This is a genomic window from Streptomyces sp. CB00316 (genome assembly GCF_001905595.1).
Taxonomy (GTDB): domain Bacteria; phylum Actinomycetota; class Actinomycetes; order Streptomycetales; family Streptomycetaceae; genus Streptomyces.
In genome coordinates this window covers 57,672-113,539 of sequence record NZ_LIXI01000001.1, presented here as the reverse complement: position 1 = coordinate 113,539, position 55,868 = coordinate 57,672, and the positions used below count along the sequence as shown (strand labels likewise).

The 55,868-nt window shown below is 71.0% G+C and carries 53 protein-coding genes, 1 tRNA gene, 1 other RNA gene and 3 pseudogenes (2 of these 58 cut by a window edge); 16 read left to right on the top strand and 42 right to left on the bottom strand.

Translation table 11 applies throughout. The annotated features are described in order from the left end of the window. Window positions 1–599, bottom strand: the 5' portion of a protein-coding gene (gene hppD / locus AMK21_RS00465; protein WP_073872919.1) for a 4-hydroxyphenylpyruvate dioxygenase. It extends 547 nt beyond the left edge of the window; 599 of the gene's 1,146 nt are visible here — the first part of the coding sequence; the start codon lies at window positions 597–599; its stop codon lies beyond the left edge, outside the window. 122 nt (window positions 600–721) lie between these two features. Between hppD and AMK21_RS00460 the strand changes: the two genes are divergently transcribed. From AMK21_RS00460 to AMK21_RS00425, 8 genes are all read left to right on the top strand, one after another. Continuing rightward, window positions 722–1,195: an Lrp/AsnC family transcriptional regulator gene (locus AMK21_RS00460; protein ID WP_073872916.1), complete on the top strand. Its 474-nt coding sequence runs from the start codon at window positions 722–724 to the stop codon at window positions 1,193–1,195. 65 nt (window positions 1,196–1,260) lie between these two features. Then, complete coding sequence (locus AMK21_RS00455; RefSeq protein ID WP_073872910.1) at window positions 1,261–1,908, top strand: ABC transporter permease; 648 nt, start codon at window positions 1,261–1,263, stop codon at window positions 1,906–1,908. Continuing rightward, on the top strand, window positions 1,901–3,172 hold the full coding sequence (locus AMK21_RS00450; protein WP_073872907.1) for a betaine/proline/choline family ABC transporter ATP-binding protein: 1,272 nt from the start codon (window positions 1,901–1,903) through the stop codon (window positions 3,170–3,172). The genes AMK21_RS00455 and AMK21_RS00450 overlap by 8 nt, the downstream gene beginning before the upstream one ends. After that, window positions 3,169–4,038: an ABC transporter permease gene (locus tag AMK21_RS00445; protein WP_073872903.1), complete on the top strand. Its 870-nt coding sequence runs from the start codon at window positions 3,169–3,171 to the stop codon at window positions 4,036–4,038. Before AMK21_RS00450 ends, AMK21_RS00445 begins: the two co-directional genes overlap by 4 nt. Window positions 4,039–4,040: 2 nt before the next feature. Further along, the gene (locus AMK21_RS00440; RefSeq protein WP_073872900.1) at window positions 4,041–5,027 is read left to right on the top strand and encodes a glycine betaine ABC transporter substrate-binding protein; all 987 of its coding nucleotides are present in this window, start codon (window positions 4,041–4,043) and stop codon (window positions 5,025–5,027) included. Between the two features lie 78 nt (window positions 5,028–5,105). Beyond that, window positions 5,106–5,735, top strand: a complete 630-nt coding sequence (locus AMK21_RS00435) for an ArsR/SmtB family transcription factor (protein ID WP_234421785.1) — start codon at window positions 5,106–5,108, stop codon at window positions 5,733–5,735. Between the two features lie 41 nt (window positions 5,736–5,776). Beyond that, on the top strand, window positions 5,777–5,977 hold the full coding sequence (locus tag AMK21_RS00430; RefSeq protein WP_073872896.1) for a hypothetical protein: 201 nt from the start codon (window positions 5,777–5,779) through the stop codon (window positions 5,975–5,977). Window positions 5,978–6,004: 27 nt separating this feature from the next. Continuing rightward, window positions 6,005–7,363, top strand: a complete 1,359-nt coding sequence (locus AMK21_RS00425; protein WP_073872892.1) for an MFS transporter — start codon at window positions 6,005–6,007, stop codon at window positions 7,361–7,363. On the opposite strand, the gene AMK21_RS00420 is transcribed toward AMK21_RS00425, so the two are convergent. The 6 genes from AMK21_RS00420 to AMK21_RS00395 all read right to left on the bottom strand — a co-directional run bounded on the left by AMK21_RS00420 (window position 7,323) and on the right by AMK21_RS00395 (window position 13,486). Continuing rightward, complete coding sequence (locus tag AMK21_RS00420; RefSeq protein ID WP_073872888.1) at window positions 7,323–8,111, bottom strand: S16 family serine protease; 789 nt, start codon at window positions 8,109–8,111, stop codon at window positions 7,323–7,325. The genes AMK21_RS00425 and AMK21_RS00420 overlap by 41 nt on opposite strands. 91 nt (window positions 8,112–8,202) lie before the next feature. After that, window positions 8,203–8,847, bottom strand: a complete 645-nt coding sequence (locus AMK21_RS00415; RefSeq protein ID WP_073872886.1) for an IclR family transcriptional regulator — start codon at window positions 8,845–8,847, stop codon at window positions 8,203–8,205. 463 nt (window positions 8,848–9,310) lie between these two features. Continuing rightward, window positions 9,311–11,095, bottom strand: a complete 1,785-nt coding sequence (locus AMK21_RS00410) for a DEAD/DEAH box helicase (RefSeq protein ID WP_073872884.1) — start codon at window positions 11,093–11,095, stop codon at window positions 9,311–9,313. Between the two features lie 156 nt (window positions 11,096–11,251). Continuing rightward, entirely contained in the window at window positions 11,252–11,641 is a 390-nt protein-coding gene (locus AMK21_RS00405) for a type II toxin-antitoxin system death-on-curing family toxin (RefSeq protein ID WP_073872882.1), read from the bottom strand. Continuing rightward, window positions 11,638–11,838 (bottom strand): ribbon-helix-helix protein, CopG family, encoded by a 201-nt coding sequence (locus AMK21_RS00400; protein ID WP_073872880.1) that lies wholly within the window; start codon window positions 11,836–11,838, stop codon window positions 11,638–11,640. Before AMK21_RS00400 ends, AMK21_RS00405 begins: the two co-directional genes overlap by 4 nt. Window positions 11,839–11,878: 40 nt before the next feature. After that, window positions 11,879–13,486: an MFS transporter gene (locus AMK21_RS00395; protein ID WP_199863075.1), complete on the bottom strand. Its 1,608-nt coding sequence runs from the start codon at window positions 13,484–13,486 to the stop codon at window positions 11,879–11,881. A 184-nt stretch (window positions 13,487–13,670) separates the two neighbouring features. On the opposite strand from AMK21_RS00395, the gene AMK21_RS00390 reads away from it, so the two are divergent. Together AMK21_RS00390 and AMK21_RS00385 are read left to right on the top strand one after the other, a co-directional pair. Further along, window positions 13,671–13,742: transfer RNA gene (locus AMK21_RS00390), tRNA-Cys, on the top strand. Window positions 13,743–13,887: 145 nt separating this feature from the next. After that, entirely contained in the window at window positions 13,888–14,277 is a 390-nt protein-coding gene (locus AMK21_RS00385) for a hypothetical protein (RefSeq protein ID WP_234421784.1), read from the top strand. A gap of 248 nt (window positions 14,278–14,525) precedes the next feature. On the opposite strand, the gene AMK21_RS34760 is transcribed toward AMK21_RS00385, so the two are convergent. The 13 genes from AMK21_RS34760 to AMK21_RS00320 all read right to left on the bottom strand — a co-directional run bounded on the left by AMK21_RS34760 (window position 14,526) and on the right by AMK21_RS00320 (window position 30,260). Further along, window positions 14,526–15,161: a hypothetical protein gene (locus tag AMK21_RS34760; RefSeq protein WP_073874165.1), complete on the bottom strand. Its 636-nt coding sequence runs from the start codon at window positions 15,159–15,161 to the stop codon at window positions 14,526–14,528. A 39-nt stretch (window positions 15,162–15,200) separates the two neighbouring features. Further along, window positions 15,201–17,540: a hypothetical protein gene (locus AMK21_RS00375; RefSeq protein WP_073872878.1), complete on the bottom strand. Its 2,340-nt coding sequence runs from the start codon at window positions 17,538–17,540 to the stop codon at window positions 15,201–15,203. Window positions 17,541–17,559: 19 nt separating this feature from the next. Continuing rightward, a complete protein-coding gene (locus tag AMK21_RS00370) occupies window positions 17,560–17,985 on the bottom strand; it encodes a hypothetical protein (RefSeq protein ID WP_073872875.1) in 426 nt (141 codons plus the stop codon). Between the two features lie 37 nt (window positions 17,986–18,022). Then, a complete protein-coding gene (locus tag AMK21_RS00365) occupies window positions 18,023–18,775 on the bottom strand; it encodes a hypothetical protein (RefSeq protein ID WP_073872872.1) in 753 nt (250 codons plus the stop codon). Between the two features lie 64 nt (window positions 18,776–18,839). Next, a complete protein-coding gene (locus AMK21_RS00360) occupies window positions 18,840–21,188 on the bottom strand; it encodes a xanthine dehydrogenase family protein molybdopterin-binding subunit (RefSeq protein WP_073872868.1) in 2,349 nt (782 codons plus the stop codon). A 97-nt stretch (window positions 21,189–21,285) separates the two neighbouring features. Next, a complete protein-coding gene (locus AMK21_RS00355) occupies window positions 21,286–22,992 on the bottom strand; it encodes a 2Fe-2S iron-sulfur cluster-binding protein (protein ID WP_073872864.1) in 1,707 nt (568 codons plus the stop codon). Beyond that, a complete protein-coding gene (locus AMK21_RS00350) occupies window positions 22,989–23,885 on the bottom strand; it encodes an FAD binding domain-containing protein (RefSeq protein WP_073872860.1) in 897 nt (298 codons plus the stop codon). Before AMK21_RS00350 ends, AMK21_RS00355 begins: the two co-directional genes overlap by 4 nt. A 283-nt stretch (window positions 23,886–24,168) precedes the next feature. Beyond that, window positions 24,169–25,818 carry a beta-N-acetylhexosaminidase gene (locus AMK21_RS00345; RefSeq protein ID WP_073872856.1) on the bottom strand — a complete coding sequence of 550 codons (1,650 nt, stop codon included), beginning with the start codon at window positions 25,816–25,818 and terminating at the stop codon, window positions 24,169–24,171. A gap of 4 nt (window positions 25,819–25,822) precedes the next feature. Further along, window positions 25,823–26,671 carry a carbohydrate ABC transporter permease gene (locus AMK21_RS00340; protein WP_073872852.1) on the bottom strand — a complete coding sequence of 283 codons (849 nt, stop codon included), beginning with the start codon at window positions 26,669–26,671 and terminating at the stop codon, window positions 25,823–25,825. Further along, on the bottom strand, window positions 26,668–27,654 hold the full coding sequence (locus AMK21_RS00335; protein WP_073872849.1) for a carbohydrate ABC transporter permease: 987 nt from the start codon (window positions 27,652–27,654) through the stop codon (window positions 26,668–26,670). The genes AMK21_RS00340 and AMK21_RS00335 overlap by 4 nt, the downstream gene beginning before the upstream one ends. A 2-nt stretch (window positions 27,655–27,656) precedes the next feature. After that, a complete protein-coding gene (locus AMK21_RS00330) occupies window positions 27,657–28,961 on the bottom strand; it encodes an extracellular solute-binding protein (protein ID WP_073872845.1) in 1,305 nt (434 codons plus the stop codon). Window positions 28,962–29,212: 251 nt separating this feature from the next. After that, on the bottom strand, window positions 29,213–29,512 hold the full coding sequence (locus AMK21_RS00325; RefSeq protein WP_029395429.1) for a DUF3039 domain-containing protein: 300 nt from the start codon (window positions 29,510–29,512) through the stop codon (window positions 29,213–29,215). A gap of 187 nt (window positions 29,513–29,699) precedes the next feature. After that, the gene (locus AMK21_RS00320) at window positions 29,700–30,260 is read right to left on the bottom strand and encodes a YqgE/AlgH family protein (RefSeq protein WP_015608863.1); all 561 of its coding nucleotides are present in this window, start codon (window positions 30,258–30,260) and stop codon (window positions 29,700–29,702) included. 287 nt (window positions 30,261–30,547) lie between these two features. Here AMK21_RS00320 and murA point away from each other — a divergent pair, with 287 nt between their 5' ends. Further along, entirely contained in the window at window positions 30,548–31,888 is a 1,341-nt protein-coding gene (gene murA / locus AMK21_RS00315) for a UDP-N-acetylglucosamine 1-carboxyvinyltransferase (protein WP_015608864.1), read from the top strand. A 52-nt stretch (window positions 31,889–31,940) separates the two neighbouring features. On the opposite strand, the gene AMK21_RS00310 is transcribed toward murA, so the two are convergent. Further along, a complete protein-coding gene (locus AMK21_RS00310) occupies window positions 31,941–32,144 on the bottom strand; it encodes a hypothetical protein (protein WP_073872842.1) in 204 nt (67 codons plus the stop codon). A gap of 16 nt (window positions 32,145–32,160) precedes the next feature. Between AMK21_RS00310 and AMK21_RS34030 the strand changes: the two are divergent. Beyond that, a pseudogene (locus tag AMK21_RS34030) lies at window positions 32,161–32,262 on the top strand (DUF2000 domain-containing protein); the annotation flags it as partial. A gap of 114 nt (window positions 32,263–32,376) precedes the next feature. Here the strand turns inward: AMK21_RS34030 and AMK21_RS00305 are convergent. The 6 genes from AMK21_RS00305 to AMK21_RS00280 form a co-directional block, all read right to left on the bottom strand. Next, complete coding sequence (locus AMK21_RS00305; RefSeq protein WP_003968811.1) at window positions 32,377–32,658, bottom strand: HU family DNA-binding protein; 282 nt, start codon at window positions 32,656–32,658, stop codon at window positions 32,377–32,379. Between the two features lie 397 nt (window positions 32,659–33,055). Next, a complete protein-coding gene (locus tag AMK21_RS00300; protein ID WP_073872838.1) occupies window positions 33,056–34,492 on the bottom strand; it encodes an NAD-dependent malic enzyme in 1,437 nt (478 codons plus the stop codon). Window positions 34,493–34,896: 404 nt separating this feature from the next. Then, complete coding sequence (locus tag AMK21_RS00295; RefSeq protein ID WP_073872834.1) at window positions 34,897–37,269, bottom strand: HelD family protein; 2,373 nt, start codon at window positions 37,267–37,269, stop codon at window positions 34,897–34,899. A gap of 134 nt (window positions 37,270–37,403) precedes the next feature. Further along, complete coding sequence (locus AMK21_RS00290; RefSeq protein WP_073872830.1) at window positions 37,404–38,384, bottom strand: anti-sigma factor family protein; 981 nt, start codon at window positions 38,382–38,384, stop codon at window positions 37,404–37,406. Then, window positions 38,381–38,968, bottom strand: a complete 588-nt coding sequence (locus AMK21_RS00285) for a sigma-70 family RNA polymerase sigma factor (protein WP_073872827.1) — start codon at window positions 38,966–38,968, stop codon at window positions 38,381–38,383. Before AMK21_RS00285 ends, AMK21_RS00290 begins: the two co-directional genes overlap by 4 nt. A gap of 80 nt (window positions 38,969–39,048) precedes the next feature. Continuing rightward, entirely contained in the window at window positions 39,049–39,693 is a 645-nt protein-coding gene (locus AMK21_RS00280; protein WP_073872823.1) for a CGNR zinc finger domain-containing protein, read from the bottom strand. Window positions 39,694–39,785: 92 nt separating this feature from the next. Between AMK21_RS00280 and AMK21_RS00275 the strand changes: the two genes are divergently transcribed. Then, the gene (locus AMK21_RS00275) at window positions 39,786–40,439 is read left to right on the top strand and encodes a GNAT family N-acetyltransferase (protein WP_073872819.1); all 654 of its coding nucleotides are present in this window, start codon (window positions 39,786–39,788) and stop codon (window positions 40,437–40,439) included. On the opposite strand, the gene AMK21_RS00270 is transcribed toward AMK21_RS00275, so the two are convergent. From AMK21_RS00270 to AMK21_RS00250, 5 genes are all read right to left on the bottom strand, one after another. Further along, window positions 40,391–41,533 (bottom strand): uroporphyrinogen-III synthase, encoded by a 1,143-nt coding sequence (locus tag AMK21_RS00270; protein WP_073872815.1) that lies wholly within the window; start codon window positions 41,531–41,533, stop codon window positions 40,391–40,393. The two genes, AMK21_RS00275 and AMK21_RS00270, sit on opposite strands and share 49 nt — an antisense overlap. A gap of 144 nt (window positions 41,534–41,677) precedes the next feature. Then, the gene (locus AMK21_RS00265; protein WP_073872812.1) at window positions 41,678–43,009 is read right to left on the bottom strand and encodes a nitrate/nitrite transporter; all 1,332 of its coding nucleotides are present in this window, start codon (window positions 43,007–43,009) and stop codon (window positions 41,678–41,680) included. 185 nt (window positions 43,010–43,194) lie between these two features. Then, window positions 43,195–43,398, bottom strand: a complete 204-nt coding sequence (locus tag AMK21_RS00260) for a hypothetical protein (RefSeq protein ID WP_374198605.1) — start codon at window positions 43,396–43,398, stop codon at window positions 43,195–43,197. A gap of 186 nt (window positions 43,399–43,584) precedes the next feature. Continuing rightward, window positions 43,585–43,815: a hypothetical protein gene (locus AMK21_RS36990; protein WP_420712458.1), complete on the bottom strand. Its 231-nt coding sequence runs from the start codon at window positions 43,813–43,815 to the stop codon at window positions 43,585–43,587. Between the two features lie 348 nt (window positions 43,816–44,163). Further along, entirely contained in the window at window positions 44,164–45,135 is a 972-nt protein-coding gene (locus tag AMK21_RS00250) for a LysR family transcriptional regulator (RefSeq protein ID WP_073872808.1), read from the bottom strand. A 102-nt stretch (window positions 45,136–45,237) separates the two neighbouring features. Here AMK21_RS00250 and AMK21_RS00245 point away from each other — a divergent pair, with 102 nt between their 5' ends. Beyond that, complete coding sequence (locus AMK21_RS00245) at window positions 45,238–46,614, top strand: MFS transporter (RefSeq protein ID WP_234421783.1); 1,377 nt, start codon at window positions 45,238–45,240, stop codon at window positions 46,612–46,614. Here the strand turns inward: AMK21_RS00245 and AMK21_RS36985 are convergent. Continuing rightward, window positions 46,592–46,864, bottom strand: a pseudogene (locus AMK21_RS36985) (VOC family protein); the annotation flags it as partial. The gene AMK21_RS00245 and the pseudogene AMK21_RS36985 sit on opposite strands and share 23 nt — an antisense overlap. A 51-nt stretch (window positions 46,865–46,915) precedes the next feature. Between AMK21_RS36985 and AMK21_RS36980 the strand changes: the two are divergent. Continuing rightward, window positions 46,916–47,074: pseudogene (locus AMK21_RS36980) on the top strand (GNAT family N-acetyltransferase); the annotation flags it as partial. A 62-nt stretch (window positions 47,075–47,136) separates the two neighbouring features. On the opposite strand, the gene ssrA reads toward AMK21_RS36980, so the two are convergent. The 5 genes from ssrA to ftsE all read right to left on the bottom strand — a co-directional run bounded on the left by ssrA (window position 47,137) and on the right by ftsE (window position 51,053). Then, window positions 47,137–47,524, bottom strand: a transfer-messenger RNA (tmRNA) gene (gene ssrA / locus AMK21_RS00230). A 98-nt stretch (window positions 47,525–47,622) separates the two neighbouring features. Next, window positions 47,623–48,111 (bottom strand): SsrA-binding protein SmpB, encoded by a 489-nt coding sequence (gene smpB, locus AMK21_RS00225; RefSeq protein ID WP_030589153.1) that lies wholly within the window; start codon window positions 48,109–48,111, stop codon window positions 47,623–47,625. A gap of 18 nt (window positions 48,112–48,129) precedes the next feature. Next, on the bottom strand, window positions 48,130–49,317 hold the full coding sequence (locus AMK21_RS00220; protein ID WP_073872804.1) for a S41 family peptidase: 1,188 nt from the start codon (window positions 49,315–49,317) through the stop codon (window positions 48,130–48,132). Between the two features lie 68 nt (window positions 49,318–49,385). Continuing rightward, window positions 49,386–50,306, bottom strand: a complete 921-nt coding sequence (ftsX, locus tag AMK21_RS00215; protein ID WP_018512317.1) for a permease-like cell division protein FtsX — start codon at window positions 50,304–50,306, stop codon at window positions 49,386–49,388. 57 nt (window positions 50,307–50,363) lie between these two features. After that, complete coding sequence (gene ftsE, locus AMK21_RS00210) at window positions 50,364–51,053, bottom strand: cell division ATP-binding protein FtsE (protein ID WP_018512316.1); 690 nt, start codon at window positions 51,051–51,053, stop codon at window positions 50,364–50,366. 282 nt (window positions 51,054–51,335) lie between these two features. On the opposite strand from ftsE, the gene AMK21_RS00205 reads away from it, so the two are divergent. Further along, window positions 51,336–51,536 carry a hypothetical protein gene (locus AMK21_RS00205; protein ID WP_018512315.1) on the top strand — a complete coding sequence of 67 codons (201 nt, stop codon included), beginning with the start codon at window positions 51,336–51,338 and terminating at the stop codon, window positions 51,534–51,536. A gap of 225 nt (window positions 51,537–51,761) precedes the next feature. On the opposite strand, the gene AMK21_RS00200 is transcribed toward AMK21_RS00205, so the two are convergent. From AMK21_RS00200 to AMK21_RS00185, 4 genes are all read right to left on the bottom strand, one after another. Continuing rightward, window positions 51,762–52,640: an LPXTG cell wall anchor domain-containing protein gene (locus AMK21_RS00200; protein WP_073872800.1), complete on the bottom strand. Its 879-nt coding sequence runs from the start codon at window positions 52,638–52,640 to the stop codon at window positions 51,762–51,764. A 351-nt stretch (window positions 52,641–52,991) separates the two neighbouring features. After that, window positions 52,992–54,098: a peptide chain release factor 2 gene (prfB, locus tag AMK21_RS00195; protein WP_030567842.1), complete on the bottom strand. Its 1,107-nt coding sequence runs from the start codon at window positions 54,096–54,098 to the stop codon at window positions 52,992–52,994. A gap of 93 nt (window positions 54,099–54,191) precedes the next feature. Next, window positions 54,192–55,442, bottom strand: a complete 1,251-nt coding sequence (locus AMK21_RS00190; RefSeq protein WP_073872796.1) for a serine/threonine-protein kinase — start codon at window positions 55,440–55,442, stop codon at window positions 54,192–54,194. Between the two features lie 248 nt (window positions 55,443–55,690). Next, window positions 55,691–55,868 carry the 3' portion of a serine/threonine-protein kinase gene (locus AMK21_RS00185; RefSeq protein ID WP_073872793.1) on the bottom strand. Its footprint extends 1,493 nt past the window's final position, so the window shows 178 of its 1,671 coding nt (coding positions 1,494–1,671); the start codon falls outside the window, past its right edge — the gene reads right to left on this strand; its stop codon occupies window positions 55,691–55,693.

Sequence of the window (55,868 nt, the reverse complement as noted above, 5' to 3'; positions counted from 1 at the left end):
CACTCGTTCATCCGGCCGAGCTCGACGTTGCCGACGCAGTGGTCGATGGCCTGGAAGGTCCGCTTGGCCGGCGGCTCGACGATCGGCTTGGCGGGGGCGAAGCCGGGGAGGTAGGGGCCGTCGTAGCCGGAGCGCTCCACCAGGGTGTGGCGGGTCTTGCCGTAGGTGGCGATGGCGGCGAGGACGACGATGCCGTGCTCGTCCTTGACCTCGTGCGGCTCGGTGAGGCCGCGGGCGCCGTGCTCGACGGCGTACGCGTAGGCGGCGCGGGCGTCCGGGACCTCGATGGCGAGGTCGACGACGCCGTCACCGTGCTCGGCGACGTGGTCGGAGAGGAAGGTGCCCCACTCGGTGGACGCCTTGATCACGGAGGTGAAGACGAAGCGGGCGGCGCCGTTGGTGAGGACGTAGCTCGCGGTCTCGCGGCTGCCGTTCTCCGGTCCGGAGTAGGCCACGAGCTTCATGCCGAAAGCGGTCGAGTAGTAGTGCGCGGCCTGCTTGGCGTTGCCCACGGCGAAGACGACCGCGTCCATTCCCTTGACCGGGAAGCGGTCGGCCTGCGCGGCGGTGTCAGGGCTGGTGTGCAGAGTCTCAGTCATGTTCGAAGGCTCTCCCCGCATCGCAAGGTGCGCAATAGTTCGCGAATTCGCTGGTCAATGTGTGCAGTCACTCGCCATGATGGCCGGGCTATCTGTACAGGCTGACCACCGGAGGCGGGCTCATGGCGATCGATCATCTGGACGGCCGGCTCATCGTGCTGCTCGCGCGGGAGCCGCGTATCGGCGTCCTCGAAGCATCCCGGCGGCTCGGCGTGGCGCGCGGGACCGTGCAGGCGCGGCTGGACCGCCTTCAGTCGAATGGCGTCATCCGGGGGTTCGGGCCGGACGTGGACCCGGCGGCACTCGGCTATCCGGTCACCGCGTTCGCGACGCTGGAGATCAAGCAGGGGCAAGGGGCCGACGTGCGGGCGCACTTGGGCGGCGTACCGGAGGTGCTGGAGCTGCACACCACCACCGGCACCGGCGACATGCTGTGCCGGCTGGTGGCCCGTTCCAACGCCGATCTTCAGCGGGTGATCGACCGGGTTGTCGGATTTGATGGCATTGTCCGGGCCTCCACGGCGATCGTCATGGAGAACCCGGTTCCGCTGCGGATCATCCCGCTGGTGGAACAGGCCGCCCAGGACACCGACTGAGCCGAGGGGCCGGTCCTGGCCGACCCGAGGGGCCGGAACGCCCGCTGAGCTTGAGGGAGTGCCGTGTGAGCTTCTGGGAGTATCTGAACACCCGTCACCAGCAGCTCCTCACGGACGCGTTCCAGCACGTCAGCGCGGTCTTCCAGTGCATGGTCATCGCCACCGTCCTGGGTGTGATCATCGGGGTGGTGAGCTACCGCAGCGGCTGGGGCGGTTCGCTGGCCATCACCTCCACGGCGACGATCCTCACCATCCCCTCCCTCGCCGCGATCGGTCTGCTGATCCCGCTGGTCGGGCTCGGCGTCGCGCCGACCGTGATCACGCTGACGCTGTACGGGCTGCTGCCCATCGTCCGGAACTCCATCGTGGGGCTGCGGGGCGTCGATCCGGCGCTGGTCGACGCGGCGACGGGCATCGGGATGTCGCGGGCGGCGCGGCTGTGCCGGGTGGAGCTGCCGCTGGCCTGGCCGCCGATCCTGACCGGGATCCGGGTCTCGACCCAGATGCTGATGGGCATCGCCGCCATCGCCGCGTACGCCTCCGGGCCCGGCCTCGGCAACGAGATCTTCCGGGGCATCGCCTCGCTGGGCAGCGCCAACGCGATCAACCAGGTCCTCGCGGGCACGCTCGGCATCGTCGTGCTCGCCCTGCTCTTCGACGCCGCGTACGTCCTGCTGGGACGGCTGACCATCCCGAGGGGGATCCGTGCCTGAGACCGAGACCGATCCCGCTGTCGCGACCGAGGACGAAACGGCCGCCGCCTCCGGGGCCACCATCCAGCTGGAGAACCTGACCAAGAGGTACCCGGGCAACCCGAACCCGGCCGTCGAGAACGTCTCGATGGAGATCAAGGCCGGTGAGACGGTGATCTTCGTCGGCCCGTCCGGCTGCGGGAAGTCCACCACCCTGAAGATGATCAACCGGCTGATCGAGCCCACCTCGGGCCGGATCAGGATCGGCGACGAGGACGTCACCGACATCGACCCGGTGAAGCTGCGCCGCAAGATCGGGTACGCGATCCAGTCCTCCGGCCTCTTCCCCCACATGACGGTCGCCGACAACATCGCCCTGGTGCCGAAGATGGTCGGCTGGTCCAAGTCCCGGGTGAAGGACCGGGTCGAGGAGATGCTCGACCTGGTGGGCCTGGACCCGCGCGAGTTCCACGGCCGCTATCCGCGCCAGCTCTCCGGCGGGCAACAGCAGCGGGTGGGCGTGGCGCGGGCGCTGGCCGCCGACCCTCCCGTACTCCTGATGGACGAACCGTTCGGGGCGGTCGACCCGATCACCCGCGACCATCTCCAGGACGAGCTGATCCGGCTCCAGCACGAGCTGCACAAGACGATCGTGTTCGTCACCCACGACTTCGACGAGGCGATCAAGCTCGGCGACCGGATCGCCGTACTGCGGGAGCGTTCGCACATCGCCCAGTTCGACACCCCCGAAGCGATCCTCACCAACCCGACGGACGACTTCGTCTCCGGCTTCGTCGGGGCGGGCGCGGCCCTGAAGCGGCTCAACCTCACCCGCGTACGGGATGTGGGCATCGCGGACTTCCCGACGGTGACGGTCGAGGACCCGCTCCAAACGATCTTCAACAAGCTGCGCAACGGCCCGCACAACGAACTCCTGATGCTGGACCGCCGCAACCGCCCGTACAAGTGGCTGCGGCGCGGCGACCTGATGCGGGCACGCGGTTCGCTGGCGCGGGCCGGGCAGCTGGTGCACGACACGGTGACCCGGGACGCCACGCTGCACGACGCGCTGGAGGCGGTTCTGACCGACAGCGGGGGGCGGGTCGCGGTGACCGGGCGGCGCGGTGAGTTCATCGGGGTCGTCGACATGAAGACGCTGATGGACAACGTGCAGGAGCTGCTGGAGGCCGACCGGCTGACCGCCATGGAGCACCAGCACCAGCTGGAGGAGCAGCGCGTCCACCAGACCGAGCAGGAGCTGGAGGGGGGTGGCGGCGGAGTATGAGCCCCAGCCACCGGTCCGGCTCCGGCAAGGGCCCGGCCACCCCCACCCGGCCACCGGGCGAGCACGACGTCAAGGGCCACGCGTTCCACGACGAGGAGAGCGACCCCTCCCCCGCACCGGCCGCCCCGGCGCGCCGGATCACCTGGCGCAAACTGATCGTCCTGCCCGTGGTGCTGACGGTCATCCTGGCGATCACCTACGTGTGGATCACCAACATCCACCTGGACTCGATCGCGGAGAACTCGCTCTCCGGCGGCAATGTGCAGCTGCGCTGGTGGCAGCACGTGCGACTGACGGCGATCTCCACCTTCTGGGTGCTGATCATCGCGATCCCGCTGGGCATCGCGCTGACCCGGCGGCGGCTGCGGAAGGCCGCCCCCGCGTTCACGGCGCTGGCCAACATCGGGCAGGCGACCCCGGCGATCGGCCTGCTGGCGCTGCTGGTGATCTGGCTGGGCATCGGGCCGCGGACGGCGATCATCGGCATCGTCATCTACGCGGTGCTGCCGGTGCTCTCCAACACGGTGGCGGGTCTGCGGGCGATCGAGCCGAACATGATCGAGGCGGCGCGCGGAATGGGGATGTCCGGGCGGGGCGTCCTGATGAAGGTGGAGCTGCCGCTCGCGGTGCCGCTGATCCTGGCCGGGGTGCGTACGGCACTGGTCCTGAACGTCGGTACGGCGACGCTGGCCACCTTCGGCGGGGGCGGCGGCCTCGGCGACCTGATCACCTCGGGGATCCAGACGCAGCGGATGCCGGTACTGGTCATCGGCTCGGTGCTGACGGTGGTGCTGGCGCTGCTGGTGGACTGGCTGGCCTCGCTGGCCGAACTGGTGCTGACGCCGCGCGGGCTGGAGGAGCGGTGAGGATGACGACGTACGGTTTCCGGCGCCGGTCCCTCGCGGCCGCGGCCCTCGCCCTCGCCCTGCTCCTGAGCGGCTGCGGGCTCAAGAGCGGTTCGCCGATGGTGGACGACGTGTCGCCGGGGTCGGTCGGGCAGGGCGAGCCGCTCGAGGGCGCCACGCTGACGGTGACCTCGAAGAACTTCAGCGAGAACATCATCCTCGGCCAGATGACCGGCCTGGTCTTCAAGGCGGCCGGGGCGGAGGTTTTGGACCGCACGAACCTGCCGGGCTCGATCAGCGCCCGCGAGGCCATCATCAACGGCGACGCCGACGCGCAGTGGGACTACACCGGCACCGGCTGGATCACCTTCCTCGGCCACGCGGACCCCGTCGTCGACCCGCAGGAGCAGTACGAGGCGGTCCGCGACGAGGACAAGGGCAACGGGGTGGTCTGGCTGCCGCCGGCCCCGCTCGACAACACGTACGCGCTGGCCATCAGCAAGAAGAACAACGCCCGGTACAAGCTGAAGACCCTCTCGGACGTGGCCGCCCTCGCGAGGAAGGACCCGGGCGCCGTGACGATCTGCGTGGAGAACGAGTTCGCCTCCCGCGACGACGGGCTGCCCGGCATGGAGAAGCGGTACGGGATGAGGATCCCGGCCGCCAACATCCAGAAGATGGACGCCGGAATCATCTACACCCAGGTCTCCGAGTCCGACTCCTGCCTGCTGGGCGAAGTGTTCACCACCGACGGCCGGATCAAGGCGATGGACCTGGACGTGCTGGAGGACGACAGGAACTTCTTCCCCAACTACAACGCGTCCCCGGTCATCCACCTGGCGACCTTCGAGAAGTACCCGGTGATCGCGGAGCTGCTGGCCCCGCTCGCGAAGAAGCTGACGACCGAGGTCGCCCAGACGCTGAACGCGAAGGTGGACGTGGACGGGGAGGACCCGCACGAGGTGGCGAAGGAGTGGCTGGTGGCGGAGGGGTTCATCGAGGAGGGGTGAGGAGGGCGGGACGACCTACAAAGGAGTCGTTGCAAAGAATCCCTTGCAAAGTCTTCTTTGCAAGTCTACGGTCGAGACATGACGGACAACGAGACCGACCGGCGCGCTCCCGCATCCGCCCCTGTCCCCGCCGCCGGCGGCCGGAACATCCACAACATCAACGCCCGCACGCTGCGGACCCTCGCGCACCCCCTGCGGATCCGGCTGCTCAACGCCCTGCGGGAGTTCGGCCCCGCCACCGCCTCCGGGCTCGGCGAGCGGCTGGGCGAGTCCAGTGGCGCGACCAGCTACCACCTGCGCCAGTTGGCGGAGAGCGGGCTGGTCGAGGACGCCCCGGAGCTGGGCAAGGGCCGGGAGCGGTGGTGGCGGGCGGTGCACGAGGGAACGATGTTCGAGACCGCCGACTTCCGGACGCACGCCGACCCGGAGGTGCGCGGGGCCATCGACGTCGTCCTGCACGAGACGGCCACGACCCACGCCCAGGAGATGAACACCTGGCTCGGCACGATGGACGAGTGGCCGCAGGAGTGGCAACGGAGCTGGGACATCAGCGACTTCAAGATCCGCCTCACTCCCGAGCTGGCGCAGGAGCTGTCCGAGAAGCTCCACGCCGTCGTGGAGAGCTACCGGGACCGCGTCCCGGAGGGCACCGAGGGCTCGGCGATCGTGCGGACCCATCTGCACGCCTTCCCCCGTCCGTCCGAATGATCAGCACAGACCAACAGCCGATGACGCGAAGGGAATTACTCATGCACGCCGACAGCCACGCCGACATCCACCTCGTCCTGCACACCGACCGTGCCGCCGAACTACGGCGCACTGCACGGGAGTTCCGCCTCCCCCGGACCCGCCTGCGCACCCGGATCGGCTGGACGATGGTCGAGGTCGGCCTCCGGCTGGCCCGGAGCGGGCCGACGACGACCTGCGCCCAGACGTTCCGTACCGCCTAGCCGACCGCCTCCGGGGGAAGCACGGCCATGCCCCGCCTTCACCGCAGACCACTCGCCGCCACGCTCGCGGCCAACTCCATATCTACGGCGGGCACTTCGCTCACCCTGATCGGTGTCCCCTGGTTCGTCCTGGAGACCACCGGCAGCGCGGGCCGGGCAGGCGTCGTCGCCTTCTGCGCCACCCTGCCGATCGTTCTCGCCGCGCTGATCGGCGGCCCGTTCATCGACCGGATCGGCCGCCGCCGGGTCGCCGTCGCCTCGGACACGGTGTGCGGCCTCGCCATCGCCGCGATCCCGGTGCTGCACCACCTGGGCGCCCTCGAATTCTGGATGCTCTGCGCGCTGATGGCTCTGAACGGGTTCGCGCACACCCCGGGCAACACCGCCCGGTACGTGCTCATCCCCGACCTCGCGGAGCACGCGGGCACCACGCTCCCCCGAGCCGCCAGCCTCTTCGACGCCGTCTCGCGCGGGGCCAGGATGGTCGGCGCGGCACTGGCCGGGGTGCTCATCGCCTTCGCCGGCTCGCAGACCGTACTCCTCCTGGACGCCGCGACGTTCGGGCTCTCCGCCCTGCTGATCGCCGTCGGGGTGCGGGGATTGGGCTCGGCCGAGCCGCGCAAGGACGGGGCGCCCGTCTCGCTGCACACGTACGGCACCGAACTCCGGGAGGGCTACGGGCACTTGCTGGGCAACCGGCTGCTGCTGTCGGTCGTGGTGATGGTGATGTTCATGAACGGCACCGACCAGGGCTGGAACGCCGTCCTGCTCCCGGTGCACGCCGAGGCCGAGCTGGGCGGGGCGAGGGCGATCGGGCTGCTCACCGCGCTGTTCGGGGCGGGCGGACTGACGGGCGCGCTGCTGTACGGGGCGGTGGGGCACCGCTTCTCGCGGCGGGCGGTGTTCACGGTGTGCGTGATCCTGTGCGGCGCACCGCGCTTCCTGGTCGCCGCGGTGACCGGGACGACGCTGCCGCTGGCGGTGACCATGCTGCTCGGCGGGATCGCGGGCGGGGTGCTGAACCCGATCCTGACGACGGTGCTCTACGAGCGGGTGCCGGACCGGCTGCGCAGCCGGGTCTCGGGGGCGCTGACCGCCGGGTGCGAGTTCGCGATGCCGCTGGGCGGGCTGGCGGCCGGGCTGCTGGTGGAGGGGATGGGCTCGTCCGGGGCGCTGCTGGCGATGGGCGGGGTGTACTTCGTGGCGACGCTGAGCCCGCTGGTGTTCCCGTCGTGGCGGACGATGGAAAGACCGGCGGAGGAGGGGGAGCCGATCCGGGCGGAAGCCGTCGCGGGTCCGGGGGCCACGGAGGCGGGCCGGTCAGACGCCGTACCGTCGCCCGAGGTCAGCAGCTCGGCACCTTCCCGCCCTGCTCCAGCGCCTTGAGCGCGTCCACCGCGCCACCCAGGGTGGTGACGGGGACCAGCCGCAGCCCGTCGGGCCGCTCGGCCTCCGCCTCGCGGCACTCGGCCTTCGGGACGAGGAAGACGGTGGCCCCGTCGCGGTGGGCGGCCTGGGTCTTCATGGAGACCCCGCCGACCGCGCCGACCTTGCCGTCCGCGCTGATCGTCCCCGTACCGGCGATGGTGCGGCCCCCGGTGAGATCGCCGCCCCTGCCGTCGCCGTCGAGCTTGTCGATGATGCCGAGGGAGAGGAAGAGCCCGGCGCTGGGCCCGCCGATGTCGCCGAGGTCCACGGTGACCCGCATGGAGCCGGGCTCGCGGTCCAGGTGGTTCAGGGCCGCGTCGACGGCGACGTTCTGGGACTCCTTCATGTCGTTCAGATTGTGCTTCTCGATCTCCTGCTCGGAGCCGCCCGTCGGGTAGACGGAGTCCCGGGGCATGACCGCCCGGTCCGTACGGAACCAGCCGTCCAGCACGTTGCCGATCCGGATGTCCGCCGTGGGCCCGGTCGCGACGATGGTGGTCATCCGCAGCTGCCCGGCGGTGGGCCGGGTCTCCGCGCCGGTGATGGTGATCACCGGGTTGCCCCGGTCCTTGCCGAGCACATCGGCGGTCACCCCGGGCTGCGCCACGGTGAACGGCAGCGGCGCGAGGGCCGCCGTACCGAAGAGGGCGAGGACGGGCAGCGCGCAGAGGGCGAGCGCGCGGGGGCGCGAGAGACGAGTGAGCACCCGTCCAATCTAACCGCCGCGCGGGAGCGGGAACGCGCCAGGCGTACGCCCCCGCCGCCCCACTGACGCGGGGGCGCCGCCGCGCGAGGCGCTACCGCAGGGCGTCCGCCACTTCCCGGGCGGCGTCGAGCACCCGGGGCCCGACCCGTTCCGGTACGGCGTCGGCGAGCATGACCACGCCGACGCTCCCCTCCACCCCCGACACCCCGACCAGCGGCGCGGCCGCCCCGCTGGCACCGGCTTCGAGCTCACCGTGGGTGAGGGTGTAGCCGGGGTGTCCGGTCGTGGTGTGCTGGCGGGCGGAGAGGATGGCCCGCCCGGCGGCACCGCGGTCCAGCGGGTGCCGGAAACCCGCCCGGTAGGCCACGTGGTAGTCGGTCCAGGTCGGCTCCACGACGGCGACCGCGAGGGCGTCGCTGCCGTCGACGAGCGTGAGGTGGGCGGTGGCCCCTATGTCCTCGGCCAGGGAGCGCAGCGCGGGCAGCGCGGCCTCCCGGACGAGGGGGTGCACCTGACGGCCCAGGCGCAGCACACCCAGTCCGACCCGGGCGCGGCCGCCCAGATCACGACGGACCAGGGCGTGCTGCTCCAGGGTGGCGAGCAGCCGGTAGACGACGGTCCGGTTGACGCCGAGTTTGTTGGACAACTCGGTGACGGTCAGGCCGTGGTCGGTATCGGCGAGCAGTTTGAGGACCCGCAGTCCTCGGTCGAGCGTCTGGGAAGTCTCCGCTGTCACGACGCCCTCTCCTCTTCGGGTGAGCGACGACGGCCCTGCTCCGGCGGTTGCGACGCCGGTCCCAGCGGCGACGCACGGAGAGGCCGCCGGTCTGGCCAAGGCACCGGCTGCGCTCCGCGGCGGCTCTGCCACGGGGCGTTCATATGGCGGGGACAGTAGCGAGCCAGTCCGCTCAGCGGAAGCCCTCGTCCAGAATCCGGGCGCTTCGCCGGGCGGAGCCCCGACCGTACGACATAACCGCCGGTCAACGCGGTGGCGTCCGAAACGCGAACATCTACGCGCGTCCAGGAGGACAGACGTGATCGTGACCCTTCGTGCACCTCATGTGAACTGGCGTTAACCCACCGTGAAATTGAAGCCTGCACAATTTTCCGGCCAGGTGGTTCCGGGTGGCCGGAAACGGGCGTGCGGCCCGCCCCGGACGGACCGGAACGAGCCGCACGCAGGTGCAGTACGGCGCCCGTCACGTCATGCGGGTGGCCCACTCCTGGACCTTGGCGATCCGCTGCTGGATCTGGTGGGCGGTCGCCTCGGCGGTCGGGGGGCCGCCGCAGACGCGGCGCAGTTCGTTGTGGAGCACGCCGTGGGGCTTGCCGCTCTGGTGGGTGTAGGCGGAGACCATCGTGTTGAGCTGCTTGCGCAGGCTCAGCAGCTGCTTGTGGGTGACGACGGGCCGCGCCTCGGCGGGCTTCTCCAGGAGATCGGCCTCCTCGGCCGGCTTCTGGCGGCTGTGTGCGATCTGGCGGCTCTGGCGCTTCTGGAGGAGGAGCTGCACCTGGTCCGGCTCCAGGAGACCGGGGATGCCGAGGTAGTCCTGCTCCTCCTCGGAGCCGGGGTGGGCCTGCATGCCGAACTCGGCGCCGTCGTACAGCACCCGGTCGAAGACCGCGTCGGACTCCAGCGCCTCGAAGGGCAGTTGCTCCTCGGTCTCCTCGTCCTCCAGCCGCTCGGCGTCGGCGAGGAGCTGGTCCTCCTCCGCGAACGGGTTCTCCTCGTCGCTGCCCTTCTTCGGCTTGTCGAGGACGTGGTCCCGCTCGACCTCCATCTCGTTGGCGAAGTCGAGGAGCATCGGGATCGTCGGTACGAAGACGGAGGCCGTCTCACCGCGCCTACGGGAGCGCACGAAGCGGCCGACGGCCTGGGCGAAGAAGAGGGGCGTCGAGATGGTGGTGGCGTACACACCGACGGCGAGGCGCGGCACATCGACGCCCTCGGACACCATCCGCACCGCGACCATCCAGCGCGACTCGTCCGCGCTGAACTTGTCGATCTTCTTCGAGGCCGCCTTCTCGTCGGAGAGGACGACCGTCGGGGTCTCGCCGGTGACCTTCTTCAGGATCTTGGCGTACGCGCGTGCCGAGTCCTGGTCCGTGGCGATGACGAGCCCGCCCGCGTCGGGGATGCCCTTGCGGACCTCGGTGAGCCGCTTGTCGGCGGCGCTCAGCACGTTGGGGATCCACTCGCCGGTGGGCGCGAGCGCGGTACGCCAGGCCTGGCCGATGGCGTCCTTGGTCATCGGCTCGCCGAGCCGGGCCGCGATCTCGTCGCCTGCCTTGGTGCGCCAGCGCATGTTGCCGCTGTAGCTGAGGAAGATCACGGGCCGGACGACGCCGTCGGCGAGCGCGTTGCCGTAGCCGTAGGTGTAGTCGGCGGAGGAGCGGCGGATGCCGTCGTTCCCCTCCTCGTACTGGACGAAGGGGATCGGGTTGGTGTCCGACCGGAACGGCGTACCGGTCAGCGCGAGCCGCCGGGTCGCCGGGTCGAATGCCTCCTGGCAGGCCTCGCCCCAGGACTTCGAGTCACCGGCGTGGTGGATCTCGTCGAGGATCACGAGCGTCTTGCGCTGCTCGCAGCGGTTGCGGTGCAGCATCGGACGGACGCCGACACCCGCGTAGGTGACGGCGACGCCGTGGTACTCCTTGCTCAGCGGACCGGCGCTGTACTCCGGGTCGAGTTTGATCCCTATCCGGGCGGCCGCCTCCGCCCACTGCTTCTTGAGGTGCTCGGTCGGGGCGACCACGGTGATCTGCTGGACGACATGGTGGTGCAGCAGCCACGACGCGAGGGTCAGCGCGAACGTGGTCTTGCCCGCGCCGGGCGTCGCGACGGCGAGGAAGTCGCGCGGCTGCTCCTGGATGTACCTCTCCATGGCCCCCTGCTGCCAGGCTCGCAGCTTGCCGGCGGTGCCCCAGGGGGCGCGGCCGGGAAAGGCGGGTGAGAGGTGGTGGGAGGCGGTGGTAGTAGTCACGGTCTCCGGTTCGGGGCGCTCGGGTACGTGGGTCGCTGCCGCTACCGCACCCGGCCCGAAGGCCCGGGCCCGCGATACGACAACCGGGCCACCCTACCGGGGGCCCGGTTGAAACCCGGTACGAACGAGCCGCGCCGACGGCCGACGAGACCGTGCTCACATCTCGTCGACGACCAAGGCCCGTTGCCCCTGGGAGATCGCCTTGATCTCGTCCGTCTCACCCGTGGCGACGTCGATGACCAGCCGTTCCGCCGCGTCGATGTCCGGGCGCAGGTCGACGCCGTTCATGGCCAGGAAGGTGACGCAGGAGAGCCAGGCCGTGCGCTTGTTGCCGTCGAAGAAGGGGCGGTTGACCGCCAGGGACTGGAGGAGCGCCGCCGCCTTGTCGATCAGATCGGGATAGGCCTCCTCGCCGAACATGGCGGCCGAAGGACGATGGACCGCCGACTCCAGCAGGCCGGCATCCCGGACGACGACCTGCATGTCGTCGCAGGCGTGCTCGGCGATCACCAGAACGTCCTCGGAGCTCAGAAAGACGCAGCTCACTTCAGCCGCTCCATCAGCTCACCCCACTTGGCCGCCTGCTCCTTCGCCGTCTTGCGGACGATGGCCTGCTGCGCCGTTCTGGCGAGGTAGTCGTCCACGGCCTTCAGCAGTATGGCGTGCATGCTGGTGCCCTCCTGTTCGGCACGCTGCTTGAGGGCCTCGGTCTGGTCGTCGCGGAGACGCAGGTTCATAGCCATACCAGAACGGTACCACCGCATGGGGCCAGAATGGTACTGCCTACTTCTCCCGCACCCGCGTAGCCACCCAAGCCCCGACCACGGCCACCACCGCCATCGGCACGAACACCGCCGCGAAGGCCGCCGGGTGCGAGCCCGTGGCCGCCCCGGCCACCGTGCCGTGGGCCGCCGCACCCAGGGCCTCGCCGCCGAGGGCCGCGAAGGCGGCGCCGCCGATGGCCAGGAGCAGGACGTTGGAGAGGCCGTCGGAGATCTGGAGGGCGGCGGAGTTGGAGCCGGCCTCCTCGGGGGCCGACAACTTCAGCAGGAGCACGCTGGTGGAGGCGATCACCATGCCCATGCCGAAGCAGCCGAAGGCCCAGGCCACGGCGACGATCCAGACCGGGACGGCGGGGATCAGCACGGTGGGGGCGACGGCGATGGACGCCGCCACCAGCACCATCCCGCTCACCATCAGCCGCTCCCGGAACGGCTCCAGGCGCGGCCGGGACTGGACGTACGAGCCGAGCGCCCAGGTCGCGCCGCCCACCGCCAGGGAGAGGCCCGCCATGGTCGGGGACAGGCCGCGCTGGGTGACCAGCATCAGCGGTACGAAGGACTCCGCGGCGATGAACGATCCGGCCGCCACCCCGCGCAGCAGGATCACCGACGGCAGCCCGCGCGCCGCCCGTACGGTCCCGGTGGGCAGCAGGCCCCGTACGGCGGGCACCAGCAGCGCGACGCCCGCGGCGGCCGGCAGGACGGCCAGCCAGTTCAGCTCCTGGCCCGCGTACTGGAGCAGCCCGGCCCCCGCCGAGATCCCCAGCGCGAGGCGGATGCGGCGGCGGTCGTACGGCGGTGCCGGCGCGTCCGGGTCCGCCGGGCCCGAGGCCATCCGGCGGATCGCGGGGAGGGCCAGGGCCAGCGGGATCACGATCAGGGCGGGGATGCCGACGAAGACCCAGCGCCAGCCGAGGTGCTCGGTCACCGTTCCGGCGGCCAGCGGCCCGACCACGGACGGGATCACCCAGCTCGCGGCGAAGGCGGCCATGATCGCGGGCCGGATGCGTTCGGGGTAGGCCCGCCCGATGACCACGTACAGGGCGACGATCACCAGCCCGCCGCCGAGCCCCTGGACCGCCCGGCCCGCGATGAAGACCCACATGGAGCCCGCCGCCCCGGAGAGCAACAGCCCCGCGCCGAAGGCGGTGATCCCGGTGGCGAGCGGCTGGAGCGGTCCGCGCCGGTCGGCCCACTGGCCGGAGAGAACCATGGCGAAGAGGCTGGTGGTGAAGTACGCGGAGAAGGCGAACGCGTAGAGCGGGATGCCGTGCAGCTCCCGGGCGGCGACCGGCATCGCCGTACCGACCGCCGTCGCCTCGAACGCGATGAGGAACACCACGGAGACGATGCCGATGCTGAGCGCCCGGAAGGTGCGCCCGAGCACCCCCTCCGTGGCCGCCGCGGTGACCGCCGCGGTGAGATCGTCGGGCAGCGCGTCCGGCATCCCCGGCCGCAGGTCCCCGGGTATGCCGGTCTTCAGGTCGGTGGGGAGGTCCGTCGGCAGTCCGGTCGCCGGGTCGGTGGGACCGCCCGGCAGGTCGTGCGGCAGATCGGTCGGCGCGGGGCGCGCGGCATCGGTGCCGTCACGCTGTTCGGGGGCGGTCATGGCCCCAGAGTAAGGGGCGTGGAGCGGTTTGAGCCCTGTCCCTGGGCCCGCCCGGGGTCATCCCTTGGTCGTAGGCCGGAGGCCGGGCGTGAACGGCGTGTGGCAGTCGCATTGCGTACCGGCCGCTTCCCTTGTGAGCCGCTGCCCGCGCCTCCTAACGTCGAGGACGAAGAAGCAAACGCCCGGCCGTGTGCCCGAGAGGCTCAGGGGCTCGACTGCAACTCGAGTTACACCGGTTCGAATCCGGTCACGGCCTCCGAGGAGGCACCAAAAGGCTACGGCCGCCCCTATTCTGCGGGGGCGGCCGTCACCGTGTCCGGGTCACGGGGACACCAGTGCGGCCAGAGCCCGCTCTCCCCTCCTGAGCAAGGCGAACCTGCGAAATCACAGGGATCACACGTATGGCCGTCGTCGTCTTCTTGTTCCTCTTAGCCGCAGCATTTCTCGCTGTCGCCCTGATCGGACCGTACCGGATGTACTGGCGGGCCCGGCCGCGAGCGGCGGGGCAGCCTTCGGAGACGGCTCTCGTGGTGGGGCGGGTTGCCGCGTATGTGGTCGCCGGGGTCTTCGTCTTCGCGGGCTGCTCGGTCCAGGAAGCGGCCGACAAAGGAGCCCGGACAGCGAGCGAGGTCCGGAAAGCCTCCGAGGCCGCAGCGGAGCTGATGGCCTCCGAACCGCAGATCCGCCGCGATCCGGCGAACAGCTACACCTCACCGATCGAGGCGGCCGTCGGCGAAGCGGGAGAGGGCCAGGGGGTCCTCGTGCCGCGTCTCCGTCGAACGAGCCGCTGACGGTCACCACTACGCGATCTCGACAGACAGCTCCGAGGTCTGCATGCACGTCACGGAGGTGAAGTCGGCACAGGGCGGGATCTTCATGCCGGAAGCGGGGGGCGGGAGCGGCTCCATCACCACGTACGACCTGGCCGCGACTGTCGAGGACGGCGCTTGCTGAACCGGGCGGGTGGTAGGCCGGCGGATCGCCGGGACCACCGATAGCCGCGTCGCGGATCCGGCTCCTCGCTGGCGCCCCACCCGGCTCATGGCAGAGGCTGCAGTTCGGGGTCCAGCTTCTCGGGAAGCCCGCCGTTTCCCTCGCATTCGAGCTCTTTCGCCACAGCAAGGGAAGCAGCGTGCAGGACCGTGAGGTTGGCGACCAGGTTGTTCACTGCGTCGCCTCGGTCCTGCGCCTTCCCCAGTCCTCCACGTATACGGGCTGGAACACGCTCAGACCCTTCGAGCCGCGGGCTCATACATTCGAAGTAGAGACCTGCCGAACGAGTATTGGCAACCGCTTCCTTGCCCAGCGCGAACAGCCGAGTGCCCTCAGGGTTACGGGGGTCACCCACATCCTGAGGGGCGTAGATACTGAAGGACAGAGAAGGCCTCTCACGGGAACCGACTCCCTTTCCCGATATCTGACAGAGTTCCTCGCTGGTCGACCATGTGCGGTCCGACGCATACCCCTCCTTGATCTTCTCGATCACCCGGGCCATGCCCCCTCCGACGCGCCGCTCGAAGGACGTGGTTCCGGCAACGGCTTCCACTGTCTTCTCCATGTGGCCCGGGAAGACCCCTTGGCACACCTCGGCCGCCCCCACGAAGGACGGTTCAGGTTCCGGATCCGATCCGCACGCCACTCCGCCAAAGCCCACCGTCACGACCAGGGCAGCCATCAGCACCCTCGCGTACCGCAATTCACCACACCGCGCCTCTCAGCCCGTCTCCGGACTTGTGCCCTGCTGGTTCTCCCGATCATTTCCGGTCGAGTAGCCCGAGCGCATCGACTCCTTCATATCCTGGCGGAACCCGGAATCCTCTTTGGTCGTATGACGTGCCAGGAACTCCTCCATCGGAGCCTCCGCCATGGCTTCACCAGACCGGTAGATCCTGTTCCAATCCCCCTCGGTGAGATCCTCCGCCTTCTCCTTGCTCTTATCGACCGATTTGTCCGAGATATCACCGACAACCTGGCCGATGACCTGCTCCGCCGCCCCGCTGGCAGTATCGGTAGCCAGAGGGATCAGCACTGCAGCGGCGCCCACGGCGGCCGTCGCCGGCAGGAAAGCGACACCGGCCGCAATCCCTGCCGCCGCACCGAACTCCACCCAGCCGGCGCGGCTGGCCACGGCTTTCTCGAAGTCTTCATGCGTCTTCATGCGGTTCGCCGCGACCTGGTCGGCCCGAGACTGGTCGAGCATCCCCTGCACCTCGGCTCCCACGTGAACGGTCGACCGGGCTGATCCCTCATCGATCTTCCCGCCTACCTGCGCTTCGAGCACACTCCTCGTGTAGACCTGCTCAGCCGCAGAAAGGGTGGCATATGCATCCGGATGCTGGCCGAGTGCGCTGAGAAAGCGGCGTGCGGTGCTCCTGCCTTCCTCCTCGCCATCATCGAAGGAAATGTGTCCCTCCAGGCTCTTGGCCGGAGCAAAAACGCTGTCCGAACCACCCTTGTCCAGAGCCCAGTTGATGTCGTCGATATACCCGGCCCCCATGGTTCCGAGGCTGTCGGCCATGCCCTCCTGCTGCTTGAGGAGCCCCGCGTCCTCGCCGTACTTCTCCATGACCTGGCGCATGACAGCCGCGTTGTCGGCGTCCCGCACAACACCTGCGTCCGGATGACCGGCCGGATAGCCGAGCGTTGCCGCCTCCAGGGCATGCCCCAGCGCGTCCGGCATGTACTGAAGGGTGGCACCCAGCTTGTCCGGGTCGGTGGAGTTCATGTCCGGGAACGACTCCCACTTCTCGTTTCCGAAGAAGTCGAGGTAGTTGTCGACAGCCTCGCCTTCCTGCTTGCCGAGGTCGGCGGTGGCTCCCCTGTCGACCGTGCCGTCCTCGTTGTAAGCCGTCGGATCGTCGGTGAAGAACTTCTTCGCCGCGTCCGGGCTGTTCCCCAGCGCCTCCAGCATGGCCGTGGTCGGGTCGTAGCCGGAGCCGTTCTTGCCCGAGGGGTTGAACGGGTTCTCCAGGAAGCCGTTCACCTGCTTGTTGCCGGCGAACCGGTAGGGATCCTTCTGGTGCAGTTGCGCGACATGCTCGGCGATCGGGTTGAGGAACTTCGCGTCGTAGTTCCCGTACCGCATGATCCCGCCGAGCAGCTGGTACCCGTAGGGGCCACCGCCGGTGCCGTACTTGGAGAGCGGGACCTGCTGCGTCCCGAGCTTGCGCAGCTCCGGCCCCCATTCCGCCGAGAACGCCTTGTCGTACGAGGCGGTGGCCAGGTTGAGCCCGAGGTTCTTCTGTAGCGCCTGGACGTCCTTGAGCCGCTCCTTGTCGACCTTCATGCCCCGGTGCGTGTCCGTGGCGAGCTGCCCGAAGAACGACAGGGACCTCTCCGGGCCGAGCTTCTCGTAGAAGTTCTTCGAGAACTCCACCGACTTGCTGTTGTCCCTCAGCAGTTCGTTGAGCGCCTGGAGTTCGGTGTGGGTGAGGTCGCGGCCCTTGGCGGCCAGCGCGGCGGCCCTGGCGGCCTCCTCCTGGTCCAGCTTCGTGTACTTGGGGGCGCTGAAGTCCTCGCGGTCGGTGACGTTCGCTTCCAGGGCGTTCTTCAACGACACATCGGCGTCGTTGCAATTGTCCACGATCAGGTCGATCTTCCTCTGCCAGGCGGCGATGTTCTGCTTCTCCTGACGCACCAACTGCGGGTAGTCGGGGTCGTGGCGCTGCGCGGGAGGCGCGTCCTCGAGCGGCTGACGCGCGAACACCCTGCCGTTCGCGTCGACCCGTATGCCGGCCGCCGGTCCTTCGTGATCCCGGATCCCGGTCAGGTCGTCCTTGGCCTTCTTGATGGCCGCGTGACCGTCTTCCAGGATCGCCTTCACCCCCTTGGCCTGGGCCGCCGCGTCCGCGAATTCCTTGGCCGTCTTGCCGATGAACGCCTTGGTGACGCCCGCGTTGAGCCCCTCCCAGTCCGCCTTGTCCGCCTTGACCTTCATCCCGTCGGCGGCCTGGGTGGCGAGCTTGTCCAGCTTGCCCGCCATCTCCGACCAGTCATCGGCCGCGGCCTTCAGCTTTCCCACGGGCGCGTCGACAATGTCCCGGTAACTCAACACGTGTGCTCTCCCCCGAGTCCTACCGCAGATATTCCGTGAGCTTGGAGATCGGCGTCAGATCCCCCACGACCTTCACCTCGTCCTTGGCGTGCTGAGCCTTGGTGTAATCCAAGTGGTTCGAGATGTGCGCGCAGGAATCCAGCAGCGTCTTCAGTTGCGTCTGCCAGCGGTCGTGCACCTTGAGTACCGCCGCACCACTCGCGAAGTTGCCGTTGGTGAGTGCGATCGCCGCGTCGAAGGTGGCGGGGCGGGCGTGGTCGCCCTCCTTCGACAGCCTTGTCCTCAGGTCATAGGCGTCGTTCCCGATGGCTCCGAGGTCGTCCCGATGCACCACCAGGTCGGGTGCACCGCTCCCGCCGCCCTCGGACGGAACGCCGTTGATCCGCGTGGCGACTCGCTCGGCCGCCGCCGTGCGCAGCTCGGCCCATTCCTCGTCGAACGTCATGGCTTTCCCCCTGAACTTGCTGAGCCCCCGGCGGCGCTCAGGCCGTCTTCAGCTTCTCCATCACATCGCGCATGTCACTGATCATGTCGGCGTGGAACGACTCCGGCGCGGGGCCGTCGGGCCATTCGTCCGGCTCCTCTTCGCTCTCGGGTTCGGCGTGGTTCATGGACGCGGAGACGGTGAGTGTGAGGACCACAGCGCCGTCCAGCACGCTCAGCCGCGTCCCTTCGCCGTCCTCGACCAGCAGATAGGCCCGGTCCCCGAGGTCGGGCACCAACTCGGGCCGTTTCTCCTCGCCGTCCGTCAGAGCTGACGGCCCCTCGCGGGCCTCGAACTCGGCCCGGGGGTCGGTCTCCTTGTACAGCTCGACCGTCAACCCGACGGAGGCGTAGACGCTCCAGCCCTTGGCGTACGTCTCGGCGCCCTCCTCGGAGGCGAGCCCCATGTAGCAGCGGACCTGGTTGAGCGCCGGGTGTTCGATCCGTCCCGGAGCGAGGGCGGGGGCGTCCTCGCGCTTCCCCACCGACGCGGTCAACGCCTTCAGCTGCATCGCGGAGCACGAGCGGCCGTCCACCCGGTAGCCGCGCGCGTCCGGCTTCCGCGCGACGCCGTCCCCGTACGCGAAGACGGCGCTCGCCCACACCGCGGACGCGACCAGTGCTCCGGCCGCGCCCCAGAGCAGGCCGTGCCCGCGCCGGCGTCCGGACGCGGGCTCCCGGTCGAAGCCGCCCACCGCCTCGGCGGTGTGCTCCGGTCCGAACTCGCCCATCAACTCCGGCTCAGAAATCATGTCCGGTTCTCCCCCGGTCAAGCTGGTCAAGCTGGTCAAGAAGACGACGGACGTGTCCGGGCCGTCAGGCCTTGGGGGTCACCACCGCCGCCTGCGGGCGCACCGGCAGGCGGTTGACCGGGCGGCCGGTGGCCGAGCGGACCGCCGAGGCCACCGCGGCCGGGGCCGTCACGACGGGGACGGCGGAGGCCGGCTTGGCGCCGAAGGGGGCCACCACGTCCCGTTCTTCGACCAGCTTGACGATGCGGATGTCCGGGGCGTCCAGCGAGGTCGGGAGCGCGTAGCCGGTCAGGTCGGGGTGGCGGATCAGGCCGCGGGCGGTGCGGAGGTTCTCGGTGAGGGCCGCGCCGATGCCCTGGGTGATGCCCGCCTCGATCCGGGTCGCCAGCTGGGCGGGGTTCAGGACGCGGCCTACGTCCTGGGCCACCGCCATCTCGACCACGCGGATCGAACCGAGCTCGATGTCGACGTCGACGACCGCCCGTACCGCGCAGAACGCGAGGCCGACGAAGGCGTCGCCCTGGCCGGAGCCGTCCAGCGGCTCGGTGGGGTGGGGGCGGCACTGGGCGGTGGCCCAGAGTTCCTTGCCGTCCATCGCCTCCATGACCGTGGTGGACAGGACGCCGTCGTACGAGGTGATCTTGCCGTCGGCGATCTGGAGGAGCTCCGTGGACATGCCGAACTTGTGGGCCAGCGGCTGGAGCAGCTGGGTGCGGACCATCTTCGCCGCCCGCTCCACCGCCCCGCCGGAGACCCAGGTGTGGCGGCCGTGCGTCGCCGGGCCCGCCGGGGGCTGGTCGGTGTCGACGGCGGCCACGTGGACCTCGTCCACGCCCAGGACCTCCTGGACGATCTGGCGGGCGAGGGTGGTGAAGCCCTGGCCGGTTTCGACCGCGGCGCAGATGACGGTGGCCACGCCGTCGTGGACCCGGACCGTGGCCGTGGAGACCTCGTCCGTGCCCTCGGCGCCGAGCATGTGGACCATGCCGACCCCGTAGCCCACGCCCCGGCGCACCGCCCCGGGTTCGCCCGCGCCCTCGGGGCCGCCGGGCAGCAGCCAGTCGTCCTCCGGGGTGTCCTTGGGGAGGGCGGGGAGGGGGGCGTCACGGACCGCGCGGACCAGCTCGGCCACCGGGGCCGGGCAGGTCACCGTCTGGCCGGTGGGCAGGATGTCGCCCGTCGACAAGGCGTTACGGAGGCGGAGTTCGGCCGGGTCGATGCCGATCTTCGCGGCCAGCTTGTCCATCTGGCCCTCGTACGCCGCGCAGACCTGCATCGCGCCCTCGCCGCGGACATGACCGGAGGGCGGGTTGTTCGTGCGGACCGCCCAGCCCTCGATGAAGGCGTGCGGGACGACGTACGGGCCGCAGGCGAAGGCCACGGCTGCGGCCAGCGACTCCGAGGACGCGTCGGCGTACGCGCCCGCGTCCAGCAGGATCTGGGCCTCCACCTTGACCAGCCGGCCGTCCGCGTCCGCGTGGTGGCGGTAGCGCAGCAGCGTCGGGTGGCGGTGGGCGTGGCCGAGGAAGGACTCCTCGCGGGTGGCGGCCAGCTTCACCGGGCAGCCGGTGCGCAGGGCGAGCAGGCCCAGCGGGATCTGGAAGCCGGGGTCCTCGCGGTCGCCGGTCGCGCCGGGGACGCCGGTCACGACGACCTTGACCCGGTCCGGCTCCAGACCGAAGCAGGCGGCGGCCAGGTCGCGGTCGGTGTGCGGGTCGGTGGAGGCGGTGTAGATCTCGACGCCGCCGTCGGGGCGGGGCACGGCGAGCCCGGCCTCCGCGCCGATCGGGGCCGGGTCCTGGCGGCCGATGCGGTAGAGGCCCTCGACGATGACCTCGCCGGTCGCCTCGGCGTCGCCGTAGCGCAGCGGGATGTGCCGGATCAGGTTGCCGTCGGGGTGCAGGGGCTCGGCCGCGAACGCCTTCTCCGGGTCCGTGACCGGCTCCAGCACCTCGTACTCCACGGCGACGGCGGCGGCCGCCAGCCGTGCGGTGTCGGGGTGGTCGGCGGCGACGGCGGCGATCGGCTCGCCGTGGTGGCGGACCAGCTCGGAGGCGAAGACCGGGCGGTCGACGACGCTGCGGCCGTAGTTGCTGTCCCCGGGGACGTCCTCGTGCGTGACGACCGCGCGCACCCCGGGCATCGCGGCGGCGGCCGAGGTGTCGATCGACAGGATGCGGGCGTGCGGGTGCGGCGAGCGCAGCACGGAGGCCCAGAGCAGCCCCTCGGCCCAGAGGTCGGCGGCGTACGGGAAGGTGCCCTCGGTCTTGGCCCGGGAGTCGGCGGGCGGCAGCGAGGCGCCCAGGCCCATCAGGGGCGGTCCCTGGCCGGGCCCGTCGCCCGAGCCGGCGGCATCGATCCTGGGCAGGGTGGTGCTGGTCGCGTTGGCCGCGGTGGCTGCGTCGCCGCTCACGCCGCCTCCTTGTCGTTCGCCCCGCCGCTACGGGGGCGGGGGGTGACCTGTGGTGTCGCGGGGTGCTGTCCTGAGGACGTGGGTCTGCGCGCGTCGATCACTGCGCGCCTCCCTCGTGCGGGTGGTGCTGGTGCTGTACGCCGCCGGCGCCGGGCTCGGCCTGGTGCGGGATGCGGGCCTCTTCCTGGGCCGGGGCGGAGGCGGCCGCCTCGGCGGTCGCCTCGCGGGCCGCCACGACGTCCTTGACCGCGTCGAGCACGCCCCGGTAGCCGGAGCAGCGGCAGAGGTTGCCGCAGAGGGCCTGGCGGGTCTCCAGCTCGCTGGGGGCGTGGTTGCCCTCCAGCAGGTCGTGGACGGTCATCGCCATGCCGGGGATGCAGAAGCCGCACTGGACGGCTCCGCAGGCGGAGAGCGCTCGCTGGACGTCGGACGGCTCGCCGTCGACGGCGAGCCCCTCGACCGTACGGACCTCGCTGCCCGCGGTGGTGGCGGCCGGCACCAGGCAGGAGGCGACCAGACGGCCGTCGACCTGGACGTTGCACGCTCCGCACTCGCCCTGCGAGCAGCCGTCCTTGGCCCCGGCGAGGCCGAGGCGCTCGCGGAGCACGTAGAGCAGGGACTCGCCGATCCAGGCGTCGGAGACCGGGCGGTCCACGCCGTTGACGTGCAGGAGGTAGGAGGCGGAGGGGTGTTCGCTGGGTACGTCGACGGGGCTGGTGGCCGGGTCGTGCGCGGGGTCGTGGGCCGGGTCCGGCTCGGGTTCCGCTTCGGGGGCGGGGTCCGGTCCGGCCATTGCCGCTTCCTCAGGGCCGACGGCGGCCTCCGGGCCGGGGGTGGCCTCCGGGCCGGGGGTGGCCTCCGGGCCGGGGGTGGCCGAGGGCTCCGCTTCCGGTTCCCCGTCCGCCGCGGCGAGGGGTTCCGCCGGCGGCTCCTCCGCCTCGGGGGCGGGGAGCGGGTGGCCGTCGGTCTCGGGGTCGTGGTCCGCGACGGGGTGGGCCGCCGTGTGCTCCTCGTCCGGGCCGGGGCGCACGGCCGCCGGGGCCTCCTCGGGCTGCGGCTGTGCCTGCGGCTGGGTCGCCCAGGGGGCGGGGGCGCCGCCGGGGAGCGTTGCCGGGCGCGTGTCGTCCGCGTACCACTGCTGCGAGGCCGCCGCCGAGGCGAGGAACTCGCCCGACTCATCCGGAAGATCCCCGTCCGCGACCGGGATCGTCCACTGGCCTGTGTGGCCCGTGTGGCCCGTCTGCGCGGAGGGGGCAGCGTGCGCGGAGGTGTCGGTGTAGCCGGTGTGATCCGGGTGGCCTGAGTGGTCGTCGGGGCCCGTGTGGTCCTGGTACTCCACGGAGCCCGCCGCAGCACCGGACCGCCCGGACTGCTCCCCCATGGCCTCGGTGAAGTTCCACTGGGCCGTGGAGTGCGAGGTCTCCTGGTGGGGCTGCGCGTAACCGCCCTGCTCGTTCGGGTCTGGCCAGTGCACCGCCCCCGGGGCCTGCTCCTGGGCGCGCCGCTCGGCCTGCGCCTGCTGCTGGCTCTGCGTCCGCACGACCCAGCTGCCCGTCGCGGCCGGGTCCAGACCGGCGGCCGGGGTCAGCGGAACGATCATCGGCGGTACGTACCCGTGGCCGGGCGCGGCCAGCGGGATGCCGGCCAGGTCCTCCGGCGGGAGCTGGACGAACGCGGTGGCGTCCGCGTCGTACTCACCGCTCTGCGGCGTCGGCTCCCAGCCTCCGTACCGGGGGTCGGGGCCGTCGGAGCGCCCGTGCTGCCCCTGCTGCCCGTGCTGGTCGGGGCGTTCCTCATTGCTCACGACAGTGCCCTCCCCAGTGCGCGTCGGGCGAGCGCGGCGACGGTGCGCCGCAGGTGGAGTACGGCCGGGGACAGCGGCGGGGCCTCTGATCCGTCGGCCGGCGGTGCGTGGTCCGGGATACAGGCGGTGGCGACGTACTCGCCGAAGGCGGCCAGCGCGTCGAGGGCCAGGCCCCGCTCGCCGTCCCAGTCGATCAGCGAGGCGATCCAGCGCTCCGCCTCCAGCGGGCGCAGCGGCATCGGGGCGATGGCGCCGACCGCGCAGCGCACCCCGCGCCGGGCCGGGTCGAGCACGATGGCGACCGAGGCGGTGGCGCGGCCGGGGCCGGTGCGGCCGGTGGCCTTCAGGAAAACCTGCGGGGCGTGCAGCAGCGGTACGCGGACGAAGCCGATCAGCTCGGCCGGGCTCAGCATCTCGCGGCCCGCCAGGAGGTGGGAGACGGGGACCTCGCGGCGGGCCCCGCCGGGTCCCGCGACGACCAGCTCGGCCTCCAGGGCGGCCAGCACCGGCAGGGCGTCGCCGGTGGGCGCGGAGGTGGCGATGTTGCCGCCGAGGGTTCCGGCGTTACGGATCTGGGGAGGGCCCGCGGCGCGCGCGGAGGCGGCGAGGGCGGGGATCAGGGCGGCGAAGTCGGGCCGTCCCATGCGGGCGTGGGTGAGGCCGGCGCCGAGCAGGGCGTGGCCGTCCTGGTAGTGCCAGCCGCGCAGCTCGCTGATCCGGCCGAGGCCGACCAGTCCCGAGGGGCGCAGGAGCCCCTTGTTCACGGCCGCCATCAGGTCCGTTCCCCCCGCCACGGGGACGGCGGCAGGCATGGCTTCCAGCGCCGCCACGGCCTCGTCGAGCGAGGCCGGCAGCGTCACCGACTGCATCGCCTGCGGTGCGTGCGTGGTCAACCCAGCTGCCCCTTCCCGGTCTCCCGGCTGGTCCGCCTGTTCCGCCGTACGGTACGTGTTCACAGGCCGGACGTGGCAACTCTGGCACATCTTCCGATGGGACCGGCGCGAGGGTCCGCGAAGGGTGGATCCGTCCCTGACCTGGGGGATGATCCGGTTTCGCACCTCTTCGGAGTGGAGGGTGAATTGCCACTCTTCAGCGATGCTTGTACGACTTATTCCGTTCGTTCCGTGGCCGGTTCGGCCCGCGCCGGAGCGTGTCCGGCGCGGGCCGAACCGGGGCTCACACCACCGGCGGCGCTCCCTCGATCGGGCGACCGAGGATGCCGGGCCGCCGCTGCCGCGGGAGCGGGCCGCCCGGCCGGCGGTAGTCGACGCCGAGGGCGTCGAGCCGGGCGTAATGGGCCGTCATGCGCTCCTCGAAGCCGGTGAAGTCCCGGTCGGAAGGGGGCGGCAGGGCCGTCCAGGCGACCTCGGCGAAGGCTGCGAGGCGCGGGAAGACCTGGTAGTCGACGCGTGACCTGTTCTGCATGACCTCGGTCCACACGTTGGCCTGGGTGCCGAGGATGTGGCGTACGGCCTCTTCGGAGAGGCCCGGCGGAACGGGTTCGAAGCGGTAGACGTCCTCCAGGGTGCGGACGTACCCGATGGGCATCGGCTCGTCGGGGCCGCCGTCCTGACGGTGGTCCAGATACACCTGCTGCTCCGGGCACATCACCACGTCGTGCCCGGCCTCCGCGGCCGCGATGCCGCCCGCGTACCCACGCCAGGAGGAGACCGCGGCACCCTCGGCGAGGCCGCCTTCGAGGATCTCGTCCCAGCCGATGAGGCGGCGGCCTCGTGCGGTGAGCCAGCTGTCGAAGTGGCGGATGAACCAGGACTGGAGCTCGTCCTCGTCCTTGAGGCCGAGTTCGGCGATCCGGGCCTGGGCGGTCGGGGACTCCTTCCACTGGTCCTTGAGGCACTCGTCGCCGCCGACGTGGATGAACGGGGAGGTCGCGGCGGGGAAGAGGTCGAGGACCTCCTCGAAGACGCCCTCGAAGAAGCGGAGGGTGTCGTCGGTGGGGGCGAGTACGTTCGGGTTGATGCCCCAGGTGTCCCAGACGGAAAGGGTGGTGGTGTCGATGACGTCGGTGTTGCCCAGCTCGGGGTACGCGCTGATGGCGGCCTGCGAGTGGCCCGGGATGTCGATCTCGGGGACGACGCGGATATGCCGCTCGGCGGCGTAGGCGACGATCTCGCGGATGTCGTCCTGGGTGTAGAAGCCGCCGTGCGGGGTCTCGTCCCACAGCTCGGAGGCCCGGTGCCCGTACTTGGTACGGGAGCGCCAGGCGCCGGCCTCGGTGAGGCGCGGGTAGCGCTTGATCTCGACGCGCCAGCCCTGGTCGTCGGTGAGGTGGAAGTGGAAGACGTTCAGCTTGTGGGCGGCCATCAGGTCCAGGTAGCGCAAGACGTCGTCCTTGGGCAGGAAGTGCCGGGAGACGTCGAGCATCAGGCCGCGCCAGGAGAAGCGCGGCGCGTCCTCGATGACCACCGCCGGGACGTGCCAGGTGCGACCCGGGGCGATCGGCGCGCGGCGGAAGGCATCCGGGCCGAGGAGCTGACGGAAGGTCTGCGCCCCCCAGAACAGGCCGGCCGCGCTGCCGCCGGCGATGCGTACGGCCTCGGCGTCGACGGTGAGGCGGTACGCCTCCGGGGCCAGCGCCGGGTCCGGTGAAAGCTCCACGCGGGGGCCCTCCGTGCCCGACGGCAGCTCCAGTCCGGTGGCCGCGCCGACCGCGGCCCGCAGCCAGCGGGCGACGCCCTCGGCACCCGGCGCGGCGCTGAGCACGGTCTCCTCGTCCAGCCGGTACAGCCCCCGCCCCGGCCCCGCCCAGCTCGCTTCGCGCGGCGCGGGGATCAGGCCGGGAGCCGCGGAGTCATCGGATGTCATGACGTCAGTCCTTAACCGCTCCGCCCAGTCCGGAGACGAGGCGTCGCTGTACGAGTACGAAGAAGACGAGGACGGGAATCGTCATCACCGTGGAGGCGGCCATGATCCCTCCCCAGTCGTTCTCGTCCGGTTTGAAGAAGACCAGCAGCGCCATCGGCAGCGTCGACTGGGAGGTGTCGCTGATGATGAACGACTTCGCGAACAGGAAGTCGTTCCAAGTGGTGATGAAGGAGAAGACGCTGGTCGCCACCAGACCCGGGAAGACCAGCGGGAAGAGGATCTGCCACAGGAAGCGGGTGCGGCTGGCCCCGTCGATGTAGGCGGCCTCCTCCAGGGCCTCGGGGACCGCTCTGACGAAGCCGCGCAGCATCCAGATGGCGAACGGCAGCGAGAAGGCCAGGTGCGGCAGGATCAGCGAGCCGAGCGTGTTGAGCTGGCCGAAGTCCCGCATGAGGAAGAACAGCGGGATGGTCAGCGCCTCCACCGGCACCATCTGCGCCACCAGGAACATGATGAGCAGCGTGGTGCGGAACGTGAAGCGGAAGCGGGTCACGGCGGTGGCGGCCAGGAAGGCGATCAGTGCGGAGGCGATGACGACCGTGCCCGCCACCAGCAGGCTGTTGAGGAAGTAGCGGCCGAAGTCCTGCTGCTCGAAGACCCGGCGGAACGAGTCGAGCGAGGGGGCGAGCGTCCAGGGGCGGGGGTCGGTCGACTGGATCTCCCCGGCCGGTTTGACGGCGGAGAGCACCATCCAGTAGAGGGGGAAGGCGACCGCCACGGCGATCAGCAGGGCCGCGGCCTCGGCCGCCAGCCTGCCGGGCCTCTTGACGCGCAGCAGCGTGGTCACGCTCACAGTTCCTCCCCCTGGCGCCGCACCAGGCGCAGATAGACCAGCGTGACGGCCAGCAGGATCACCAGCATCACGACGCCGATCGCGGAGCCGAGGCTGTACTGCGAGGACGCGAACGCCTTCTGGTACGCGTACACGTTGAGCACCAGGTTCTGCCCGGCGATACCGCCGCCGTTGGTCATGACGTAGATCTGGGTGAAGACCTTGAAGTCCCAGATGATCGACTGGATGGTGACGACGATCAGGATGGGCTTGAGCATCGGCGCCATGATGGTCCGCCAGATCCGCCAGTGGGAGGCGCCGTCCAGCGAGGCGGCCTCCAGCACCTCGGTGGGGATGGCCCGGATGCCCGCGTACACGGTGACCATGACGAACGGGAACGAGCACCACAGGACTTCGAGGAGGACGAGCGCGAAGGCGCTGTAGCGCCCGTACGTCCAGGAGAAGTCACCGAGCCCGAGCACCTTGTTCACGGGTCCGAAGTCCGGGTCGAAGAGGAAGACCCAGACCGTCGAGCCGGTGATCGCGGGGGTGGCCCAGGCGCCGAGCGCGGCCATCATCAGCACCAGCCGGGGCAGGGCGCGGATGCGGGTGAGCAGGACGGCGAGCGCGCAGCCGACGAACAGCGTGGAGACCACGCAGGCCGCGGCGAACAGGACGGTGGCGAGGAGGACCTGCCAGAACTGGCTGTCGCCGAAGAGGGTGGCGTAGTTGCCGAAGCCCTTGAAGGTGGTGGGTTCGCCGCCGCTGACCTGGGCCTGGGTGTACTCCAGGAACGAGATCAGGCCGAGCTGGTAGATCGGGTAGACCAGCAGCCCGGCGAGCAGGACGAGGGCGGGCAGCAGATAGAGCCAGGGGGTCCAGCCGGAGTGCCCCTTGGGTGACACCGTGCGGCCGCGCCGGGGCGGGCGGGCGGCGGAAGTGCCCGCGCCCGCCCCGGACGCACCGGGGGCTGGGGCCTTGAGAGCGGTGGTGGGCGTGGTCATCGTCAGCCCGCGTCGGTGAAGGCCGCGTCCATCTTCTTCGCCGCGTCGTCCGAGGCCTGCGCCACGTCCTTACGGCCGGAGACGATCTCCTGGAACATGGTCGGCAGGACCAGCGAGGCGTCGATCTGGCCCCAGGCGGGCGAGGCGGGGACGAACTTGGCGCCGGCGCCGAGGGTTTGGACGAACGGGGCGACGAAGGGCTGCTTCTTCGCTGCGTTGTCCAGGACGTCGGTGTAGGTGGGCAGGAAGCCCATCGCGTCGAACATCTCGGCCTGGGTCTTCTTGCCGGTGAGCGACTTCATCAGGTCGACGGCGAGGGTGCGGTGCGAACTGCTCTTGAGTACGCCGATGTTGTTGCCGCCCGCGAAGGCTGGGGCGATGGAGTTCGGGGCGATGCCGGGCAGCGGGACGACGGCGTACTTGCCCTTGACCGAGCCGGCCTCGACGGCCGAGTGGCTGAAGTCGCCGCCGATCACCATGGCGGCCTTGCCGGAGGCGAAGGCGGTCAAGGTGGCGTTGCCTCCCATGGAGGCGCACTTGGCGGCCGGACAGTTGTCGTCGCCGAAGAGGGAGGTGTAGGCCTCGATGCCCTTGCGGGCCTTCTCGCTGTTGATGGCCGACTTGTACGTTCCCCCGCTCTCGCCCGCGATCTCGCCGCCGTGGGACCAGATGAAGGGCATCGCGCCGTAGGTGTAGGCGCCGCCGACCGCGAGGCCGTAGAGGTCCGGCTTCGCCTTGTGGATCTTCTTGGCCGTCGAGATCAGCTCGGCCTGGGACTTGGGGGGTTCGATGCCGAGGTCCTCGAAGACGTCGGTGCGGTAGTAGAGCGCGCGGACGCCGACGAAGAAGGGGGCGCCGTAGACCTTGTCGCCGACGGTGACGGACTGCTTGGCGATCGGGTCGGTGTCCTTGGCCTCCTCCCAGGCGCCGAACTCCTCGGAGACGTCGGCGAGTCCGCCGTCCTTGACGTATCCGGCGGTGTCGCTGTTGCCGTACTCGATGAGGTCGGGGGCGCTCTTGGGGTCGTTGAAGGCGGCCTTGACGCGCTGCGCGCGGGTGTCGACGGGTATGTACTCGACCTCGACCTTCGTGCCCTTGTGGCTCTTCTCGAAGGCGGCGACGGCCGTGTCGACGACCTTCTCCTTGGGCTTGTTGCCGACCTCCTGGAAGAGCCAGACACGGAGAGTCCCGCTCTTCTCGTCACCCTTCGCACTGGTGTCGGAGGTCTGCGGCGCGCAGGCGGTGGCGGTAAGGCCCGCCAGCACAAGCGCCGCAACCGGGGCGGCAATTCGGGCAGAAAGCTTCATCCGGGAACTCCTACCGGTCATTCGTTGCATCATGTGCAACGCACGTTTCGTTCTGCACAACTGGCAGGAGAGTAAGTCCGGTTCCGGCGCCCGACAAGTGGTCTCCACCACTCTGTGACCCGCCGACACAGCCCGCGCAACGCGAGCACGGCCGGTCACGATCCGTCACCGGCCATGAGAAAGGCCCCCGGCACGCGCGTCGACCGCGCGTGCCGGGGGCCTTGGGCCCGAAGGGCCTTGAAGCCGAGGGACTACTTCTTGCCCTTGTCCTTGCCGCCCTTGCCCTTGTCCTTGTCGCCGCCGGCGCCCATGGACTCGTAGATCTCCTTGCACATGGGACAGACCGGGTACTTCTTGGGGTCGCGCCCCGGCACCCAGACCTTGCCGCACAGTGCGACCACGGGCGTGCCCTCCAGGGCGCTCGCCATGATCTTGTCCTTCTGGACGTAATGGGCGTAGCGCTCGTGGTCGCCGTCGCCCCTCGACACCTGCGGCGTCGGCTCTACGAGGGTCCCCGTACCTGCCCCGCGATCGGGCTCAAGAGTGCTCATAACCGCCAAGGGTACAGAGCGACCGGCACATGGGGGGCGGGACGAGGAGCGGGGTCCGGTGCGTGCAGCTGCGAGGCGGAGAATCGAGGCATGGCGGAGCCGTGGTGATTGACGACAACGCCGCAGAAACGCGTGCCAGACCCCGCGACGCCGCCCCCCGTGCGCCGGTCGCTCTCGATGCGGGCCTTCAGTTGAGCGAGGGGTCGTCCGGATACGTGGCGATCATCGCCAGCTCGCTGCGCTGGCGGCGGAGCACCGCGCGCCAGAGGTTCTCCGGGCGCGGGGAGGAGACGTCACCGGGCTCCGACTCGACCACGTACCAGGCGCCCTCACCCAGTTCGCCCTCCAGCTGGCCCGGGCCCCAGCCCGCGTACCCGGCGAAGATCCGCAGCGACCCCAGGGCCGGTCCGAGCAGCTCCGGTGGGGTCTCCAGGTCGACCAGGCCGATCGCCCCGTGCACCCGGCGCCAGCCGAGCGGACCCTCGTCGCCGGGGATCACCGCCACGCCGAGCGCCGAGTCGAGCGAGACCGGGCCGCCCTGGAAGACGACGTCCGGCTCACCGGTCAGCCCGGCCCAGGAGCCGAGGATGTCACCGACGCCGACCGGGGTCGGGCGGTTCAGGACCACACCGAGGGAGCCCTCCTCGTCGTGGTCGAGGAGGAGCACCACCGCGCGGTCGAAATTCGGGTCCGCGAGGGCGGGTGTGGCCACGAGCAGTCGCCCTGTGAGCGAGGACACCTCCGTCATGGCAGAAATGATCCCGCATCTTCGCCCTCCGCGGGGTCCCGGCGACCGTGATGACCACCTCAGGAGAGCGAGCGCAGCTCAGGGCGCACGGAGGCACGGGGAGCGCACCGTACGGCGGGGGTCCGGAGGGCCATCCGGACGGTAACCCTCCGCAAGATCGGGTGAGCGGAGGGTGTTGTGGCGGATTCATGACGTTCGTACACCCCCCTTCACCTTACGGAAGGGGGGTAGGAGGCCATTACCCTTTTCGTTGGCCCCCTGCCCGACCACTCCGGAACGCGAGATACATGACCGGCACAGACGATGTCCTGCTTGTCCACGGCGGCACCCCGCTGGAGGGCGAGATCCGCGTCCGAGGCGCCAAGAACCTGGTGCCGAAGGCAATGGTCGCCGCGCTGCTCGGCAGCGGGCCCAGCCGTCTCCGCAACGTTCCCGACATCCGTGACGTACGGGTGGTCCGAGGACTGCTGCAGCTGCACGGCGTCACCGTCCGCCCCGGCGACGAGCCGGGCGAACTGATCCTCGACCCCTCCCACGTCGAGTCCGCGAACGTCGCCGACATCGATGCCCACGCGGGTTCGTCGCGCATCCCGATCCTCTTCTGCGGCCCGCTGCTGCACCGCCTCGGCCACGCCTTCATCCCGGGCCTGGGCGGCTGCGACATCGGCGGCCGGCCGATCGACTTCCACTTCGAGGTGCTCCGGCAGTTCGGCGCGACCATCGAGAAGCGGGCCGACGGCCAGTACCTGGAGGCCCCGCAGCGGCTGCGCGGCACCAAGATCCGGCTGCCGTACCCCTCGGTGGGCTCCACCGAGCAGGTGCTGCTCACCGCCGTCCTCGCCGAGGGCGTCACCGAGCTGTCCAACGCGGCCGTCGAGCCGGAGATCGAGGACCTCATCTGCGTACTGCAGAAGATGGGCGCGATCATCTCCATGGACACCGACCGGACCATCCGGATCACCGGTGTCGACAAGCTCGACGGATACACCCACCGGGCGATCCCGGACCGTCTGGAGGCGGCCTCCTGGGCGTCGGCCGCGCTGGCGACCGAGGGCAACATCTACGTACGCGGCGCCCAGCAGCGTTCGATGATGACCTTCCTCAACACCTTCCGCCGGGTCGGCGGCGCCTTCGAGATCGACGACGAGGGCATCCGCTTCTGGCACCCGGGCGGCGCGCTGAACGCCATCGCGCTGGAGACGGACGTCCACCCCGGCTTCCAGACCGACTGGCAGCAGCCCCTGGTGGTGGCGCTGACGCAGGCCGCGGGACTGTCCATCGTCCACGAGACGGTGTACGAGTCGCGGCTCGGGTTCACCTCCGCGCTCAACCAGATGGGTGCGCACATCCAGCTCTACCGCGAGTGCCTGGGCGGCTCGGACTGCCGCTTCGGCCAGCGCAACTTCCTGCATTCGGCGGTCGTCTCCGGACCGACGAAGCTCCAGGGCGCCGATCTGGTCATCCCCGACCTGCGCGGCGGCTTCTCGTACCTGATCGCGGCGCTGGCGGCGCAGGGCACCTCCCGGGTGCACGGCATCGACCTGATCAACCGTGGCTACGAGAACTTCATGGACAAGCTCGAGAAGCTCGGCGCGAAGGTTGAGCTGCCGGGCGGTTCCCTCGTCTGACCGCGCAGCGCTGCCGCACACAGCACTGCGCGAGCACGGCGCCCCGGTCCCCTCACAGGGGGCCGGGGCGCCGTGCTGTCCGGGCCCCTCGGGACGCCCGTACGAGATGGGCGGGGTGCGCGTGGACCAGCCGGGCGGCCTCGGCCGGGGTGAGGCCCTCGGCCAGCCGCTCGTCCAGGAGGCAGCGCAGGAGCGGGTCAACGAGGTCGGGGGTGTCCACGGCGGCCCCGATGCAGCCCGCGTCGAGCTGCGTCATGCACGACCGGGACAGCCGGGCGGTGGGGCGGGACGCGCTGGATCTGGTGGGGCTGCTCGCGTACGGGCCCCGCAACGCCGTGGGCAAGGCCCTCAAGGGCGCGCGGACGCATCCCTGACTCCGGGTGAGCCCCGCGGCGTACGAGCGCCTGAGCGGGGCGCATGTGCCCGTGGCATGCGCGAGGGCGGCCACCCCTGGTCGGGGGTGACCGCCCTCCTTGCGCCTTTGAGGGTTACTTACCCTTGGCGGCTTCCTTGAGCTTCGAGCCCGCGGAGACCTTCACGCTGTAGCCGGCGGGGATGTTGATCGGGTCGCCGGTCTGCGGGTTGCGAGCGGTGCGAGCGGCACGGTGGGTGCGCTCGAAGGTCAGGAAGCCGGGGATGGTGACCTTCTCGTCGCCCTTGGCGACGATCTCACCGACGGTCTCGGCGAGCGCGGCCAGCACGGCGTCGGCGTCCTTGCGAGTCACCTCGGCGCGGTCGGCCAGGGCGGCCACCAGCTCACTGCGGTTCATGTTGTTACTCCCGTGTTCTTCTTGCCTGTGAGGCGTGAGATCGAAGCCGATGCTGCCAGGGCCCTCTGACAGTCCCCGGACCCGGGTCTGATGTCAGACCCTCGCGCCCGATTACGCATCCTGCCCCCACCTGCGGCGGGAAAGCCAATCCGGAACCCTTCAGGGTCAACGAAAAGCGCCACTGTCTGCTCGTGGTGACGTTCCGTCGGCTTCCCTTAGCGGTCCGCAGCGGATGCCGGGCCCTGCGGGGCCCACTGCCCGCCCACCCTAAAGGGGCGTTTGGGGCGCCGCGACCCGCGACGCGCCGTGCGGCACGGGCGGGTGCGGCCCGGGGCGTTCCGCGCGTACCCCTTGAGGGTGCGGCGAAACAGGTGGGACCGGATGGGAACAGGTGGGCTCAGACGGAGGTGAGGGATTCCGTTCCGGTGCCCGCCGCGGCCTTGGCGGCCGCGCGGACGGCTCCGGCGACCGCGCCGGCGACCTTGTCGTTGAAGACGGAGGGGATGATGTAGTTCGCGTTGACCTCTTCCTCGGCGACCACGTCGGCGAGGGCTCCGGCTGCGGCGAGCATCATCTCCGTGTTGACGGTGCGGGACTGAGCGTCCAGCAGGCCGCGGAAGACACCCGGGAAGACCAGCACGTTGTTGATCTGGTTGGGGAAGTCGGAGCGTCCGGTGGCGACGACGGCGGCAGTCTGGCGGGCGATCGCCGGGTCGACCTCGGGGTCCGGGTTCGCGAGCGCGAACACGATCGCGCCGTCCGCCATCGCCGCGACGTCGTCGCCGTTCAGGACGTTCGGGGCGGAGACGCCGATGAAGACGTCGGCGCCGACGACGGCCTCCTTGAGAGTGCCGGTGACGCCCTCGGGGTTGGTGTTGTCGGCGATCCAGCGCAGCGGCGAGTCGGGGGACGCGGCGACGAGGTCCTCGCGTCCGGCGTGCACGACGCCGTGGATGTCGGCGACGACGGCGTGCTTGACGCCCGCGGCGATCAGGAGCTTGAGGATGGCCGTACCGGCGGCCCCGGCACCGGACATGACGACCCGTACGTCCCCGATGCTCTTGCCCACCACGCGCAGGGCGTTGGTCAGGGCGGCCAGGACGACGATGGCGGTGCCGTGCTGGTCGTCGTGGAAGACGGGGATGTCCAGCGCCTCACGCAGCCGGGCCTCGATCTCGAAGCAGCGGGGTGCGGAGATGTCCTCCAGGTTGATGCCCGCGAAGCCGGGGGCGATCGCCTTGACGATCTCGACGATCGCGTCGGTGTCCTGGGTGTCCAGGCAGATCGGCCAGGCGTCGATGCCGGCGAAGCGCTTGAAGAGGGCCGCCTTGCCCTCCATGACGGGCAGCGCGGCCATCGGGCCGATGTTGCCGAGGCCGAGCACCGCGGAGCCGTCCGTCACGACCGCGACGGAGTTGCGCTTGATGGTGAGGCGGCGGGCGTCCTCGGGGTTCTCGGCGATGGCCATGCAGACCCGGGCGACGCCCGGGGTGTAGATCATCGAGAGGTCGTCACGGTTGCGGATGGGGTGCTTGGACGCCATCTCGATCTTGCCGCCGAGGTGCATGAGGAACGTACGGTCGGAGACCTTGCCCAGCACGACGCCCTCGATGTCGCGCAGACCTTCGACGATCTCGTCCGCGTGCGAGGTGGAGGAAGCGGCGATCGTGACGTCGATCCGGAGCTTCTCGTGGCCGGATGCGGTCACGTCGAGGCCGGTGACCGAACCCCCCGACGACTCCACGGCCGTGGTGAGCTGGGAGACCGCGGTGCCACTCGCGGGCACCTCCAGCCTGACCGTCATCGAGTACGAGACGCTGGGCGCCGTTGCCATGGCCGAGTCCTTCGCTTTCCTCAAGCTTCAGTGCTTCGTATCCGGAACCCTCGTTCCGGTCACGCTTCCCGATCGTCGCACCTACCGACTGGTAGCCGGTAATGAGCATCCTCTTTCGGAAAGTATTTTCCACCATACGAGAAGTCACCCGTTCAGCGGAACCCCCAACGGGGTTCGCGACAGATAAAGACCCCTGGAACAAGAACAGACCCGCGCCACCAACAGGTGACGCGGGTCTGTCCTCTTCACTCAGGTGGCACCGACCCGCCATGCTCGCCTCGCGGCAAGTGGTCGCTCGAAGCGACGAAGGTTGGGCCCGGGGGCTTGGATCGAGCCGGTGCCAGTACCACGGTAACAAAGACCCCGGAAAAACGACTCCCGTACGACGGGCCGACCCGGCCCCGTCACTCCCGCAGCAGGTCCGGCACCCCGTCCTCGTCCGGCATGTCCCGCTCCCCCGAGACCACCGTGAGCTGCTGCGTGGCCCTCGTCAGCGCCACGTACAGCACCCGCAGCCCGGCCGGTGACTCGTCCGCGATCTCCGCGGGCGAGACCACCACCGTGGCGTCGTACTCCAGGCCCTTGGCCTCCAGGCTGCCCAGCGCCACCACCCGCTCCCCCAGCTCCGCGAGCCACTCGCGGGCCTGGGCGCGCCGGTTCATCGCCACGACCACGCCGACCGTGCCGTCCACCTCCGCCAGCAGCCGACGCGCCTCCTCGCGGACCGTGGCGGCCAGGTCGCCGTCCACGACCGGCACGAAGCGCGGCACCACCCCGGTCGAGCGGACCGCCGACGGGGACTCCATGCCGGGCATGGCGAGCGCCAGCACCTTGGCGGCCAGCTCCGCGATCTCGGCCGGGTTGCGGTAGTTGACGGTGAGGGTGAAGCGGCGGCGGGGCCGGGAGCCGAGCGCCTCGTCCCGGGCCGCGGACGCCTCGTCCGGGTCGGACCAGGAGGACTGCGCCGGGTCGCCGACGATCGTCCAGGTGGCGTGGCGGCCCCGGCGGCCCACCATCCGCCACTGCATGGGGGTGAGGTCCTGCGCCTCGTCGACGATGACGTGCGCGTACTCCGTGCGCTCCGCCGCGAGCCGTTCGGCCCGCTCCCACTGGGTCTCCTCGCGCTGCGGCATCAGCTCCTCCAGGCCGGAGAGCTGGTCCAGCGGGTCCATCTCACGCTTCCGCTTCGGCCGGACCACCGTGCCCAGCAGGGCCTGGAGCTCGTCCAGCAGCGCCACGTCGTGGACGGAGAGCGGACCGCTGCCGTCCGCGTCCAGCCGCTTCAGGGAGCGCGCCAGGCGGCGCACCTCGCCCTGGTTGAGGATGCGCCGGGACCAGCGGGCCAGCCGCTTCTCGTCGGCCATCGCGGCCAGCACCCGGCGCGGGGTCAGCTCGGGCCACCACGCGTTCAGGAACTCCAGGAACGGCGTCTCGGTGGAGACGTCCTCGTCGAAGGAGGACCGCAGCTCCGCCGCGAGCTGCGGGTCCGTGTAGCGGCCACGCCCGGAGGACTTGCTCCACAGGGCGTCCAGCAGCAGCTTGCGGGCGCGCGGGCGCAGCAGGTTGACGGGGGCGGTGCCGCTGAGCACGTTGTTCCGGATGCGCTGGAGCTCGTCGGCCTCCAGCTCGACCCGGGCGCCGAAGGCGACGACGCGCAACCGGGTCGGGGTGACGGTCGCGGCGCTCTGCGCCGGCTCCTCGCCGAAGGAGAGCTGGCCACCGTCGTGGGGGGCCTTCGGCACCTCCAGGGCGCCCCGGGCCGCCTTGCGCAGCACATGGAGCATCCGCGAGGAGCCCTTGATCCGGGCGATGGCCGGTTCGTCGTAGGTGGTGGCGCCCTCGACGCCCGCCGCCTCGTCCGAGAGCGAGCCGACCGCACGGATCGCGACCTGGCCCTCCTCGCCGAGCGAGGGCAGCACGCCCTCGGTGTACGCGACCAGGAGCGGGGTCGGGGAGACGACGAGGATGCCGCCCGCGTACCGCCGCCGGTCCTGGTAGAGGAGGTAGGCGGCCCGGTGCAGGGCCACGGCCGTCTTGCCGGTGCCGGGGCCGCCGGTGACCTCGGTGACGGAGGCGGCGGGGGCCCGGATCACCAGGTCCTGCTCGGCCTGGATGGAGGCGACGATGTCCCGCATGGTGTGGCTTCGGGCCTGGCCGAGGGCCGCCATCAGCGCGCCGTCGCCGATCACCGGCAGCTTCTCGCCGTCCAGATACGCCGTCAGTTCCGGCCGCATCAGGTCGTCCTCGACCCCGAGGACCTTGCGGCCCTTGGAGCGGATGACCCGGCGGCGTACGACGCGGCCGGGCTCCTTCGGGGTGGAGCGGTAGAACGGGGCGGCGGCCGGGGCCCGCCAGTCGATCACCAGCGGCGCGTAGTCGGAGTCCAGGACACCGATCCGGCCGATGTGGAGCGTCTCGGCGATGTCCGCGGTGGCGTCCTCCCGTACGGCGTCGTCGGCCGGCTCGACGGAGGTGAACGCGCCGTCCGGGCCGCGCTCACCGTCCTTGCCGAGGAGCAGGTCGATCCGCCCGAAGAGGAAGTCCTCGAACTCGTTGTTCAGCCGGTTGAGGTGGACGCCCGCCCGGAAGACCTGGGCGTCCCGTTCGGCGAGGGCGCCGGGCGTGCCGACCTGCCCGCGTTTGACGGCGTCGTGCATGAGAAATTCCGCCTCGTCGATCTTCTCTTCGAGACGGTGGTAAACGCGGTCCAGATGATCCTGTTCGACACCGATCTCCCGGTCCCGCAGCGAATCGACAGCGGCATCCTGCGCGGCCACCGAGGCCCCCTTCTGACGTGCATCGGGCAGCCGTCAACCCTATGCGAAGGGGGGCCCGGGCGCACCTGCCGTCCACCGCTACGCGTGTTGCGATTACGCGTCGGAAGGTGACGCGCCCGGGCGGCCGGGTCCGCTCAGGCGCCGATCTCCACCAGCCGCTCCCCGTCGAACGTGCGTACCTCGAACCGGTCGATGTCCTCGCGCGCCATCGCCGCGCCGCCGTGGACGTACAGCGGGTTCTTCGCCGACTCGTGCGTCGAGCCCTCGATGCCGTACCCCCAGGTCGGAACGGACCAGGAGGTGACGACCTCCTCCTCCCCGGTCTTGGAGACAGCGACGAGCGTGCACTTCTGCGGCCCCTTGACGTTCTTCAGCTCCAGGACCGTGTGGGTGCCCCACGCCTTCTCCTCCATCCCGACCGTCGCGCCGACCCGGGTGGTGGGGTCGGTGGCCGTCACCTTCTCCGTCATGTGCTGGAAGAAGGCGTCCTCGGCCGGGCTGGTGGGGTGCGGGTCCCTGACGGCGACGGAGCCGCCGCCCTCGTCGCCCGCCGTGACGGCGACGGCCGCGACCGGCCCGCCGATGATCAGGGCGGCCGCCGCGGCGATCAGATACCTGCTCCGCTTCGTACGCCGGTGCCTGCGGTGCGCGACCTCGTCCATCAGCCCGCCGAGCACCTTGGGCGCGGGCCGCTCGGGAACGTGCGGTACGGGACGGGCCCCGGGCGCGGTCGCCGGCGCCTCGGCCAGCATCGCGAGCATGGGCTCCATCCCGGCGAACTCGTCCAGATGGGCGGAACACCGGGCGCAGCCCGCGAGATGGGCCTCGAACGCGCTCGCCTGGCCGTCGTCCAGGATGCCCAGGACATAGGAGGCGGCCGCGTCGTGCTCGGGCCCTTCGGGCTCCCCGGGATACGGCGGCTCGGGGCCGGTGGGGTGCCCGGGGGCGGCCGGATACCCCGGACCCGCGGGCTGCCCGGGGCCGGAGAGGTACGCGGGCCCTGAGGGGTGTGCAGGACCCGCGGGATAGGGGGAGTGCGGGGGGTGCGAGGGACCGGTGGGCCTACGGGGCCCCGGAGGCCGGGGCCCGAACGGCTGCCACTGCTGGTCGCTCATGCCGTGATCCCCCTCTCTTCGAGTGCGAGCTTCATCGAGCGGAGTGCGTAGAAGACCCGGGACCGCACAGTGCCGCTGGGGATGCCGAGCACCTCGGCCGCCTCGTTCACCGTACGTCCCCTGAAGTAGGTCTCGACCAATGCTTCCCGGTGCGCGGGCGTCAAATCGTCGAGCGCGTCCGAGAGCGTCATCAGCCACAGCGCCTTGTCGATCTCGTCCTCCGCGGGAATGACCTCCAGCGGCGACGGATCGACCTCGCGCGGCCGGGCCTGCCGGCTGCGGTGGCCGTCGATGACGATGCGCCGGGCGACCGTCACCAGCCAGGGGCGGACGGAGCCGGTGGCCCGGTTGAGCCGGCCGGCGTTCTTCCAGGCACGGATGAGCGTCTCCTGCACCACGTCCTCGGCCCGTTGGCGGTCGCCCGCCACGAGCCGGAGGACATACGCGAGCAGCGGCCCGGCGTGTTCGCGGTAGAGCGCCCGCATCAGCTCTTCGTCGGGTATCCCGTCAGAGGGCGTGGGCGGCTCACTGCGATGTCGAGCCCTGTGCGGACGGTCATCGGCCACGGCCGCATCCTTGCGCACCCGAACCTCCTGGTCGAGACCCTGAATGGAGCTCTTCGGGGATGGATACGGGAGCCGGTGCCGGATCATTCAACGTGGCTTCATATTTCTTTCGCCGAGATCCTCCGGCGCCGGTGCCGGGCGACCCGTTCGCGGTTGCCGCAGACCTCGCCGGAGCACCAGCGGCGCCGGCCCCCGCGCGAGGTGTCCAGGTAGAGCCGGTGGCACGCACCGCCCGCACAGCGGCGCAGCGCGGCCCGCGCCGCCGGGTCGGTGAGCAGGTCCACGGCGTCCCGCGCCACGACCGCGAGGAGCCCCGCGCAGCCGGGTTCGGCGCTCAGGGTCCAGAGCAGCGTCCCGCCCTCGCCGCGCACCGCACGCGGCCCCGGCGGGGCCTCCGCGGCGAGGGAGTTGACCCGGTCCAGGGCGCTTCCGTAGCCGGGTCGCCCCAGTTGGGTCCTCGTCGGGTCAACACCGCCTTCCGCCAGGGCGAGTTGGGCCGACATCAGCCGGTCCACATCCGCCCGCAGCTCGCGGAACCGGGTCAGCCAGGTGGCGTCCAGCGTGCGCAGGACCGTGCCCGGCGGGACGAGCCGGGCGGCGGTCAGCCAGTCGGCGAGCCGCCCCGGCCCGTCGAGCTGTTCCCGGGCGCGGGGTGTCCCGCCCGCGGGCCCGGTGGCCACCAGGTCGAGACAGATCCGGCCGGAGTCGAACCGCCACACGTACGCGCCCCTGCCCGCCGCCATGCGCCTGTCACCGCCTCGGGGTCACCGGTCGGATGCCACCCTCCAGAGTGCCCCCGGCGGGGCCGCGCCGTAACCCCCGCTACCGTGACGGCATGAACGATCACGGGGGAACGCCCGGGGGGACGCCCGGGCCGGACATCATGCTCACCGCCGGCACGCTGCTGATGCGCCCCTGGTGCGAGGAGGACGTACCGGCGCTGCTGGAGGCGTACGACGATCCGGTGATGCGGCAGTGGGTGCGGCTGCCCGTCTCCACGCCCGAAGAGGCCGCGCGCTGGCTGGAGTCGCAGTACGAGGGGTGGGAGTCGGGCACCCGGTTCAGCTTCGCCGTGACGGACACGGGCCGGGGCGGGGAACTGGTCGGCAACCTCGCGCTGAAGCGGCCGGGCCCCGGCCCCGAGCGGGCCGAGGTCGGGTACTGGACGGCGGCGCGGGCGCGCGGGCAAGGGGTGGCACCCCGGGCCCTGGAGGCGCTCACCGACTGGGCGTTCACGGCCTTCGCCGCCGAGGGACTGGTCCGGCTGGAGCTGCTGCACCATGTGGACAACGTGGCGTCCTGCCGGGTGGCGGAGAAGTCGGGCTACGCCTTCGCGGAACTGCTGGACGCCCTGCCGCCGGAGTTCCCGCTGGACGGCCATCTGCATGTGCGCCGGGCCCCGTCGGCGTCGGCGTCGGCGTCGGACGGCAGGGTCACCGCTCAGCGTGCGCCCGGCGTGTCCCCCGCCGGGTCCAGCGACAGCCGGTAGCCGCGTTTGACGACGGTCTGGATCAGCCTCGGCGCCCCCAGCGCGGAGCGCAGCCGGGCCATCGCCGTCTCCACCGCGTGCTCGTCGGTGCCGCTGCCGGGCAGGGCCCGCAGCAGGTCGGCGCGGGCCACCACCCAGCCGGGGCGGCGGGCCAGGACGTGCAGGAGGGCCATGCCCGCGGGCGGCACCGCGCGCAGTTCGTCGTCGACCAGCACGGCGTGGCCGCGGATCTCGACGCGGTGGCCGGCGATGGGCAGGACCCGCGCGCTGGTGGGGAGTTGGGCGCAGACGAGCTGGACGAGAGGGCCCAGGCGGAAGCGTTCGGGCTGGACGGTGGGGATGCCACGGGCCTGGAGCGGCAGGGCGGTGACCGGTCCGACACAGGCGGCCAGGACGTCGTCGCGCAGGGCGCCCAGGATCTCCGGGAGCAGCCCGCGGACCTCGGCGCGGCCCAGGAACGAGGCGGCGGCGGGGGCGCTGGTGAAGGTGACGGCGTCCAGGGCCCGGGCGGCGGTGGCGTCGAGCATCCGGTCGAGCGGGGCGATGTCCTGCGGCGGCATCCAGCGGTAGACGGGGACGCCGACGACCTCGGCGCCCGCCGCCTGGAGGGACTCGATGAAGCCGGGGAGCGGTTCGCCGTGCAGCTGGAGGGCGATGCGGCGGCCCTCGACGCCCTCGCCGAGGAGCCGGTCGAGAACCTCGGCCATCGATTCGGACCCGGGTGACCAGGCCTCGGCCAGCCCGGCGGCCCGGACCGCGCCCTTGACCTTGGGACCGCGGGCGAGGAGTTCGACGCCGCGCAGCCGCTCCAGGAGCGCGTCGCCGATGCCCCAGCCGTCGGCGGCCTCGACCCAGCCCCGGAAGCCGATCGCGGTGGTGGCGACCACCACGTCGGGGGCGTGGGCGATCAACTCCGTCGTCGCGTGGAGGAGTTCGCTGTCGTCGGCGAGCGGAACGATCCGCAGGGCGGGGGCGTGCTGGACGGCGGCGCCGCGCCGCTTGAGGAGGGTGGCGAGCTCCTCGGCGCGGCGGGCCGCGGTCACTCCGACCGTGAAGCCCGCGAGGGGGCCGTGCGTGGTCTCGTCGTCCTGCATGGCGTGTTCCCGGCTCTCGTGGTCCTGCTGGTGCGCGATGTGCGGAGGTCCGAGACTGCCAACGGTGCGTGACAGGCTCGGTTCCCCCGTATTTCCCCGCCGTTACGTCGCTCGTCGCCGGATCGTCGCCCTCCTGGACGGCTGCTACACCTCTGCGTAACCGACCTGAGCCTTCGCGGGCACGGGCGCGGGGCGGCGAAGGTATACCACCCAGGTGAGGGCGGAGCAGACGGCGTAGAAGGCGAGGAAGGACCAGAAGGCGGCCGTCCCGGTGCCGGAGGTCTGGAAGGACTGACGGAAGGCGAGGTTGATCGCGAGGCCGCCGAGGGCGCCGACGGCCCCGATGAAGCCCATGGCGGCGCCGGAGAGCCGCCGTCCGTGGGCGGCGGCCGCCTCGCCGTCGAGGCCCTTCTCGATCGCCTGGGCGTGGAAGATGCCGGGGATCATCTTGTACGTCGATCCGTTGCCCAGCCCCGTCAGGACGAACAGGGCGGTGAAGCCTACGAGGAAGACGGGGAGGGACGCGGTGGCGGAGGCGTAGATGACGACCGTGGTGGCGGCTCCCATCGCGGCGAAGGCGGCCAGCGTGATCCGGGCGCCGCCGTGCCGGTCGGCGAGCCGACCGCCGAAGGGGCGGATCAGGGAGCCGAGCAGCGGGCCCATGAAGGTGAGCGAGGCGGCCTGGAGCGGGGTGCGGCCGAACTGGGTCTGGAGGACCAGGCCGAAGGCGAAGCTGTAGCCGATGAACGAGCCGAAGGTGCCGATGTAGAGCGTCGACATGATCCAGGTGTGCGGGTCGCGGATGGCCTCCTTGGCCGCCCCGGTGTCGTTGCGTACGGGCCGGAGGTTGTCCATGTACAGCGCGGCGCAGACGGCGGCCACCACGATCAGCGGGATGTAGACGCCGAGCACGAGCCGGGGGTGGGCCGCGCCCAGGGTGCCGATGACGAGGAGGCCGATGAGCTGGACCACGGGGACGCCGATGTTGCCGCCGCCCGCGTTGAGGCCGAGCGCCCAGCCCTTCTCGCGGAGCGGGAAGAAGGCGTTGATGTTGGTCATCGAGGAGGCGAAGTTGCCGCCGCCGATCCCGGTGAGCGCGGCGACCGCCACGAACGTGCCGTACGAGGTCCCCGGTTCCATCACCCAGAAGGCGGCGAGTGTCGGGGCCAGCAGGCTCACCGCGGTGAAGATCGTCCAGTTGCGGCCGCCGAACCGGGCGACCGCGAAGGTGTACGGCACCCGCACCAGCGCGCCGACCAGGGTGGCGGTGGAGATCAGGAAGAACTTCCCGGCCGGGTCGACGCCGTACTCCGGTCCCATGAACAGGACCATCACCGACCACAGGGTCCAGACGGAGAATCCGATGTGCTCGGAGAGCACGGAGAACCAGAGGTTGCGGCGGGCGACGCGCTCGCCCTTCTCCCGCCAGAACGTCTCGTCCTCCGGCTCCCAGGTCTCGATCCAACGGCCTGCCATCACACGCCTCCACAGGGGGGTCGGGGTGGTGTCCCCGTCGCTGCGGGGTGTCGTGCCGACGCTAGGGAGCGCGCGTTTCGGTGCCGTGCCGTGAGGTGACCGGTGGGCAACCTTGCTCTCACCGGGCCGGAGGCGGCCCGGTGAGATGCCCCCTGCGGAAGCCCCTACGGTCTGCCGTCCGGCCATCACCGCGGCCGGCGCTTGGCCGCACGTCCTCGGCCCAGCCGGAGACCAGGACGCAGAGCGCGATGCGGGCCCCAGGTGACGAGCAGGACGGGTATCCAGCTCTCCAGCAGCCAGGGCACGTTCTCGCTCAGGGCGTCCACCGACCAGAGCCGGTCGTAGAGCGTGGCGGCGGTCAGGATGCAGACGCCTTCCTGGTGGGCCATGCCCAGGACCCAGCAGGCGCGACCAGCAGCATGGAGGGCAGGAGGTAGCGCATGGGGAGCTTGCGCCGGGGCCGCTTGCGGGCGTTCCGCTTCCGTGCGGTGCGCGGCCTGATGGGCGCCCCGGGCCCGGTGTGCCTGCCCGCGGTCCGCTTCGACCGGTCGTTCCTGCCCCGCGGGGCGGGTGCGTCAATTGGAGGGCGCTCTCTTCTTCCACCGGAGGCTCCGGTGACTCGGCGGGAGCGCTCGTCGTGGCGGTGGGCTCCAAACGGGGGCGGTCGGCGCGGGAAGCACCTCGGCCTCCTCCGCCTTCGCCTCCTCCTGCGGCCCGGAGAGCAGCAGCCAGGGGGCGGTGGAGTTGCCGCCGAGGACGGCGAAGACCAGCGTCGCGGCGTACGCGGCACAGAGCGATGCGACCACCAGCCGAGCCGGCGGTAGGTCTTGCTGCGGCGGCCGCTCTCGTCGACGGAGACCGGACCGTCGGAAGGGCCCGGCGGTGCGGGCTCCGGGCAGTTCGGCGAGCTGACGCCCGGGACCGTCCAGCTGGATCGTGACGTCATTGGGTTCACGCGTATGCCCGGTTCGGGAATCTTCGCGCCAGTTGTCCACAGATGTAGCCCATCCCCCACTCAAGGACAGGCGCCGAAAATTGACCGATTCTCCACTGGTGGACGGGCCCCAATCCGTCAACGAGGACTGGCATCCATACACCCGGGGGACGAATGCGGCGCACGACATTGACGCCCAGGTCCCCCTTGTCGGAGTTGATCAGGAACGGTTGCGCATCAGTGTCAGATCGCCCTCCGGCAGCCAGGCGCCGGACGGAGGTGCGAGCCAGCCTTTTGCAGTACCCAGCTGGGACGACGCCGTACGCAGCGCGTCTACACCGGGGTGGTTCAGACCTTTGCGCCAGACCAGCATCAGCGGCGAAAGCGGAACGGGATCGACCAGCGGGCGGACCACGGCCCCCGGGAGCGGCGGGAAGTCCACCACGGCCAGGACCGGGTGCCCCGCCTTGGCGATGACACGCTGAAATTCGGCCACCCCGACGGCGAGCGGAACAGGCGGGGCCAGGTCGATGCCCCACGCGGCGAACAGCAGCGCCGCGAGCTCCGTCCACTCCCGCGTGCGCTCGTTGCCCGCCCCCGCGTAGACGGTCGTCCCGGACAGCTCGGACAGAGGAATGGACGCGCGCCCGGCGAGGGGATGGGTGGCGGGCAGCATCAGGGCCATCGGCTCGTACCGCACCGGGTGTACGGAGAGCCCGGCGCGCACCCCGGGGGCGAGCCCGGCGGCCCGGCCGAAGGAGACGTCCAGCCGGCCGGCCAGGATCTCGGAGGCGGCCCAGGTCAGCCCGGACTCGAACCGCGCCATCAGCTCGCACTCGGGGGCGAGTTCACGGGCCCGCTCAAGCACCCGGGCGGCGGTCGTCCCCTCGCTGTTGAGGTCGACCAGCAGGGGCCGGGCGGGCCCGCCGCTGAAGGCCGCGACGAGTCCGTCGTGCGCGTCGAGCACCCGGCGGGCGTACGGGAGCAGACGCTCGCCGTCCGGGGCGAGCGCGACCTGCCGGGTGGTGCGGACGAACAGCTCCGCGCCGAGCTCGCGCTCCAGTCGGCGGATGTCCCTGCTCAGCGCCTGCTGGGCGACGAAGAGCCGGGCGGCGGCCCGGGTGAAGTGCAGATCCTCGGCGACGGCGAGGAAGGCGCGCAGGAGCCGGGGGTCGATGTCGGGGGCGGGCACGCCGCGAATCTACAACGCGGCGGACCATTCACAACAGGGGTGCGTGAATGAGCGGCGAGAAGGTGTTGGACCGGGGCGGCGGGACGCGGCGAGGCTGGGCCCATGCCGAGATCCCCCGCCACACGCACGGCCCCTCCCCCCACCGCGCTGCTCACCGTCGCCGGCGGCCAGCTCGTCGCGGCCCCCCGCGACGCGCCGGAGCGCGGAGGGCGTACGGCACCGGAGCACGTACCCCGCCGGGCGCTGCGACGCCCCTCCGCCAACCCCTACCTCCGACTGCTCGCCACCCCCGGCGCCCGCGCCTTCACCGCGGGCAACCTGATCGCCCGGCTCCCTATGGGGATGCTCAGCGTCAGCGCGGTCATCATGATCGCCGGGTCCCGGGGCTCGTACGCGCTCGCCGGGGCCGTCACCGCGACGGGCCTCGCCGCGACGGCGGTCGTCGCGCCCTTCACCGCCCGGCTGGTGGACCGCTACGGGCAGGCCAGGATCGCGGTGCCCGCGACCGCGCTCGCCGTGCTCGGCTCCCTCGCGCTGGTGCTCTGCGTCCACCACGACGCCCCGGCCTGGACGCTCTTCGTCGCGTACGCCGCCACCGCGACCACCCCCAACACCGGCGGGATGTCCCGGGCCCGCTGGGCGCACCTCCACCGGGGCGACGCGGCGGCCCTGCACACCGCGAACTCCTTCGAGCAGGCCGCCGACGAGCTCTGCTTCATGCTCGGCCCGGTCCTCGCGGCGACGCTCTGCGGAGCGCTGTTCCCGGAGGCGGGCACGCTGGTGGGCGCGTTCCTGCTGATGACCGGGGTCCTGGTCTTCGCCGCCCAGCGGGCGACGGAACCGCCGCCGACCCCTCGTACGCGAACGGCCGTCTCCCCCCTCCGTACGCCCGGCATGCCCGCGCTGATGGCGGTCCTCCTCGCCACGGGGGCGGTGTTCGGGGCGCTTGAGGTCGTCTCCATCGCCCATGCCGGAGGCGCCATCCTGGCGCTCCAGGCGGCGGGGTCCTGTGCGGCGGGGCTGCTCTACGGCTCGCTGCGGCCCGCACGGAACGCCCACCGCAGGCTGCTGCTCTGCCTGACCGCGATGACCGCGCTGATGTCCCTGCCGCTGCTCGCCACCACCTCGACCGCCTCCCTGCCGGTCCTGGCGCTCTGCCTGCTGCTCGCGGGCGCGGCGACCGCGCCCACCATGGTCACGGGCATGACACTGGTCCAGCGCGCCACGCCTGCGGGCCGGTTGAACGAGGGCATGACGCTCTCGGTCACCGCGCTGCTGGGCGGGGTGGCGGTCGGCGCGGCCACGGGCGGCTGGCTGGTGGAGCACGCGGGCACGGTCTCCGGCTACGCCGCTCCGATGGTCGCGGCGGCCCTCGCCCTGGCCGTCGCGGCCGCGGGATTCAGGCACGGCGGAGGGTCTCCGGGATCCCGGCCCGCCGACGGAGTCCGGGTGGTGGTCAGCGGTGGCTCAGCACATTGACCACGCGGCCGTTGGGATCACGGACCATGAACCGCCGCACACCCCACTCCTCGTCCTGCAGCGGATGGACGATCTCCGCACCGCTCTCCCGCACGACCGCGTAGGCCGCGTCCACGTCGTCGACCTCCACGCTCAGGTCGGGGGTGACGGAGGCCGTCACGTCACCGGTGATGATGCTGATCTGCGCCATCGGGCTGGACGGCGGGGCGAGTGTCATGATCCAGCCGTGATTCATGACCTCCTCGAAGCCGCCGCGCGGGCCGCCTCGGTGGCGTAGCCGCGCCCGTGTGCGTGCCGGAACGAGGCCGCCGGCGCGACCGGGCGGAAGCGGCTCTGGTCCACCGTCGGCACATGGAACACGCCGTCGCTCCGCGTCCTGGAGAAGCTCGGGTTCGAGCAGGACCGCGTTTCCATGGAAGGCGCCAAGGAAGTGGCCTGGCTCACCCGCTCGCTGGCCTGAAAGACGGTATGAAAAAACCTCTGCCCCGCGAGCGGACTCGCGGGGCAGAGGTCTACATGGGGTGGTGGAGATGGCGGGAATCGAACCCGCGTCCAACGGTGCGGAACCAGGGCTTCTCCGAGTGCAGTTCGCTGCGCTTTTCTCGGCCCCGGAGGTCACGCGAACAAGCCTCCGACAGGCTCAGCCACTGTTTGATTTCCTTCTCGGCCCCGTGGCCGGGCCGAGAAGTTTAGATCCCTAGTTGATGCCAGGATCCGGGTCGGGATCACCCCCGGGCTGACACTCCGCAGAGTCTTCGCTTAGCTGCTAATTAGGCAGCGAGGGCGAAGGCGGAGGAATCGCGCTTGGAATTGGCGATTATTGTTTGCGACATATGGTTTACGAGATCATTGCCGCTTCCTCGACTCGCTTCCCCTGCTTCGACATCCGCTGTCGAAACCGATCATCCCCATGTTGATTTTTCAAAACGCGCACCTTCGCTGAGGTGCACGGCCCATCGTACGTTAACAACGAGGGACGATGCCAGCGTATTCCCCCGCAGGGGCCCCTCAGGCGCTGCGCTGCCGCCGGCGGGCGGCCGAGATGGCGCGGTTCGTCTCCCTCGTGTCCTGCTTCTCGCGGAGCGTCTGGCGCTTGTCGTACTCCTTCTTGCCCTTCGCCAGCGCGATCTCGACCTTGACCCGGCCGTCCTTGAAGTACAGGGCGAGCGGCACGATCGTGTGGCCGCTCTCCTGGGACTTCGACTCCAGCTTGTCGATCTCGGCCCGGTGGAGGAGCAGCTTGCGCTTGCGCTTGGCCGCGTGGTTGGTCCAGGTGCCCTGGACGTACTCGGGTACGTGGATGTTGTGCAGCCACGCCTCGTGGTCGTCGATCTGGACGAACCCGTCGACCAGGGAGGCCCGGCCCATGCGCAGGGACTTCACCTCGGTGCCCATGAGGACGAGGCCGCACTCGTAGGTGTCGAGGATCGTGTAGTCGTGCCGCGCCTTCTTGTTCTGCGCGACCATCTTGCGCCCGGTGTCTTTTTCCTTAGCCATAGTGCGGTCATTTTCGCACTACGACCCACCCCCGAGGCCACTCAATACCGTCTCGGCCCGCTGCTGGGCCCTCTCCCGCACCACCAGGTCGGGGGTGATGCCCCGGCCCTCGACGCTGCGGCCCGCCGGAGTGCGGTAGTGGCCCACGGTCAGCTCGGCCACCGAACCGCCCGGCAACTCGCTGGGCATCTGCACCGAGCCCTTGCCGAAGGTGCGCGAGCCGACGGTGACCGCGCGGCCCCGGTCCTGGAGCGCGCCGGTCAGCAGCTCGGCCGCGCTCATCGTGCCGCCGTCGACCAGGACCACCACGGGCCGCTCGGTGTCACCGCCCGGGTCGGCGTACAGCGCCTGCTGGTCGCCGCGTACGTCGTACGTGGCGACCAGGCCGCCGTCCAGGAAGGCGGCGGCGGCGGTGACGGCCTCGGTGACCAGGCCTCCGGAGTTGGCGCGGAGGTCGAGGAGTATCCCGGCGTCCCCGGGCGCCCCGCGGACCGCGTCCCTCACCTCCTCGCCGGTCCCCTTGGTGAAGGCGGCGACCTTGACGAGGAGCGCCGAGGAGGGGCCGGTGCCCAGACGGCTCACGGTGACCGCCTCGGGGGTCAGCCGGGCGCGCTCCAGCGTCCGTGTGGAGGGATTTCCCTCCCGTACGAGACCGAGGGTGACGCGGGTGCCCTCCTCGGCCCCCGTACCGTCACCGCGGAGTAAGGCGACCACCTCGGGGACGGGGCGCTGGTCGACGCGGCGGCCGTCGATGGTGCGGAGCAGGTCGCCCTCGCGGATGCCGGCCCGGTCGGCGGGGCCCCCGGGCTGGACCCGGGAGACGGCGACGCCCCCGCTCGCGGTGCGGCGGGCGGAGAGGCCGACGCCCAGGTACGAGCCGTCCAGGGCCTGCTCGAACTCCTCGTACTCCTGCTCGTCGTAGACCGCGCCCCAGCGGTCCCCGCTGCGGCTGACGACCTCCCCGGCCGCCTCCTTCACGGACTTCCCGTCCGCCTCGGCCTTCGCCGCGGCGTCCTCGATCTGCTCGCGGTCGACCGGGGCCAGGGTGGAGGCGACGGCACGCGCCGGGAGTTCGGGGAGGGGGTCGGGGTCCTGCGGCAGCGAACCGGTCGCCGCGCCGGTGGCGAGGACGCACCCGAAGACCAATGTCAGGGCCGCCCCGCGGCAGAGGCCGCGGGGCCGGAAGCGGTGCGAACAACCGGACATGGCGCCGAGTCTAGGACAAGCCTCCTGGGGCGCACGGGTAGTTGCCCGCGCGCCCCAGGAGGCATAAGTCATACCTTCAGATACTTGCGCAGAGCGAAGAGAGCGGCGACGGCCGGCATCAGGAGGCCGATCGCGAGCACCAGCGGGAGCTTGGTGAGGACCGCGTCCCAGCCGATGAAGTTGATGAGGTTCAGCTTCTCCTGGAGCGCGAGGCCGCCGTCGATCAGGAAGTACCGGCCGCCGAGCAGCATCGCACAGGCCAGGAGACCGCCGATCAGGCCGGCGACGGCCGCCTCCATGATGAAGGGGGCCTGGATGTAGAAGCCGGAGGCCCCTACCAGGCGCATGATGCCCGTCTCACGTCTCCGGCTGAACGCGGAGACCCGCACGGTGTTGACGATCAGGATCAACGCGATGACCAGCATCAGGATCATCACGTAGATCGCGACGACGTTCATGCCGTTCATCAGCTCGAAGAGGTTGTCCAGGATGGACCGCTGGTCCTGGACGGACTGCACCCCGTCCCGCCCCGCGAAGGCCGTCGCGACGACCTTGTACTTCTGCGGGTCCTTCAGTTTGACGCGGAAGGACTCCTGCATCTGGTCGGGCGTGATGTTGCCCGCCATCGGGGAGTCGCCGAACTGCTCCTGGTAATGCTTGTACGCCTCGTCGACCGTCTCGAAGTGGACCGGCTTCTGAACCGCCTCCATCTTCTCCAGGTCGGCCTTGATCTGTGCCTTCTGCTCCGCCGTGACCGCGCCCTTCGCACACTTGGGCATGTCCTTGGCGTCGTTCTTGTTGCAGAGGAAGATCGAGACGTTGACCTTGTCGTACCAGTAGTCCTTCATCGTGCTGACCTGTTCGCGCATCAGCAGCGCGCCCCCGAACAGGGCGAGCGAGAGGGCGACGGAGACCACGACGGCGAAGGTCATCGTGAGGTTGCGACGGAGACCGACGCCGATCTCCGACAGGACGAACTGGGCGCGCATGGCGTCCTTTCAGTACTCGATGCTCGACATGCACGAGGGGCCCGGGGGCGCCCTCGGTCAGTGCTGGTAGCCGTAGACGCCGCGTGCCTGGTCGCGTACGAGACGGCCCTGTTCGAGCTCGATGACGCGCTTGCGCATCTGGTCGACGATGTTCTGGTCGTGGGTCGCCATGATCACGGTGGTGCCGGTCCGGTTGATCCGGTCCAGCAGCTTCATGATGCCGACGGAGGTCTGCGGGTCGAGGTTGCCGGTCGGCTCGTCCGCGATCAGCAGCATCGGACGGTTGACGAAGGCACGGGCGATCGCCACACGCTGCTGCTCACCACCGGAGAGCTCACCGGGCATCCGCTCCTCCTTGCCGCCGAGGCCGACGAGGTCGAGCACCTGGGGCACGGCCTTGCGGATCTCACCGCGCGGCTTGCCGATGACCTCCTGGGCGAAGGCCACGTTCTGCGCGACGGTCTTGTTGGGCAGCAGGCGGAAGTCCTGGAAGACCGTTCCCAACTGGCGGCGCATCTGCGGCACCTTCCAGTTGGAGAGCCGCGCGAGGTCCTTGCCGAGCACATGGACCATGCCCGTGCTGGCGCGCTCCTCGCGCAGGATCAGCCGCATGAAGGTCGACTTGCCGGAGCCGGAGGAGCCCACCAGGAAGACGAACTCACCCTTCTCGATGTCCAGCGAGACATCGCGCAGAGCCGGTCGGGTCTGCTTCGGGTAGGTCTTGGAGACGTTGTCGAATCGGATCACGGATGCACCACGGTCGGCCGGGAGTAGGTGAGCGTGACCATACGCGAACCGGGCTCACGCGTGCAGGCGGCGTCCGACAATGGGCGATTTATGGTAGACCGCCGTCCGGAACACATCAGGCCGGACCATCCCTTGTCCGGCCCTCGTTCGGCCCTTGTCCGGCGGGCCGCGCCGAAAACGGCGGGAGCTGGCACAGTGGTGGGGGGAACGGTTGCGTTTCCCGGAGCGTTGTGTGGAGACAGAAGAAGTCAGCGGCTTCGCCGCGCGGGAGGAGGAATGCGCATGACCTATGACCGACTGGTGTGCGCGAACTGCGCGTCCCCCGTGAGCGAGGGCCGTTGCCGGGTCTGCCGTGCCGTCCGGCAGCAGATGCTGGAGGAGCAGGGACAGGGCCCGCTGGCCGGGATGAACCCGGCCATGCTGATCGCGCTGATGGTCGTGCTGCTCGCGGCGCTGGCGCTGGTGGCCCACCAGACCGCCTGACCCGCGCCGGAGCCTTCCGCTGGGCCCTGCCCGGGTCCGCCGCGCCCTGAGTGGCGCCGAGAACGTCCGCGTACGGCCGCCGGAGCGAGCCGGTGCGCGCGGAGCGCATGCAAGCACACAGAGGGGCCCGGGAGGCTCTGTACGGCCTCCCGGGCCCCTTTTCGCTGTGCCGGGCCGGGCCGTGTGCGGGGCTCAGGTGCACCCGTACACGGCCGTCAGCGGGTCCTAGGCGACCGTACGGCCGCCCCCGACCAGACGCGGCAGGATGCGGAAGCCGATGCCGCCGGCGATCATCGTCGCGGCACCGATGACCAGGAAGGTGGTCTCGGCAGCACCGGTCTCGGCGAGCTCTTCCTTGCCCTTGCTCTGCTCGACCGGCTGGTTGCCGACGCTGTCGGTGTCCGTGTTGTCGGCGCACTCGACGACACCGGACTCGACGGTGCAGGCGTCGTCGCCACCGGTCGCGGAACCGGAGGTGCCCGAGCCGGCGGTGGCGGAGCCGGTGGTACCGGTGCCCCCGTCGTCACCGCCGATGGAGCCCGACGTGCCGGTGGAGCCGGTCGAACCGGTGGAGCCCGTGGAGCCGGACGTGCCGGTGGAGCCCGTGGAACCGGACGTGCCGGTGGAGCCGGACGTGCCCGTCGAGCCGGACGTGGTTTCACCGGTGGTGGACGTCTCACCCGTGGTGGTCTCACCCGTCGTGGTCTCACCCGTGGTGGTCTCACCCGTCGTGGACGTCTCACCCGTGGTGGTCTCACCCGTCGTGGACGTCTCACCCGTGGACGTCTCACCCGTGGTGGTCTCACCCGTCGTGGACGTCTCACCCGTGGACGTCTCACCCGTGGTGGTCTCACCCGTCGTGGACGTCTCACCCGTCGTGGTCTCACCCGTCGTGGACGTCTCACCGGACGCGCCACCCTGGTCGGCGCCGCCGATCGGGTTGTCCTCGGTCTGGATCGACACGTCGGCGCTGAGGCCGCCGCCGTCCACACCGATACCGATGCCGACCGCCTGCGCCGCACCCGCGGCGGTCAGCGAGGCACCCGCGGCAATAACCGCACCAGCGGCTATCCGCGCGACGCGAATGCGCGTCTTCTTCGTCATCTGTTGCTACCCCCAGTAGCTGATCTCGTCATTGGAGCAGCCATATGCGGGGCCACGGCCCTGCGGGGAATCACCTCGGCGAGGCCACGTCGTGTCGTGGTCACCCCGCCAGTCCCCCGGTTCACACCTGTCCCAGACATACGCACGCTGCTCTAGCACCCTGGCCAGAGTTAAGGATTCCGTCAAGGCCGTTGTGTGCAGTAGGCACCCTTATAGAGGTTCTTGACGGGTATTCGGCAGCACGACTGTGACGCATCGGGCACAGCCTCCCCTCAACTCGCCCCGGCGGTGCCCCGACGCAGGCGGGCCCGGACAGTACCCTGTCCGGGCCCAACCCTCGTACGGCGGAGGTTACTTCTCGCGCTGCTTGCGCCAGCGGATGCCCGCCTCGACGAAGCCGTCGATCTCGCCGTTGAAGACCGCCTCGGGGTTGCCCATCTCGAACTCCGTACGCAGGTCCTTGACCATCTGGTACGGGTGGAGGACGTACGAACGCATCTGGTTGCCCCAGGAGTTGCCGCCGTCACCCTTGAGCGCGTTCATCTTGGCCTGCTCCTCCTGGCGGCGGCGCTCGAGGAGCTTGGCCTGGAGGACGTTCATCGCGGACGCCTTGTTCTGGATCTGCGAGCGCTCGTTCTGACAGGAGACGACGATGCCGGTCGGCAGGTGGGTCAGACGGACCGCGGAGTCCGTGGTGTTGACGCCCTGTCCGCCGGGGCCCGAGGAGCGGTACACGTCGATGCGCAGCTCGGACTCGTCGATCTCGATGTGGTCGGTCTGCTCGACGACCGGGAGCACCTCGACGCCCGCGAAGGACGTCTGGCGGCGGCCCTGGTTGTCGAAGGGCGAGATCCGGACCAGGCGGTGGGTGCCCTGCTCGACGGAGAGGGTGCCGTAGGCGTACGGGACCTGGACGGAGAAGGTGGTCGACTTGATGCCGGCCTCTTCCGCGTACGCCGTCTCGTAGACCTCGGTCTTGTAGTTGTGCCGCTCCGCCCAGCGGAGGTACATGCGCTGGAGCTTCTCCGCGAAGTCGGCGGCGTCCACGCCACCGGCCTCGGCGCGGACGGTCACCAGGGCCTCGCGGGCGTCGTACTCGCCGGACAGGAGGGTACGCACCTCCATCTCGTCCAGCGCCTTGCGCACCGACTCCAGCTCGGTCTCGGCCTCGGCGAGCGCCTCGGCGTCGCCCTCGTCCTCGGCGAGCTCGAAGAGGACCGCGAGGTCGTCGATGCGACCGCGCAGGGTCTCGGTCTTGCGGACCTCGGCCTGGAGGTGCGAAAGCTTGCTGGTGATCTTCTGGGCCGCGTCCGGGTCGTCCCAGAGGGACGGCGCCGCTGCCTGCTCCTCGAGCGCGGCGATGTCCGCCCTCAGCGCATCCAGGTCCAGGACGGCCTCGATCGACCCCATGGTCGAGGAGAGGGACTTCAGCTCTTCGGAAATATCGACGACTGCCACGGGTCCAGCGTAACGGCATGGCGGGTGAAGCTTGCCCTCCCCCGGGGGACCGGTCCGGGAACGGGCTGCCCGAGGGGCCGCCCGAAGGGCTTCCTACGGGGTCGCCGGAGCTGAGTTCTCGCTGTCCTGGGGCCCCGCCGGGTCGCCGTCCCCGCCGCCCGCGGCGAACCAGCCGCCCACCGCGACGGCCGCGCACAGCAGGAGGGCCGCGGCGCCCAGGGTGATGCGGCGCTTGCGGACGGCCGCCGCCTTGTTACGGGCGGAGCCGGGGCGCGGCCTGCCGGGGGAGCGCGGGGCGCGGGCGGTGCCCAGGGGGCCGCCGGCCAGTTCGTCGGGGGCGGGGACGCGCATGCTCGTGTGGGTGTCCCGGTTGGAGTCCGGGGACGAGCCGGGCACCAGCGGGACCGCCCCGCGGCGGCGCGGCTCCTCGGCGGACGGGGTGTACTGCTGCTCGTCGTACGCGGCCGGCTGCTGCTCCGCCTCGTCGCCGCCGGGCTCGTCCACGTCCAGGGGCGGGATGCCGGCGAGGAGCGGGAGCAGGTCCCGGAGCCGTACGGCCAGCTCGGAGGCGCGCAACCGGGAGGCCGGCGCCTTGGCCAGGCACTGCACCAGGAGCTGCCAGAGCTCCTCGGGGATACCGGGGAGCGGGACGACGGTCTCGGTGACATGGCGGCGCAGGACCGCACCGGGGTGGCCGCCGCCGAAGGGGGTGAACCCGGCGAGGAGCTCGTACAGCACGGTCGCGAGCGCGTAGATGTCGACGGCGGCGCGCGGCGGCAGGCCCTCGACGATCTCGGGGGCCAGGTAGTCCGGCGTACCGATGATCTTGGTGGCCTTGGTGCGGCGCGGGGTGTCGATGAGCTTGGCGACGCCGAAGTCGGTGAGCAGGGCCGGGTGGGAGCCGCCGGGGCCGAGCGGGCCCTCCATGTCGAGGAGAATGTTCTCGGGCTTGACGTCCCGATGGACCACCTGGGCCTTGTGGGCGGCGGCCAGGCCGTCGGCGACGTCCGCGATGATCGCGACGGCCGCTTCGGGGGCGAGGCGGCGTTCGCGGTCCAGGCGGGTGCGCAGGTCGGTGCCGCGTACGAGGGTCATCACCAGGGCGAGGTCGTTGCCGTCCACCACGAGGTCCCGGACCGCGACTACGTGGGGGTGGTCGAGCCCGAGCAGGGCGGTGCGCTCCTGCACGAAGCGGCCCACGAGCTCCTGGTCGGACGCGAGGTCCTCACGGAGCAGCTTGATGGCGACCGGGCCCTCGGGCCCTTCGCCGAGCCACACCGTGCCGGCGCTGCCGCGCCCCAGGATCTGGTGGGCCGTGTACCGGCTGCCGATATTCCGTGCCAAGACTGCTCCCTCAGCGGCTGGCGGTGGACCCCCGGTCGACAAAGTTACGCGGCGTTCGGGGTGGTGCGTGCCCGAGATGGCGCCAACCTGCACTTCTCCGGACCGAATCGGTCCGGAGAAGTCGACAAAGGGACAGAGTCAGGGGTGGCGCCGGTCTCCAGCCCCTCGACCGTACGCCCAGCCGTACCGACCGTACGCCCAGCCCTACCCAGGGGTCGCACCTACGGCCGTAGGTAGGACCGTCGCCGTCAGGCGCCGCCGGTGCCTCCGGATTCGCCGGTGGCCTCGCCGATCTTGGAGACCCAGTCGGTGACCTCGCCGATCGCGTCGCCGATCGCTTCCCAGTAGCCCTTGCCCTGGGCCACCCAGTCCTGGAGCGGGGTCAGCTCCCAGATCAGCCAGCCGGCGACGACCAGCAGCACGATC

What these genes read in the sequence shown, in the direction of transcription:
- AMK21_RS00460 (WP_073872916.1), top strand. Translation starts at nt 722, where the DNA reads ATGGCGATCGATCATCTGGACGGCCGGCTCATCGTGCTGCTCGCGCGG.
- AMK21_RS00445 (WP_073872903.1), top strand. Translation starts at nt 3,169, where the DNA reads ATGAGCCCCAGCCACCGGTCCGGCTCCGGCAAGGGCCCGGCCACCCCC.
- AMK21_RS00440 (WP_073872900.1), top strand. Translation starts at nt 4,041, where the DNA reads ATGACGACGTACGGTTTCCGGCGCCGGTCCCTCGCGGCCGCGGCCCTC.
- AMK21_RS00435 (WP_234421785.1), top strand. Translation starts at nt 5,106, where the DNA reads ATGACGGACAACGAGACCGACCGGCGCGCTCCCGCATCCGCCCCTGTC.
- AMK21_RS00430 (WP_073872896.1), top strand. Translation starts at nt 5,777, where the DNA reads ATGCACGCCGACAGCCACGCCGACATCCACCTCGTCCTGCACACCGAC.
- AMK21_RS00425 (WP_073872892.1), top strand. Translation starts at nt 6,005, where the DNA reads ATGCCCCGCCTTCACCGCAGACCACTCGCCGCCACGCTCGCGGCCAAC.
- AMK21_RS00400 (WP_073872880.1), bottom strand. Translation starts at nt 11,838, where the DNA reads ATGGCTATGAACCTGCGTCTCCGCGACGACCAGACCGAGGCCCTCAAG.
- AMK21_RS00395 (WP_199863075.1), bottom strand. Translation starts at nt 13,486, where the DNA reads ATGACCGCCCCCGAACAGCGTGACGGCACCGATGCCGCGCGCCCCGCG.
- AMK21_RS00385 (WP_234421784.1), top strand. Translation starts at nt 13,888, where the DNA reads ATGGCCGTCGTCGTCTTCTTGTTCCTCTTAGCCGCAGCATTTCTCGCT.
- AMK21_RS34760 (WP_073874165.1), bottom strand. Translation starts at nt 15,161, where the DNA reads ATGGCTGCCCTGGTCGTGACGGTGGGCTTTGGCGGAGTGGCGTGCGGA.
- AMK21_RS00370 (WP_073872875.1), bottom strand. Translation starts at nt 17,985, where the DNA reads ATGACGTTCGACGAGGAATGGGCCGAGCTGCGCACGGCGGCGGCCGAG.
- AMK21_RS00365 (WP_073872872.1), bottom strand. Translation starts at nt 18,775, where the DNA reads ATGATTTCTGAGCCGGAGTTGATGGGCGAGTTCGGACCGGAGCACACC.
- AMK21_RS00345 (WP_073872856.1), bottom strand. Translation starts at nt 25,818, where the DNA reads ATGACATCCGATGACTCCGCGGCTCCCGGCCTGATCCCCGCGCCGCGC.
- AMK21_RS00335 (WP_073872849.1), bottom strand. Translation starts at nt 27,654, where the DNA reads ATGACCACGCCCACCACCGCTCTCAAGGCCCCAGCCCCCGGTGCGTCC.
- AMK21_RS00330 (WP_073872845.1), bottom strand. Translation starts at nt 28,961, where the DNA reads ATGAAGCTTTCTGCCCGAATTGCCGCCCCGGTTGCGGCGCTTGTGCTG.
- AMK21_RS00325 (WP_029395429.1), bottom strand. Translation starts at nt 29,512, where the DNA reads ATGAGCACTCTTGAGCCCGATCGCGGGGCAGGTACGGGGACCCTCGTA.
- AMK21_RS00320 (WP_015608863.1), bottom strand. Translation starts at nt 30,260, where the DNA reads ATGACGGAGGTGTCCTCGCTCACAGGGCGACTGCTCGTGGCCACACCC.
- murA (WP_015608864.1), top strand. Translation starts at nt 30,548, where the DNA reads ATGACCGGCACAGACGATGTCCTGCTTGTCCACGGCGGCACCCCGCTG.
- AMK21_RS00310 (WP_073872842.1), bottom strand. Translation starts at nt 32,144, where the DNA reads ATGACGCAGCTCGACGCGGGCTGCATCGGGGCCGCCGTGGACACCCCC.
- AMK21_RS00305 (WP_003968811.1), bottom strand. Translation starts at nt 32,658, where the DNA reads ATGAACCGCAGTGAGCTGGTGGCCGCCCTGGCCGACCGCGCCGAGGTG.
- AMK21_RS00300 (WP_073872838.1), bottom strand. Translation starts at nt 34,492, where the DNA reads ATGGCAACGGCGCCCAGCGTCTCGTACTCGATGACGGTCAGGCTGGAG.
- AMK21_RS00290 (WP_073872830.1), bottom strand. Translation starts at nt 38,384, where the DNA reads ATGAGCGACCAGCAGTGGCAGCCGTTCGGGCCCCGGCCTCCGGGGCCC.
- AMK21_RS00280 (WP_073872823.1), bottom strand. Translation starts at nt 39,693, where the DNA reads ATGGCGGCGGGCAGGGGCGCGTACGTGTGGCGGTTCGACTCCGGCCGG.
- AMK21_RS00275 (WP_073872819.1), top strand. Translation starts at nt 39,786, where the DNA reads ATGAACGATCACGGGGGAACGCCCGGGGGGACGCCCGGGCCGGACATC.
- AMK21_RS00270 (WP_073872815.1), bottom strand. Translation starts at nt 41,533, where the DNA reads ATGCAGGACGACGAGACCACGCACGGCCCCCTCGCGGGCTTCACGGTC.
- AMK21_RS00265 (WP_073872812.1), bottom strand. Translation starts at nt 43,009, where the DNA reads ATGGCAGGCCGTTGGATCGAGACCTGGGAGCCGGAGGACGAGACGTTC.
- AMK21_RS00260 (WP_374198605.1), bottom strand. Translation starts at nt 43,398, where the DNA reads ATGGCCCACCAGGAAGGCGTCTGCATCCTGACCGCCGCCACGCTCTAC.
- AMK21_RS00245 (WP_234421783.1), top strand. Translation starts at nt 45,238, where the DNA reads ATGCCGAGATCCCCCGCCACACGCACGGCCCCTCCCCCCACCGCGCTG.
- smpB (WP_030589153.1), bottom strand. Translation starts at nt 48,111, where the DNA reads ATGGCTAAGGAAAAAGACACCGGGCGCAAGATGGTCGCGCAGAACAAG.
- AMK21_RS00220 (WP_073872804.1), bottom strand. Translation starts at nt 49,317, where the DNA reads ATGTCCGGTTGTTCGCACCGCTTCCGGCCCCGCGGCCTCTGCCGCGGG.
- ftsX (WP_018512317.1), bottom strand. Translation starts at nt 50,306, where the DNA reads ATGCGCGCCCAGTTCGTCCTGTCGGAGATCGGCGTCGGTCTCCGTCGC.
- AMK21_RS00205 (WP_018512315.1), top strand. Translation starts at nt 51,336, where the DNA reads ATGACCTATGACCGACTGGTGTGCGCGAACTGCGCGTCCCCCGTGAGC.
- AMK21_RS00200 (WP_073872800.1), bottom strand. Translation starts at nt 52,640, where the DNA reads ATGACGAAGAAGACGCGCATTCGCGTCGCGCGGATAGCCGCTGGTGCG.